The 52,792-nt window shown below is 71.6% G+C and carries 49 protein-coding genes; 22 read left to right on the top strand and 27 right to left on the bottom strand.

Annotated elements, in window-relative coordinates:
- Positions 1–85: 85 nt before the first annotated feature.
- A complete protein-coding gene (locus G3I78_RS45155; RefSeq protein WP_164436051.1) occupies positions 86–448 on the bottom strand; it encodes a DUF1304 domain-containing protein in 363 nt (120 codons plus the stop codon).
- A 161-nt stretch (positions 449–609) separates the two neighbouring features.
- Here G3I78_RS45155 and G3I78_RS45150 point away from each other — a divergent pair, with 161 nt between their 5' ends.
- Together G3I78_RS45150 and G3I78_RS45145 are read left to right on the top strand one after the other, a co-directional pair.
- Entirely contained in the window at positions 610–1,077 is a 468-nt protein-coding gene (locus G3I78_RS45150; protein WP_164436049.1) for a pyridoxamine 5'-phosphate oxidase family protein, read from the top strand.
- A 78-nt stretch (positions 1,078–1,155) separates the two neighbouring features.
- A complete protein-coding gene (locus tag G3I78_RS45145) occupies positions 1,156–1,548 on the top strand; it encodes a VOC family protein (RefSeq protein ID WP_164436047.1) in 393 nt (130 codons plus the stop codon).
- A gap of 1 nt (position 1,549) precedes the next feature.
- Here G3I78_RS45145 and G3I78_RS45140 read toward each other — a convergent pair whose 3' ends face one another.
- Both G3I78_RS45140 and G3I78_RS45135 read right to left on the bottom strand, forming a co-directional pair.
- Positions 1,550–1,852, bottom strand: coding sequence for a DUF4235 domain-containing protein (locus G3I78_RS45140; protein ID WP_164436045.1), 303 nt, complete (start codon positions 1,850–1,852; stop codon positions 1,550–1,552).
- Between the two features lie 30 nt (positions 1,853–1,882).
- The gene (locus G3I78_RS45135; RefSeq protein ID WP_164436043.1) at positions 1,883–2,902 is read right to left on the bottom strand and encodes a glutathione S-transferase C-terminal domain-containing protein; all 1,020 of its coding nucleotides are present in this window, start codon (positions 2,900–2,902) and stop codon (positions 1,883–1,885) included.
- A 95-nt stretch (positions 2,903–2,997) separates the two neighbouring features.
- Here G3I78_RS45135 and G3I78_RS45130 point away from each other — a divergent pair, with 95 nt between their 5' ends.
- Positions 2,998–3,969, top strand: a complete 972-nt coding sequence (locus tag G3I78_RS45130) for a cation diffusion facilitator family transporter (protein WP_164436041.1) — start codon at positions 2,998–3,000, stop codon at positions 3,967–3,969.
- Positions 3,970–4,032: 63 nt separating this feature from the next.
- Here the strand turns inward: G3I78_RS45130 and G3I78_RS45125 are convergent, their stop codons facing one another.
- On the bottom strand, positions 4,033–4,482 hold the full coding sequence (locus G3I78_RS45125) for a nitroreductase family deazaflavin-dependent oxidoreductase (protein ID WP_164436039.1): 450 nt from the start codon (positions 4,480–4,482) through the stop codon (positions 4,033–4,035).
- 184 nt (positions 4,483–4,666) lie between these two features.
- Between G3I78_RS45125 and G3I78_RS45120 the strand changes: the two genes are divergently transcribed.
- Positions 4,667–5,089 (top strand): nuclear transport factor 2 family protein, encoded by a 423-nt coding sequence (locus G3I78_RS45120; RefSeq protein ID WP_164436036.1) that lies wholly within the window; start codon positions 4,667–4,669, stop codon positions 5,087–5,089.
- A 59-nt stretch (positions 5,090–5,148) separates the two neighbouring features.
- Here G3I78_RS45120 and G3I78_RS45115 read toward each other — a convergent pair whose 3' ends face one another.
- Positions 5,149–5,772 (bottom strand): LysE family transporter, encoded by a 624-nt coding sequence (locus G3I78_RS45115; protein WP_164436034.1) that lies wholly within the window; start codon positions 5,770–5,772, stop codon positions 5,149–5,151.
- 358 nt (positions 5,773–6,130) lie between these two features.
- Here G3I78_RS45115 and G3I78_RS45110 point away from each other — a divergent pair, with 358 nt between their 5' ends.
- Together G3I78_RS45110 and G3I78_RS45105 are read left to right on the top strand one after the other, a co-directional pair.
- Positions 6,131–7,330: a cytochrome P450 gene (locus tag G3I78_RS45110; protein ID WP_164436032.1), complete on the top strand. Its 1,200-nt coding sequence runs from the start codon at positions 6,131–6,133 to the stop codon at positions 7,328–7,330.
- Between the two features lie 11 nt (positions 7,331–7,341).
- On the top strand, positions 7,342–7,542 hold the full coding sequence (locus G3I78_RS45105) for a ferredoxin (RefSeq protein ID WP_164436030.1): 201 nt from the start codon (positions 7,342–7,344) through the stop codon (positions 7,540–7,542).
- Between the two features lie 351 nt (positions 7,543–7,893).
- Here G3I78_RS45105 and G3I78_RS45100 read toward each other — a convergent pair whose 3' ends face one another.
- Positions 7,894–8,784: a sigma-70 family RNA polymerase sigma factor gene (locus G3I78_RS45100; protein WP_164436028.1), complete on the bottom strand. Its 891-nt coding sequence runs from the start codon at positions 8,782–8,784 to the stop codon at positions 7,894–7,896.
- 66 nt (positions 8,785–8,850) lie between these two features.
- Here G3I78_RS45100 and G3I78_RS45095 point away from each other — a divergent pair, with 66 nt between their 5' ends.
- A complete protein-coding gene (locus G3I78_RS45095) occupies positions 8,851–9,582 on the top strand; it encodes an NAD(P)H-dependent oxidoreductase (RefSeq protein WP_164436026.1) in 732 nt (243 codons plus the stop codon).
- Here G3I78_RS45095 and G3I78_RS45090 read toward each other — a convergent pair.
- Entirely contained in the window at positions 9,518–10,066 is a 549-nt protein-coding gene (locus G3I78_RS45090) for a TetR/AcrR family transcriptional regulator (protein WP_164436024.1), read from the bottom strand. The two genes, G3I78_RS45095 and G3I78_RS45090, sit on opposite strands and share 65 nt — an antisense overlap.
- Positions 10,067–10,159: 93 nt before the next feature.
- On the opposite strand from G3I78_RS45090, the gene G3I78_RS45085 reads away from it, so the two are divergent.
- Positions 10,160–10,618, top strand: a complete 459-nt coding sequence (locus G3I78_RS45085) for a nuclear transport factor 2 family protein (RefSeq protein ID WP_164436022.1) — start codon at positions 10,160–10,162, stop codon at positions 10,616–10,618.
- A gap of 9 nt (positions 10,619–10,627) precedes the next feature.
- The gene (locus G3I78_RS45080) at positions 10,628–11,149 is read left to right on the top strand and encodes a flavoprotein (protein WP_164436020.1); all 522 of its coding nucleotides are present in this window, start codon (positions 10,628–10,630) and stop codon (positions 11,147–11,149) included.
- A 22-nt stretch (positions 11,150–11,171) separates the two neighbouring features.
- Here the strand turns inward: G3I78_RS45080 and G3I78_RS45075 are convergent, their stop codons facing one another.
- Positions 11,172–11,981 carry a hypothetical protein gene (locus G3I78_RS45075; RefSeq protein ID WP_343244006.1) on the bottom strand — a complete coding sequence of 270 codons (810 nt, stop codon included), beginning with the start codon at positions 11,979–11,981 and terminating at the stop codon, positions 11,172–11,174.
- Between the two features lie 247 nt (positions 11,982–12,228).
- Here G3I78_RS45075 and G3I78_RS45070 point away from each other — a divergent pair, with 247 nt between their 5' ends.
- The gene (locus G3I78_RS45070; RefSeq protein WP_164436016.1) at positions 12,229–13,200 is read left to right on the top strand and encodes an aldo/keto reductase; all 972 of its coding nucleotides are present in this window, start codon (positions 12,229–12,231) and stop codon (positions 13,198–13,200) included.
- Here G3I78_RS45070 and G3I78_RS45065 read toward each other — a convergent pair whose 3' ends face one another.
- The gene (locus G3I78_RS45065) at positions 13,201–13,992 is read right to left on the bottom strand and encodes a phytanoyl-CoA dioxygenase family protein (RefSeq protein WP_164436014.1); all 792 of its coding nucleotides are present in this window, start codon (positions 13,990–13,992) and stop codon (positions 13,201–13,203) included.
- A 69-nt stretch (positions 13,993–14,061) separates the two neighbouring features.
- Here G3I78_RS45065 and G3I78_RS45060 point away from each other — a divergent pair, with 69 nt between their 5' ends.
- A complete protein-coding gene (locus G3I78_RS45060) occupies positions 14,062–14,982 on the top strand; it encodes a helix-turn-helix domain-containing protein (protein WP_343244005.1) in 921 nt (306 codons plus the stop codon).
- 364 nt (positions 14,983–15,346) lie between these two features.
- Positions 15,347–17,362 carry an RICIN domain-containing protein gene (locus G3I78_RS45055; RefSeq protein ID WP_164436002.1) on the top strand — a complete coding sequence of 672 codons (2,016 nt, stop codon included), beginning with the start codon at positions 15,347–15,349 and terminating at the stop codon, positions 17,360–17,362.
- 69 nt (positions 17,363–17,431) lie between these two features.
- Here the strand turns inward: G3I78_RS45055 and G3I78_RS45050 are convergent, their stop codons facing one another.
- From G3I78_RS45050 to G3I78_RS45040, 3 genes are all read right to left on the bottom strand, one after another.
- Positions 17,432–18,688 (bottom strand): SLC13 family permease, encoded by a 1,257-nt coding sequence (locus tag G3I78_RS45050; RefSeq protein WP_203616416.1) that lies wholly within the window; start codon positions 18,686–18,688, stop codon positions 17,432–17,434.
- 89 nt (positions 18,689–18,777) lie between these two features.
- Positions 18,778–19,464: a DUF4232 domain-containing protein gene (locus tag G3I78_RS45045; protein WP_164436000.1), complete on the bottom strand. Its 687-nt coding sequence runs from the start codon at positions 19,462–19,464 to the stop codon at positions 18,778–18,780.
- A 202-nt stretch (positions 19,465–19,666) separates the two neighbouring features.
- Positions 19,667–22,048, bottom strand: coding sequence for a SpoIIE family protein phosphatase (locus G3I78_RS45040; RefSeq protein ID WP_164435998.1), 2,382 nt, complete (start codon positions 22,046–22,048; stop codon positions 19,667–19,669).
- Positions 22,049–22,313: 265 nt separating this feature from the next.
- Between G3I78_RS45040 and G3I78_RS45035 the strand changes: the two genes are divergently transcribed.
- Together G3I78_RS45035 and G3I78_RS45030 are read left to right on the top strand one after the other, a co-directional pair.
- Positions 22,314–25,433, top strand: a complete 3,120-nt coding sequence (locus G3I78_RS45035) for a glycoside hydrolase family 2 TIM barrel-domain containing protein (RefSeq protein WP_164435996.1) — start codon at positions 22,314–22,316, stop codon at positions 25,431–25,433.
- A 136-nt stretch (positions 25,434–25,569) separates the two neighbouring features.
- On the top strand, positions 25,570–27,813 hold the full coding sequence (locus G3I78_RS45030; RefSeq protein ID WP_164435994.1) for a glycoside hydrolase family 9 protein: 2,244 nt from the start codon (positions 25,570–25,572) through the stop codon (positions 27,811–27,813).
- Here G3I78_RS45030 and G3I78_RS45025 read toward each other — a convergent pair.
- The 3 genes from G3I78_RS45025 to G3I78_RS45015 form a co-directional block, all read right to left on the bottom strand.
- Positions 27,758–29,293: a cytochrome bc complex cytochrome b subunit gene (locus tag G3I78_RS45025; RefSeq protein ID WP_164435992.1), complete on the bottom strand. Its 1,536-nt coding sequence runs from the start codon at positions 29,291–29,293 to the stop codon at positions 27,758–27,760. The genes G3I78_RS45030 and G3I78_RS45025 overlap by 56 nt on opposite strands.
- Positions 29,290–30,195, bottom strand: coding sequence for an RNA polymerase sigma factor SigJ (sigJ, locus tag G3I78_RS45020; RefSeq protein ID WP_164435990.1), 906 nt, complete (start codon positions 30,193–30,195; stop codon positions 29,290–29,292). Before sigJ ends, G3I78_RS45025 begins: the two co-directional genes overlap by 4 nt.
- Positions 30,196–30,294: 99 nt before the next feature.
- Entirely contained in the window at positions 30,295–31,017 is a 723-nt protein-coding gene (locus G3I78_RS45015; protein WP_164435989.1) for a 2OG-Fe(II) oxygenase, read from the bottom strand.
- 168 nt (positions 31,018–31,185) lie between these two features.
- On the opposite strand from G3I78_RS45015, the gene G3I78_RS45010 reads away from it, so the two are divergent.
- From G3I78_RS45010 to G3I78_RS45000, 3 genes are all read left to right on the top strand, one after another.
- The gene (locus G3I78_RS45010; RefSeq protein WP_164435987.1) at positions 31,186–31,431 is read left to right on the top strand and encodes a hypothetical protein; all 246 of its coding nucleotides are present in this window, start codon (positions 31,186–31,188) and stop codon (positions 31,429–31,431) included.
- A 3-nt stretch (positions 31,432–31,434) separates the two neighbouring features.
- Complete coding sequence (locus tag G3I78_RS45005; RefSeq protein ID WP_164435985.1) at positions 31,435–31,812, top strand: toxin Doc; 378 nt, start codon at positions 31,435–31,437, stop codon at positions 31,810–31,812.
- Positions 31,813–32,378: 566 nt separating this feature from the next.
- Positions 32,379–33,992, top strand: a complete 1,614-nt coding sequence (locus G3I78_RS45000; protein WP_164435983.1) for an RICIN domain-containing protein — start codon at positions 32,379–32,381, stop codon at positions 33,990–33,992.
- Between the two features lie 31 nt (positions 33,993–34,023).
- On the opposite strand, the gene G3I78_RS44995 is transcribed toward G3I78_RS45000, so the two are convergent.
- From G3I78_RS44995 to G3I78_RS44980, 4 genes are all read right to left on the bottom strand, one after another.
- Positions 34,024–35,193 carry a lactate 2-monooxygenase gene (locus tag G3I78_RS44995; RefSeq protein WP_164435981.1) on the bottom strand — a complete coding sequence of 390 codons (1,170 nt, stop codon included), beginning with the start codon at positions 35,191–35,193 and terminating at the stop codon, positions 34,024–34,026.
- Positions 35,194–35,306: 113 nt separating this feature from the next.
- A complete protein-coding gene (locus G3I78_RS44990; RefSeq protein ID WP_164435980.1) occupies positions 35,307–35,996 on the bottom strand; it encodes an alpha/beta hydrolase in 690 nt (229 codons plus the stop codon).
- Positions 35,993–37,561 (bottom strand): cytosine permease, encoded by a 1,569-nt coding sequence (locus tag G3I78_RS44985; protein WP_164435978.1) that lies wholly within the window; start codon positions 37,559–37,561, stop codon positions 35,993–35,995. Before G3I78_RS44985 ends, G3I78_RS44990 begins: the two co-directional genes overlap by 4 nt.
- Positions 37,562–37,714: 153 nt before the next feature.
- Complete coding sequence (locus G3I78_RS44980) at positions 37,715–38,278, bottom strand: hypothetical protein (protein WP_164435976.1); 564 nt, start codon at positions 38,276–38,278, stop codon at positions 37,715–37,717.
- Positions 38,279–38,600: 322 nt separating this feature from the next.
- On the opposite strand from G3I78_RS44980, the gene G3I78_RS44975 reads away from it, so the two are divergent.
- Positions 38,601–39,038, top strand: coding sequence for a protease inhibitor (locus G3I78_RS44975; protein WP_164435974.1), 438 nt, complete (start codon positions 38,601–38,603; stop codon positions 39,036–39,038).
- 133 nt (positions 39,039–39,171) lie between these two features.
- Here the strand turns inward: G3I78_RS44975 and G3I78_RS44970 are convergent, their stop codons facing one another.
- From G3I78_RS44970 to G3I78_RS44960, 3 genes are all read right to left on the bottom strand, one after another.
- Entirely contained in the window at positions 39,172–39,552 is a 381-nt protein-coding gene (locus G3I78_RS44970; RefSeq protein ID WP_164435972.1) for an STAS domain-containing protein, read from the bottom strand.
- A gap of 255 nt (positions 39,553–39,807) precedes the next feature.
- Positions 39,808–40,815, bottom strand: coding sequence for a Ppx/GppA family phosphatase (locus tag G3I78_RS44965; protein ID WP_164435970.1), 1,008 nt, complete (start codon positions 40,813–40,815; stop codon positions 39,808–39,810).
- A 146-nt stretch (positions 40,816–40,961) separates the two neighbouring features.
- Positions 40,962–42,464 carry an MFS transporter gene (locus G3I78_RS44960; protein WP_164435968.1) on the bottom strand — a complete coding sequence of 501 codons (1,503 nt, stop codon included), beginning with the start codon at positions 42,462–42,464 and terminating at the stop codon, positions 40,962–40,964.
- A gap of 123 nt (positions 42,465–42,587) precedes the next feature.
- Between G3I78_RS44960 and G3I78_RS44955 the strand changes: the two genes are divergently transcribed.
- The 3 genes from G3I78_RS44955 to G3I78_RS44945 are packed head-to-tail and all read left to right on the top strand — an operon-like array spanning position 42,588 to position 44,304.
- Entirely contained in the window at positions 42,588–43,385 is a 798-nt protein-coding gene (locus G3I78_RS44955) for an alpha/beta hydrolase (protein WP_164435966.1), read from the top strand.
- 58 nt (positions 43,386–43,443) lie between these two features.
- Positions 43,444–43,788: a metalloregulator ArsR/SmtB family transcription factor gene (locus G3I78_RS44950; protein ID WP_164435964.1), complete on the top strand. Its 345-nt coding sequence runs from the start codon at positions 43,444–43,446 to the stop codon at positions 43,786–43,788.
- A 6-nt stretch (positions 43,789–43,794) separates the two neighbouring features.
- Positions 43,795–44,304: an SRPBCC family protein gene (locus tag G3I78_RS44945; protein ID WP_164435962.1), complete on the top strand. Its 510-nt coding sequence runs from the start codon at positions 43,795–43,797 to the stop codon at positions 44,302–44,304.
- Between the two features lie 4 nt (positions 44,305–44,308).
- Here G3I78_RS44945 and G3I78_RS44940 read toward each other — a convergent pair whose 3' ends face one another.
- The 5 genes from G3I78_RS44940 to G3I78_RS44920 all read right to left on the bottom strand — a co-directional run bounded on the left by G3I78_RS44940 (position 44,309) and on the right by G3I78_RS44920 (position 51,372).
- On the bottom strand, positions 44,309–47,122 hold the full coding sequence (locus G3I78_RS44940; RefSeq protein WP_164435960.1) for an NHLP bacteriocin export ABC transporter permease/ATPase subunit: 2,814 nt from the start codon (positions 47,120–47,122) through the stop codon (positions 44,309–44,311).
- A 1-nt stretch (position 47,123) separates the two neighbouring features.
- Positions 47,124–49,346, bottom strand: coding sequence for an NHLP family bacteriocin export ABC transporter peptidase/permease/ATPase subunit (locus G3I78_RS44935; protein WP_164435958.1), 2,223 nt, complete (start codon positions 49,344–49,346; stop codon positions 47,124–47,126).
- Positions 49,343–50,149, bottom strand: a complete 807-nt coding sequence (locus G3I78_RS44930; protein ID WP_164435956.1) for an HlyD family efflux transporter periplasmic adaptor subunit — start codon at positions 50,147–50,149, stop codon at positions 49,343–49,345. The genes G3I78_RS44935 and G3I78_RS44930 overlap by 4 nt, the downstream gene beginning before the upstream one ends.
- Positions 50,150–50,290: 141 nt before the next feature.
- Positions 50,291–50,506 carry a type A2 lantipeptide gene (locus G3I78_RS44925; RefSeq protein WP_164435954.1) on the bottom strand — a complete coding sequence of 72 codons (216 nt, stop codon included), beginning with the start codon at positions 50,504–50,506 and terminating at the stop codon, positions 50,291–50,293.
- Between the two features lie 452 nt (positions 50,507–50,958).
- Complete coding sequence (locus G3I78_RS44920; protein WP_164435952.1) at positions 50,959–51,372, bottom strand: PaaI family thioesterase; 414 nt, start codon at positions 51,370–51,372, stop codon at positions 50,959–50,961.
- Positions 51,373–51,563: 191 nt separating this feature from the next.
- Here G3I78_RS44920 and G3I78_RS44915 point away from each other — a divergent pair.
- Positions 51,564–52,792 (top strand): S1 family peptidase (locus G3I78_RS44915; protein ID WP_164435950.1); only part of this gene is annotated, 1,229 nt, incomplete at its 3' end.

Below are 52,792 nucleotides of genomic sequence, written 5' to 3'. Positions count from 1 at the left end.
TATCTCGCGGCGCACTCCGCGAGCAGCGCCTCCCGCAACCGTGCCCGGGTGCGGGCCGCCCGCGGGTCCTCGGGCGCCGGGCGGCTCACCGGGCGACGAGCACGGCGGCCAGGGCGAGCGCGCCGGGCAACGCCTGCGCGGCGAGGATGCGGACGTTGGCGGTGACCGCGCCGTACACCCCGGCGACGATCACGCACACCAGGAAGAAGACCTGCGCCCGGAACCCGGTCGGATCACCGGCGACGAGCCCCCACACCAGGCCCGCGGCGAGGAAGCCGTTGTAGAGCCCCTGGTTGCCGGCCATGGCCGCGGTGGCCCGGGCCATCTCACGGTCGAACCCGTGGAAGGACATCCCCGGCTTCTTCTGCCACAGGAACATCTCCATCACCAGGATGTACACGTGCAGCGCCGCCACCAGGCCGACCAGCACATTCGCCAGGATCTCCATCAGCTTCCTCTCCCAAGTCTTGGACAGGTGTCCACTATAGCTGGACTGATGTCCAGGAAGTAGCCAGGGGTCCCGGAGGTAGGTGATCGGGCGGTGGGAAAGAGGTCCGGACGGCCAGACTGGAGCCCTCAGTCGAAGATCGACCAGGAGGACGCACGCAGATGGCAGCGCAGCCCGCCCGCCCCGCCAAGCAGCGCAAGCAGGACAGCCTGCACCGACTGGAGCACGACGAGGACGTCTGGGTCGCCACCGCCCCGGACGACGACTCCGGAGTGCCGTTCCTCGTCCCGCTCTCCTTCCTCTGGGACGGGTCCACGCTGCTGCTCGCCACCCCGGCCACCAGCCCCACCGGCCGCAACCTCCAGGCGACCGGAAGGACGCGGCTCGGGCTCGGGCCCACGCGGGACGTCGTGATGATCGAGGGCACCGTCGAGACCGTTACCCAGGCCCAGCTGGGGCAGGAGGAGGGCGACCGGTTCGCCGCCAGGACCGGCTTCGACCCACGCCGACTGACCACTCCCTACCTGTACTTCAGGGTCCGGCCGCAGCGGGTGCAGGCCTGGCGGGAGGCCGACGAACTCCGGGGACGGGAGCTGATGCGCGACGGGGAGTGGCTGGTCGCCGACTGAATCGGCCGTGCCGGGATATCCGCAAGGTACTGGGCCGCTGGGCGCCGACGCCCCGTGGCCGGACCTTTCGGAGGAGACATGGCTCTGGTGAAAACGGGGGTCGTCGTGCTCGATTGTGCCGAGCCCGAGAAACTCGCCGTGTTCTACAAGGAACTGCTGGAGGGCGAGGAGACGGACGCCACCGCCAACCGCGTGGAGATCAGGGGCGCGGACGGCATCCGGATGGGGTTCCGCCGCGACGTGAAGGCGACCCCGCCGAGCTGGCCGCGCCCCGAGAACTCCCTCCAGGCCCACCTGGACTTCGTGGTGGAGGACCTGGACGCGGCCGAGCGCAAGGTGGTGGAGCTCGGCGGGCGCCCGCTGGAGACGAAGGACGCCTCGGGGCCGTTCGAGGAACGCGGCTACTCCGACCCGGCCGGCCACTCCTTCACCCTGCGCCTGGTCACGCCGACCGCGCCCAAGCAGGGGTGAGTCAGTCCCGGCCGCCCTTCTCGGCGGCCGGCCAGACGCCCGTGGACCGCTCGATGGCCTTCGCGCCCGTGCGGTCCACGGCACTGCGCACCACCGCGAAGATGGCGCCCTGGACCGCGGCCGCCAGCAGGATCTCCCCCCAGCCCCGGTCCTGGTCCAGCGCGTCGGGCGCGTCCTCCTCGTGCCGTATCGCCATCCAGGTCTTGCGGAAGGCGAGCCCCGCCAGCCAGCCGCTGGACCAGCCCAGTACGAACCCGAGCGGCTGGTAGGCGAGGGGCAGCTTCAGCTTCTTCTTCTTTGCCATGCCGATCTCCTTGGTCGCTGTCGCAGTCGGTCAGGGGCGTCCGGCGTCCGGCACCCGCTCGTCCGGGGGCGGCGGCCCCGGCGGGGTCGCGTCGCCGAACGGACGGCCGCCCAGCTCCGCACGGTGATGCGGGGTCAGCCAGCCCGCCAGATCCGGTCCGAGCGGGACGACACCGGTCGGGTTGATGCCGCTGTGCACCTGGTAGTAGTGCCGCTTGACGTGGTCGAAGTCGACGGTGTCACCGAATCCCGGCGTCTGGTAGAGGTCGCGGGCGTACGCCCACAGCACCTCGTTCTCCGTCAGCTTCCACCGGTTGCACTTGAAGTGGCCGTGGTAGACGGCGTCGAAGCGGACCAGCGTGGTGAACAGCCGGATGTCCGCCTCGGTGACGGTGTCCCCGACGAGATACCGCTGCCGGGCGAGCCGTGGCGTGAGCAGGTCGAGGCGCCGGAACACACCCGCGCACGCCTCCTCGTACTCCTCCTGGCCGGTCGCGAACCCCGCCCGGTACACCCCGTTGTTGACGTCCTCGTAGACCTCCGCCATCACCGTGTCGATCTCGTCGCGCAGAGCGTGCGGATACAGATCCGGCGCCCCCTCCCGGTGCAGGTCCCGCCACTCGGTGGCCAGGTCCAGGGTGAGCTGCTGGTAGTCGTTGGTGACGAGCTTCCCGCTGGGCACGTCCACGAGCGCGGGCACGCTCACCCCGCCCGGGTAGCCCGTCTCGCGGCGGTCGTAGGCCTCGCTCAGGTAGCGGATGCCGAGGACCGGGTCGCGGCCGTCCGCATCGAGGGTGAAACGCCAGCTGCGGTCGTCCTGGACCGGATCGGTGATCCCCATCGACAGGGCGTCCTCCAGACCGAGCAGCCGGCGCGAGATCACCGCCCGGCTCGCCCAGGGACACGCCCGGCTCACCACCAGGCGGTAGCGGCCGGGCTCCACCGGCCAGCCGTCCCGGCCGTCGGCGGTCACCCGGTCCGCGAAGTGACTCTTCGACCGTTTGAACGCCTTCTGGCCGTACGCGCTGTTGCCGTCGTCCGCGCTGCCCATGTTTCCTCCCGGAGTGCGCCTGTCCTGGTGGACGCGTTCCCCGTTTTCGGCCGACGCCACGGTGTGAGTGCCGGGGAGACGGGCAGTCGGCGAAGGTGAGTGGGACATCCAAGAAAGACGAAGCGGACCGGAAGACACGCGTCACCGTGCTGGTGGCGCTCGCGGCCAACCTGGTGATCGCGGTCGCCAAGGCCGTCGGCGGACTCCTCGCGGGCTCGCCCGCACTGCTGTCGGAGGCGGCACACTCCGTCGCCGACAGCCTCAACGAGGTCTTCCTGCTGGCCGCGCTGCACCGCAGCCGACGCCCCGCCGACCGGCGCCACCCCTTCGGCTACGGCAAGGAGCGCTTCTTCTGGTCGCTGCTCGCGGCCGTCGGGATCTTCGTGATGGGCGGCTGCTTCTCCTTCTTCCAGGGCGTGGAGGCCCTGCGCAACGGTGCCGAGGAGAAGTTCAGCGGCTATGTGGTCGGTCTGATCGTGCTGGGTGTGGCCTTCCTCGCCGAGGGGATCTCGCTGGTGCGGGCGCTGCACCAGGTGCACAGGCAGGGCGGGGTCGCCCAGGGCATGCGCGATCCGGCGCTGCGCACGGTCGTCGCCGAGGACGGCACCGCGGTGCTCGGGGTGAGCCTGGCCATGGCCGGCATGGCGCTCCACATGGTCACCGGGGAGGTGGTCTGGGAGGCGTCCGCGTCCCTGGCCATCGGCGCGCTGCTCGTCTACGTGGCCTACCGGCTCGGCCGCGAGGCCAAGGGCCAGCTCATCGGCGAGGCCGCCGACCCGGAGGCCGGCGCGCGCATCCGGGCCCTGCTGGACGCACAGCCCGAGATCGACAGCGTGGAGGCGCTGTTCACGATGAAGATGGGGCTGGACTCGGTCCTGGTGGCCGCCCGCGTCGACCTGGTGCCGGGCCTGGACAGCGAGCGGGTCGAGGAGGTCGCCGTACGCATCAAGCGGTCGGTCTCCCGGACCGTGGCCGAGGCCGACCAGATCTTCCTCGACGTCACCGACCGGCCGGCCGGGGAAGCACGAGAAAGCCCCGCCGCGACGGGGGAACGCGGCGGGGCCTGACGCTCGGGTGCCCGGCCGCAACCGGTCCATGCGTCCTCATCCGAAGATTTTTTCCGAGCGGGTTCAGTCCCCGTCGACGGGCTCCAGGACGAAGACCGGTATCACCCGGTCCGTCTTGGTCTGGTACTCGGCGTACGGCGGGTACGCCGCGACGGCCCGCTCCCACCACTCGTCCTTCTCCGAACCGGTGATCTCCCGGGCCGTGAAGTCCCTCTTCACCGCGCCGTCCTGGAGCTCGACGCGCGGCTCCGCCTTGACGTTGTGGTACCAGACCGGGTGCTTGGGCGCACCGCCCAGCGAGGCGACCGCCGCGTACCGGCCGTCGTGCTCGACCCGCATCAGCGGGGTCTTGCGGATGCTGCCGCTCCGCGCGCCCCGGGTCGTCAGCACGATGACCGGCATCCCCGTGTCCATGAGCGTGGTCCCCTTGGTGCCGCCGGAGCTCTCGTACAACTCCACCTGCTCGCGCACCCATTGGGTCGGGCTGGGCTCGTACTCGCCCTCAAGAGGCATGGTTTCCCTCTCCTCGTCGTCTGCTACGGGGGTCTCGCGGGACTTCAACACCACCCCGCACGAGATTCATCCCCCGCCGGGTGCCCACGGCCGGAACCGGCATTACCTGACGGGTAATCGACCCCTGTCAGCGTCCTCCGGCACAGTCGTGGGCGACACCCCCCCCGGGAGAGAGGCCCCGCAGATGACCACGACGACCCGTGCGACGGTCGAGGACCTGCTGCACCGCATCGGCCGCGGCGACCCGGAGGAGATCGCCGCCCGGTACGCCGAGGACTGCGACTGGAAGCTGAACTGGCCCGAGGCCGAGCACGGCAGCCCGGCCACCCCCTGGATCCGGCCCCGCGCCACCCGCGCCGACGCCGCCGCCCACTTCCGCGACCTGGCCGTGCACCACGTGCCCGGCGAGGCCGCGACGCGGATCGAGCGGATCCTGGTCGACGGCGCGGACGCGGTGGTGCTGGGCGAGATCCGGCAGACCGCCGCGGCCACCGGACGGCCCTACCGGGCGAGGTTCGCCCTGCACCTGACCGTCGAGAACGGGCTGGTGGTCCGCCACCACGTGTACGAGGACAGCCTCGCCGTGGCCCGCGCCTTCACGGAGTGAGCACCATCCGTACGGCCAGTGCCGTGATCACGTCACCATCCGTAAGGCCAGCGCCGTGATCATGACACCATGCGTACGGCCAGCGCCGTGATCACCGCACTCGACACGAGCGCCGTCACCAGCCGTCCCCGATGACCCGTCAGCGCCCGGCCCAGCAGGGCGCCGCCCCCGGCCAGCAGCAGTTGCCAGCTCGCCGACGCGGCGAACGCGGCGAGCACGAACACGCCCTGTTCCAGGGGGCGTACGGCGTCCTCGGCGCGGCTGCCGAGGACCAGGGCCGCGAAGTAGATCACCGTGGTCGGGTTGAGGAGCGTGATGCCCAGCAGGCCCAGATACGCCCGCGCCGGGCTCGGCGGGGGAGGGGCGGACCGGGTGGCGAGACGGTGGTCGCGGTACTGGCGTACGGCCGACACCGCGCCCCGGACCGCCAGCACCACCAGGACCAGCGCGGCCGCCCAGCGCAACGGCCCGAGCACCGGCCGCAGCAGCGCGGCCACCGCGGTGCCGCCGACCGTGGCCACCAGGGCGTACAGTCCGTCGGCCGTGGCCACGCCGAGTGCGGCACAGGCCCCGGTGCGCAGGGACGTACGAGCGGTGAGGGAGACGAGGTAGGTCGCGACCGCGCCCACCGGGACGGCGATGCCGTACCCCGCGAGCAGCCCCGCGACGAGCGCGGCGGTCACGAGCGCGGAAGCGTGGGCCCCCACGGTCGGCCGGACTGCTGCTGGCCGCGCACCGGAAGAACGGCGGTGGCGGTCGGCGGCAGGAAGGCTTCGGTCGTCAGCATGGCCAGATAGTGGCGGCTGCGCGGGCGCCTCGGCAAGCCGATTTCCGTCGGCCTGCGCGGAGGCGCGGCGGGTGCGTGCAGAGGTACGGGCGGGTCCGTGCGGGAGACCGCCTTCCGTTTCCCGGCCCCACGGCGGCGATCCCCGGCCAGATTCCCCCCCGCCACCGATCTGGCCGAACTTCTCGTCGCCCTATAGATGCCCTGGGCATCTAATGAAGATCTGCACGACGCACCCTTCGTCTGCGAGGTCTTCCATGACGGAAACGGAACCCGTCGCCTTCCCCCAGGACCGGACCTGCCCCTACCACCCGCCCACCGGCTACGCCCCGCTGCGCGCCGCCCGCCCGCTGTCCCGGATCACCCTCTTCGACGGCCGTCCGGCCTGGCTGGTCACCGGACACGACACCGCCCGCGCCCTGCTCGCCGACCCGCGCCTGTCCACCGACCGCACCCACGCCGACTTCCCGGCACCCACGGCACGCTTCGCGGGGGTCAAGAACCGGAAGACCGCGCTGCTGGGCGTCGACGACCCCGAGCACCGCGTCCAGCGCAGGCTGATGGTCCCCAGCTTCACCCTGCGCCGGGCCGCCCGGCTGCGCCCCCGCATCCAGCGGATCGTGGACGAACGCATCGACGCGATGATCGCCCAGGGCCCGCCCGCCGAACTGGTCGGTGCCTTCGCGCTGCCCGTCCCCTCGACCGTCATCTGCGCCCTGCTCGGGGTGCCCTACGCCGACCACGACTTCTTCGAGGGACAGTCCCGGCGGCTGCTGCGCGGCCCCGGGGCCGAGGACGTCATGGACGCCCGGGACCAGCTGGAGGAGTACTTCGACGAACTGATCGACCTCAAACGCACACAGCGGGAGCCCGGTGACGGGGTGCTGGACGAACTCGTCCACCAGCAGCTGCGGGACGGCGAGCTGACCCGCGAGGAACTGATCGCCCTGTCGATCATCCTGCTGGTCGCCGGTCACGAGACCACCGCCAACATGATCTCGCTCGGCACCTACACCCTCCTCCAGCACCCGGACCGCCTGGCCGAGTTGCGGGCCGACCCGAGCCTGCTGCCGGGCGCGGTCGAGGAACTGATGCGGCTGCTGTCGATCGCCGACGGACTGCTGCGGCTGGCCCGGGAGGACATCGAGGTGGCCGGCACCACGATCAGGGCGGGCGACGGCGTGGTCTTCTCCACCTCGGTCGTCAACCGCGACGAGGACGTCTACGCCGAACCGGACACCCTCGACTGGCACCGGCCCGCGCGGCACCACATCGCGTTCGGCTTCGGCATCCACCAGTGCCTCGGCCAGAACCTCGCCCGCGCGGAGCTGGAGATCGCCCTGCACACCCTCTTCGACCGGCTGCCCACCCTGCGCCTCGCGGCCCCGGCCGACGAGATCCCCTTCAAACCCGGCGACACCATCCAGGGGATGCTGGAACTCCCCGTGACCTGGTAAGAGGCTCCGCCATGCACATCGAGATCGACACGGACGTCTGCATCGGGGCGGGCCAGTGCGCCCTGGCCGCCCCGGGCGTCTTCACCCAGGACGACGACGGCTTCAGCACCCTGCTGCCCGGCCGTGAGGACGGCGCCGGCGACCCGATGGTCCGGGAGGCCGCCCGGGCCTGTCCGGTCTCGGCGATCAGGGTGTCGGAGACGGTGGGCTGAGGGGGCGCGGCGGCTGACCGGGGGGCTGCGACGGGCCACGCGCGCCGAGCGGGCGGGTCGGGTAGCCCCGGTCAGTGCCGGTACAGCCTGACTGGGTGGGGTATCCCCCGGATCAGCTCCGCCGCAGCCTCACTGGGTTGGGCGCCCCCGGTCGGTCCCGCCGAGGCCTCGCGGGGTTGGGTAGCCCTCGGTCAGTCCCGGCACAGCCTGACTGGGTGGGGCATCCCCCGGTTCAGCTCCGCCGCGGCCTCACCGGGCCGGGTGGCCCCCGGTCAGTCCCGCCGCGGCCTCACCGGGCCGGGTGGCCCCCGGTCAGCCCTGCCCCAGCCCCACCAGGTCGAGCATCGCCGGTCAGCCCCGCCACACCCCCACCGCGTCGAGCACCCCCAGCTCCACCGGCCGCAACCGCCCCGGCTCGGCGACGACGTCGTACGCCGTGATCCGGCCGTCCTCGACGGTGACGGTGATCGCGAACAGGAGGCGGCCGTGCGGGGCGACGACGAGGCCGACGTCGCCGTCGACCAGGGCGACGGCCGCGGACCGGGACCGCTCGCGCAGCGCCGTCGTTCCCTCGGCCACGGCTCGGGCACCGCGCAGCTCGACCGGCACCCCGGGCGGCAGTGCGGCGGGGTCGGCGCGGCGCACCACGTCGGGTGCCAGTACCTCCAGGAGGCCGACCAGGTCACCGCCCCGCGCGGCCGCCAGGAACGCCTCCACGAGCCGCCGATGCCGGTCGAGCTCGGCTCCCGGGACAGCGGGAGTGCCCCGGACCTTGAGCCGGGCCCGGCTGGCGAGCTTCTTCGCGGCCGGCCGTGACCGGTCCAGGACCAGCGCGATGTGGTCGAACGGCACCCCGAACAGGTCGTGCAGCACGAACGCGACCCGTTCGGCCGGGCCCAGCCGGTCGAGCACCACCAGCAGCGCGGTCCCCACCGAGTCGGCGAGTACGGCCTGGTCCTCGGGGGCGTCGGACGCGGCCTGCTCCGGGGGCTCCTGGCCGTACGGGTCCTCCCGTCGGGTCGCCCGCGAGCGCAGCTGGTCCAGGCAGATCCGGGACACCACCGTCGTCAGCCAGCCCGGCAGGTTGTCGATACCGTCGTCGCCGGTGCGGTCCAGCCGCAGCCAGGCCTCCTGTACGGCGTCCTCCGCCTCGTCGGGCGAGCCCAGCATCCGGTGCGCCAGCGCCCGCAGCCGCCCCCGCTCGGCCTCGAAACGCAGCGCCGGCCCGTTCTGACCGTCCATCGGTCACCTTTCTCCGTCGTGCCCCGTCACCCCCTTGACGATCTCAAGAGCACCGAGGTGACCGGCATGACCCTTCTGCACATCGACTCCAGCGCCGACACGGCCGACGACTCCGTCAGCAGACGCCTGACCGGTCTGTTCGCGAACACCTGGCGATCCCGCAACCCCACCGGCCGCTACGTCCACCACGACCTGTGCGCCGACCCGGTCCCCGCGCTCGGCCCGGCGTACACCGCCCTCGGCCGCCGCGTGGAGCGCGAGGGCCCGGTCCCGCCGGACAAGGTGTCGGCCCTGATCGAGACCGCCGCCGAGGAACGGGAGTGGGCCCTCACCCTGCCCCTGATCGCCGAACTCCGTGCCGCGCACACGGTGCTGCTCGGTGTCCCGATGTACAACTTCGCCGTCCCCGCGTCCCTGAAGGCATGGATCGACCGCGTGACCTTCCCCGGCGCGTACACCGACCCCGACACCGGCGAGAGCCTGCTGCGGGACACCCGCGTGGTCGTGGTGATGGCGCGGGGCGGCGGTTACGGCCCCGGCACACCGAGGGAGTCGTACGACTTCCAGACGCCGTACCTGAGGGCCTACTTCGGCGAACTCGGCGTACGGGAGACGCATTTCGTGGCCGCGGAACTGACCCTCGCCGGACTGCTGCCGCAGCTGGCCCACCTGGAGCCGCTCTCGGCGGACTCGCTCGCACGGGCCCGCACGGAGGTGACGGCGCTCGCGGGACTCAGTGGGCCAGCAGAATCCGAGCCGCCTCGCGCGCCTCGGCGGCTGGACGGGTGCTCCGGGTGATGCCCGCCGTCACCATCGCTCCCTCCGCGAGCAGGAACAGCGGTCCGGCCAGTTCGGCGGGGCGCCCCGCGGCGGCCACGAGCGAGGCCAGGTAGTCCCCGAACGCCCGCTTGTGCGCCCGGACCTGGGCCGCCACCCGGTCCGAGGTCGCACCCAGCTCGCCGTACGAGTTGATCCACGCGCAGCCCCGGAAGCCGTCCTCGCCGAACCAGGTCCCCAGCCAGTCGAAGACGGCCAGAATCCGCTCCTCGGGGTCCGGCCCGCGCTCCACGTACTCGGCCAGCCGCCCCCGCCACCGGCCGTCCCGACGCTCCAGATACGCCTCCACCAACTGCTCCTTGGCGGGAAAGAGCTGGTAGAGCCGCTTGAGTGAGACGCCGGACGCCCCGCGGACCTCGTCCATGCCGACGGACTGGATGCCCCGCCCGTAGAACAGCTCCTCGGCCGCGTCCAGCACCCGCTCCCGGGCCACTGCGCTCTCCATGACGAGCCCTCCTTGACGTGAGAACGTGCGTTCTCCTACGTTAACAGGCAGCCGGAGAACGCACGTTCTCCGCCTGTCGTCACGGAGGTTGACATGACCGACCGCCCACCCCTGCCGCCCTTCACCCGCGAGACCGCCGCCCAGAAGGTGCAGGCCGCCGAGGACGCCTGGAACACCCGTGACCCCGGGCGGGTGGCGCTCGCCTACTCGGAGGACTCGGTGTGGCGCAACCGCGGCACCTTCGTCACCGGGCGCGCAGGGATCGTCGAGTTCCTCACCGCGAAGTGGGCCCGCGAGCGGGAGTACGCGCTGCGCAAGGACCTGTGGGCCTACGACGGCGACCGCATCGCGGTCCGCTTCCAGTACGAGTGCCAGGACGCCGAGGGGCAGTGGTGGCGGTCGTACGGCAACGAGCTGTGGGAGTTCGACGGGCACGGACTGATGACCCGGCGCGAGGCGAGCATCAACGACGTGCCCATCGAGGAGAAGGAGCGCCGCATCCACGGACCGCGCCCCGAGGCCGAACGGGGGCTGACCTTCCCGCTTGAGTAGGGTTCCGGCGTGACCGAACAGGACGAGATACCGCCCTTCTTGTACGTCGTCGTCAGCGCCGCAGGCATCGCCGCCGACGTCGGCAAGCTGATCACCGCCGCACAGGAACGGGAGTGGCACGTCGGTGTCATCGCGACACCGACCGCCATGAACGGCTTCTTCGACACGGCCGCCGTCGAGGCGCAGACCGGTTACCCGATCCGCTCCGCCTGGCGCCGCCCCGGGGAGCCGCGGCCCTTCCCGGAGCCGGACGCGGTCGTCGTGGCCCCGGCCACCTTCAACACCATCAACAAGTGGGCGGCCGGGATCGCCGACACCCTCGCCGTGGGCACCCTGTGCGAGATGGCCGGCCGGGGCGTCCCGATCGGCGTTCTGACCTGTGTCTCCGACGACCTCGCCGGCCACCCCGCCTACCAGGACAGCCTGATCCGGCTGCGGGAGATGGGCGTGCGGTTCGGATATCCCTACCAGGGCGGCGACGGCGAGGAGTTCGGGTGGGAGCGGGTGCTGGACCTGGTGGAGCCCCGCTAGCCGGTGGCGGCCCCTGCCCGGCTCACCCGCAGCCCACCGCGGGCCCTTCGAGCATTCCGCCGGTGTACAGCGCCTGGCCGCGCGGCATCCAGTAGCCCAGCTTCGACACGACCGTCGAGCAGGTGTCCTTCAGCGCGACCCGGACCACCACCGTCGAGGGATTGCCGGGCTGAAGGTCGGTGAGCGCGCAGTCGAGGGCGTACGGCTGTCTCGTCGTCGCCGGGTGGCGGCCGGTCAGCGGATTGACGCAGCGCGGGTCGGAGGTGCTCAGCCGGACCCCGCTGCCCTCCTCGCCGATGAGCCCGAAGCGGGCGCTGCCGTCGCCCTGGTCGCTGTCCCGGAAGACGGTGTACGTCAGGGTGGTCACGGAGTCCCGCCGCAGCGTCCGCCCGGTCACCTCGATCCGGTGCGTGGGCGCGGCCTTCGGCGCCGTCAGGGTGAGCGTGGCGCGGACCGTGCCGCGCAGCTCGGCCCCCTCGGACGCCGGGCGGACCACGACATCCGCCTCGACGTCGTACGTTCCCGGGCCGGGGTATCCGGCCGACCCCGGCAGGGTCCCCCGGGCGACCGTCTCGCCGTCGCGCCGGGCCGTCCAGGTCCCGGAGGTCAGACACTGCCCGGCGGGACGGCAGACGGCCGGGGCGGACACGGACATCATCGGGGTGCCGCTGCCCAGGCAGAGCCCGACCCGGGCCCGCTGTCCGCCCTCGTCCCGCAGGGTTCCGGCGGGCGCGCACACGGTCGCCGGGCCTTCGGGCGGGGCGCCCGACCGGCCCCAGGCGGGTGCCGCGAGGACGAGCGGCAGGACGGCCGCGGCGAGGAACTTCCGCACGGTGAATCTCCTGTTCGACGCGAGACCCGGCCGGACGCCGGTCATCTGCGCCGAGGATGCGGGAGCGGGCCGCCGGTCCGGCCACGCACACGCCGGACGGTCACCTGGGGGCACCAACGGGGCTCAGTGCCCTCAGCACCTTGCGCGGCCTTGCTCAAGAGGCGGTCTGGCTCAAGAGGGCGACCTCGATCGCTTGCGAAGTCGTACGCTCCCTCTCGAACCCTTCTCGAAGGCAGGAGCAGCAACGATGCAGTACGTGAAGCTCGGTTCGACAGGCCTGGACGTCTCGCGGATCTGTCTGGGCTGCATGTCCTACGGCCTGCCGGACCGTGGCGTGCACGAGTGGACCCTGGACGAGGAGGCGTCGCGGCCACTGATCCGGCAGGCCCTGGACGCCGGCATCAACTTCTTCGACACCGCGAACGTCTACTCCGACGGCACCAGCGAGGAGATCGTCGGCAAGGCCCTCGCGGACTTCGCGGACCGCGACGAGATCGTGCTTGCGACCAAGGTCAACGGCCGGATGCGGCCCGGGCAGAACGCCGCCGGACTGTCCCGCAAGGCGATCATGACGGAGATCGACCACAGCCTGCGGCGGCTCGGCACCGACTACGTCGACCTCTACCAGATCCACCGCTTCGACCCCCGCACCCCGGTCGAGGAGACGATGGAGGCCCTGCACGACCTGGTGAAGGCGGGCAAGGTCCGCTACCTCGGGGCGAGTTCGATGTTCGCCTGGCAGTTCTCGAAGATGCAGTACACGGCCGAGCGGCACGGCTGGACCAAGTTCGTCTCCATGCAGAACCACTACAACCTCCTCTACCGCGAGGAGGAGCGCGAGATGCTGCCGCTCTGCGCCGACCAGGGCGTCAGCGCGCTGCCGTGGAGCCCGCTGGCCCGGGGCCGGCTCACCCGGGACTGGGGCACGGTCACCGACCGCAGCTCCACCGACAACTTCGGCAGCCGGCTCTACCAGGAGGGCGACCGAACCATCGTCGAGGCGGTCACCCGCATCGCCGGCGACCGGGGCGTCCCGCGCGCCCAGGTCGCCCTGGCGTGGCTGCTGGCCCAGGACACGGTGGCCGCCCCGATCGTCGGCGCGGGCAGGCCGCACCACATCGAGGACGCGGTGGCGGCCGTGGAACTGGAGCTCAGCGAGAAGGAGTTGGCGGAGCTGGAGGGGCCGTACACGGCCCGCCCCGTCGTCGGGCACAGCTGACTAGTGCGGCCCGAGCGGCGCGAACTCCGTGCCGCACGGGCCCGCTCCCTCGCTCTCCGGCAGCGGCACCCGCGCGCCGCTCATCGACAGCGTCCGGTAGTAGTGCCCGATCCGCTCGGTGGACGCCCCGACGTAGTGGCCGATGAACGACCTGCGGAACCGCTCGTCCGTGCGGTTGGGCTGCGAGCCGTGCACCAGGCTGCCGTTGAAGAACAGGACGTCACCCGGGGCCATGTCGACGGGAACCGCGGCGAGCCCCGGGGGCGGCGCCACGTACTCCCGCGCGAACGACACCTCGGAGTCCGCCAGTTCGGGGCAGAACAGGTCCATGCGGTGTGTGCCGGGCACGACCTCCAGGCCGCCGTTGTCCCGGTCGATCTCGTCGCAGGCCACCCAGGCGGCGACACACGTGCCCGGCTCGACCCGCAGATAGAAGTTGTCCTGGTGCAGCGCCTGTCCCCGGGCGCCCGGCGGCTTGAAGTAGAACATGCTCTGCGCGGCCAGCACCTCCTCGCCGAGCAGGCCCTCCAGCACCTCCCGCAGCCGGGCGTCCAGCAGGACCCGCAGCGCGGCTTCGCTGATCTCGTGCGGCTGCATGACCCGCGGGTACCTGCGCAGCGGGTCGGCGGACTCGGCCGGCTCGAAGTGCCCCGGCACCGGGCCGCCCGCGTGCAGCGCCGCGAACTCGTCGCAGAGCCGGTCGATCTCGTCCCGTCCGAACAGCCCGCGGACGACGAGGAAGCCCTCCTCCTCGAACCGCTGGAGCCCTGACTCGATGCCTGTGACTGTCATGCGTCCACTCCCTGGTGAGATGTGTTCCACTCGTCACGCTAGGCCGTCGCCCGCCGAAGGAGGATGCCCGTGACCGCCGACGGATTGCCCAGGACTGCCGCGCCCGGCGACCCCGGCCCGCCGCCCGGCCTGGTGGTCGTCGGCCGCTACGACGAACGCCCCGGCTACGCCGTCCAGCGTCCGCACGGCGCCGACAGCTGGCTGTTCACCTGGACGGTGGCCGGCCGCGGCACCCTGCGCCAGGGACACACCGAGACCTCGGCGGGCACCGGCGACCTCGTGGTCCTCGCCCCCGGCACCCCGCACCGCTACGCCGTCGAACAGGGCGCCGCGCACTGGGAGTTCTGGTGGGTGCACTGCGGTGCCAGACCCTCCTGGACGGCCTGGCTGCGGCCCCACGACCGGGGCGACGGCCTGTACGCGGTGACGGCGGCTCCGTCGCAGGACGTTCCACACCCGCGTGTCGAGGCCGCTTTCCGCCGTATGCTCGCCGACGCCCGCTGGACCGGCGCCGGCGCGCCGCCCGCCACCACGCGCGCCGAGGACCGGGTCGCCGTCGCCCATGGGGCCGCGGCCCGCGAACTCGCCCTGTGCGCCCTGGAGGAGGTCGTGCTGCTCACCGCGGGTGCCGCTCGGGCGACCCGGGCCCGGAGCGGTGTGGATCCCAGGGTCCGGCGGGCCCAGGACCTCATCGCCGGCGACCCGGGCGCGCCGCACACCGTGGAGTCGCTCGCCCTCGGCGTGTCGCTCTCGCCGTCCCGGTTCGCCCACCTCTTCACACAGCAGTTGGGCCAGTCGCCGATGCGGGCGCTGCGCGAGGCACGGCTCCAGCACGCGGCCCGGTTGCTGGAGGGCACCGACCTGTCGGTGGAACGCGTCGCCGCCGCCTCCGGTTTCGCGAGCCCCTTCCACTTCAACCGCGTCTTCCGCGCCCGCTACGGCCTGCCGCCCGGGGCCTACCGCACCGCGGACCCAATGGTTGGAGCGTGACCTCACGGGGCCGGGTGGATGCGCTGTGTAGTGGACGTTCAATGGTTGCCTGGAACTCTTCGCGGAGTTAACTGAATCCCGTTTCCAATTACGGAAATGCGGAGAACGGCAATCTCGGGCGCGTCGGCCTTGACGAATCGTCAAACGGCTGTGGCCGAACGCGATGCGCAAAACCGCGAGATCTCTTGTTAGGCGTCCCTGACCTGTGCAAAAGTGTGCCTGTCGGCGCACAGACAATACATATTTCCCCCTGTGTGTTACCCGACCCCCTCCGTACGCCCCTCACGCTTCAAAAGAGCTGTCCCAGGCGGACGTACCCATTGGTATGGACTAAATGCAGCATGCCCGCGGGAGGAATGCCGCCGTGAATGACGCAGGCCCGTCGAATTCGCCGACTCCGCTTCGCCCGTACGAGGTCACGGACGAACAACTGAGCGCCGAGCTCAAGAAGTGGAGTGGTACGACGCCCGCGCTCCAGCCCGTCGGTGAACTGCTCGACCGGCACTGGGAGGCCGCCTTCGCCTACGCGCGGCTGTGCACCGACGGCCCCCGCCCGGCCGGCATGCTCACCACCGCCGCGTTCACTCGCCTTTTCGGCGAGTCCCTGCGCCAGACCGGACCCACCGCCGCGTGGCGCCCCCATCTGCTCGTCACCGTCCGCCGAATAGCGGCGGAATGGGACTCCGACGGCCGCCGGGAAATGCTGCACCCCGCACTGAGAACCGGGGCGGACGGCGAGCGGGCCGCGGCCCGGCTGCTCCCGCCCGCCGAACGCCGTCTGCTCTCCGGCGCCTTCCAGCGGCTGCCCCAGTCGGCCCGCTGCCTGCTCTGGCACACCGAGGTCGAGGCGGAACCGCTCGGCGTCCCCGCCGCCCTGCTCGGGCTGGACGAGGAGGACGCGGCCATCGAACTCAGGCGCGCCCGCGAGCGGTTGCGCGAGGAGTGCCTCCAGGTCCACCGCGAACTCGCCCCCGAGCAGGAGTGCCAGCACTATCTGCGGCTGCTCGACGTGACCTACCGTCGCGGCGGCGTCGACCTCGATCCCGATCTGCGCGAGCACCTGGAGCGGTGCCGGCACTGCCTGCACACCGCGGACCAGTTGCACCAGTTCAACGGCCGGCTCGGCCTGGCCCTCGCCGAGGCGGTCCTGGGCTGGGGTGCCCACGCCTACGTGGAGTCGCGCATGAGCGTCGACGCCGGTCCTGGCCTCGACGAGGCCGAACAGCACGCCGTGGCCAAGCCGTTCATGGGCGAGGCCTTCGCGGGCGAGTCGTTCGTGGGCGAGCCGTTCGCCGCTCCGGCCCCGCACGGCGCACCGCCCGTCCCCACCGGACCCGCCCCCGCCGTCCCCGGACCCCGCTCCCGCGCACGCTCCGGAGGAACCAGGCGCTCGACGGGAACCAGGCGCGCGCCCCACAAGGCCGGCCGCCGCACCTCCCGCCGCAACCTCACCGCCGCCGTCCTGACCGTGAGCGGCCTGATCGTCCTGCCGCTCGTCCTGTGGTCCTCGCTCAGCTCGGCCGACAGCTCGGGCCAGACCGAGGCGGGACCCACCGAAGTGCCGGGCTCCGACTCCGCCTCCTCGACCAGCAACCCCTCCTGGGCCGGGGCCAACGAGGCGCGCCAGGGCGACCTGCGCGGCCGGCTGCACAACGTCGAGTCCGGGCTGTGCGTCGGCGTCGTCGGCGACAAGGCCGCCAAGGGCGCGGAGACCGAGCTCGCGGAGTGCTCCGCGGACGCGGGCCAGCAGTGGACGTACGAGACCGACGGCCTCCTGCGCAGCGCCGAGGACCCGGACCTGTGCCTCGACTCCCACCTCGGCTACTCGGTACGCCTCGCGCCCTGCACCGGCGCCACCAAGCCCGGCGCCAAGGACATCCGCTACGACTTCACGCTCCAGGGCACCCTCGTCCCGCGCTGGGACCAGGACCTCGCCCTGACCCCCGCCGCCACCGACGGCTCCGGCGCGCTGGTCCTGAAGAACCGCGACGACGGCCCCGCCCAGCGCTGGGTTTTCGACACCTCGAAGACCGACCTCCAGATGCAGGCGGTCAACTGGGACGCCGAGAGCAGCCCCACCCCGACCCCGAAGTCCGCGCCCGCACCCGCGAGCACACCGACCCCGAAGGCGTCCCCGACCCCGACCGCCGAGCCCACGCCCACCCCGTCGAGCACGCCCCCGAAGACGGGCGAGAACTGCTACCCCAACCCGTACTACTGCTCCTGGGGCGGCCAGAACGGCGGCGGGTACGGCGGAGGTTACGGCAGCGGCTACGGAGGCGGGTACAACGGCGGCTACGGATACGGCGGCGGGTACGGCTACGGGGGCTACGGAAGCGGCGGCTACGGCTATGGAGGCGGGTACGGCGGCGGGCGCTGAGCCCGCTCGGCCCGCGCCCGGTTCGGGAGCCGCCCTGTGCGCCCCGGTTCGGGACCTTGAGGCCCCGTCTCACGCCCCGACCAGCTGCAACGACCCCCACAGCGCCACCACGGCGGCGGCGAGCGCGGCCGGCACGGTCAGCAGACCGAGCCGGCTGAACTCGCCCAGGGCGACCTCGTGGTCGTCCCGGTGCAGGATCCGCCGCCACAGCAGCGTGGCCAGCGAACCGGCGTAGGTCAGGTTCGGGCCGATGTTCACCCCGAGCAGCACCGCCAGCACCGCGCCGGGACCGGCCGCGGCCGTCAGCGGCAGCAGGACCAGGACCGCGGGCAGGTTGTTGATCAGGTTCGCCAGTACGGCCGCCAGCGCGGCGATCCCCAGCAGCGCGACCAGTCCCGTCCCGTCCGGCAGCACATGGCGCAGGGCGTCGGCGAGCCCGTTGTCGACCACCGCGCGCACCACGACACCGAGGGCGAGCACGAACGCCAGGAAGGCCGGTGCCGCCGCCCGCACCACCGAGACCGGGGTCGCCTGCCGCCGCACCAGAGCCCGCCCCGCCAGCACGAGCGCCCCCGCACAGGCGACCCAGGCGGGATCGACGCCGAACGCGGAGGCCACCACGAACCCGGCCAGCGTGCAGCCGACGGTGACCAGAGCGAACAGCGGCAGCTCGGGCTCCTCGGCCGACTCGGGGGAGTGGTCGACGACGGACAGGTCGGCTTCGAAGAAACGCCGGAACACCACGTACTCGACGGCGATCGCCGCCACCCACGGCAGGGCCATCAGCAGCGCGAACCGGGTGAAGCTCAGCCCGCTCGCCTCGAAGGCCAGCAGATTGGTGAGGTTGGACACCGGGAGCAGCAGCGAGGCCGTGTTCGACAGATGGGCGCACGCGTAGACGTGCGGCTTGGCGCGGGCTCCCATCCGGGACGCGGTGACCAGCACCACCGGCGTCAGCAGCACCACGGTGGCATCCAGACTGAGCACCGCCGTGATCGCCGAGGCCAGCACGAACACACCGGTCAGCAGGCGCCCGGGCGAGCCCGCCGAACGCCGGGCCAGCCAGGCACCGCAGGCCTGGAAGAGCCCCTCGACGTCACAGAAGTGGGCGAGCACCAGCACTGCTGCCAGGAACCCGACGACAGGACCGAGCCGCTCCGCCTCCGCCCACGCGTGCTCGGGGGAGATCGCCCCGGTCAGCACCACGAGCCCCGCCGCCGGGACGGCGAGCACCGCCTCCGGCAGGCCGAAGGGACGCAGGACCGCCCAGACGAGTACGGCGACGAGCAGGGCGACGGACAGGGCTTCGGCGAGCGGGGTGTTCAGGACCGTTCCTTCGGGACGTGAGCAGAGCGTGCCCGGACATGAAATCAGGCGCGGGTAAGAACCCTGCGTCTACCCCCGACCGCGCCCCCTCAGGCCCCGGTGCCGGGGCTGAAGGGGATCAGCCGCACCGACGCCTCGGTGCCGGACACCGGGACCTCGCCGCCCTTCCAGGTCACCTTCAGCGGGTCCTTCTCGTCCGGCGGGGTGACGAGCAGTGCGGCGGGGGTGGCCGTGCCCGCCCCGCTGACCTCGGGGTTCGCGAAGGACAGCCCGGCCCAGGCGCTCCGGCCCGGCGCCAGCCTGACCGTCTCCGGATCGGCCGAGGACCGCTTCGGGTCGGGGCCCAGCTGCTTGCCGGACGCGTCGACGAAAGCGGTGCCCGGATAGCCGTACAGGGTGCATGTGCGGCGGGACTTGTTGGTCAGGACGACCGGGAAGTTCTCCTGCCCGGCGCCCGGGTCGTTGCGTCCCACGGAGGCGCTCAGCTCCGAGGTGCGGCAGCGGGTCCCGGAGGCCGGGGGCGGTGTCGCGGACGGGGTGAGGGAGTTGCTGACCGCGTCGGTGGGGACGCCGCTCGGCGCGCTCGTGCCGCCGTCGCCGTCCGTGGCGGTCGCGGAGGGGGTGGTGCTGCCGGTCGCGGGCGTCGCCGTACCGGACTCGGTGTTCGGCGCGCTCGCCGTGTCGTCGCCGTTTCCGCAGCCGGCCAGCAGACCGGCCAACGCGACCGAGCCCGCGAGCAGGGCTGCCCGCCGAAACACTGGGGACCTGTTCGTCATGTCTCCACACTCCCGGAGATTCCACGCACGCGCGCGTACGGGGCCTTGTGCCCCGTCATGGAGGTCCGATGCGGAGCGGCCCGGAAAAGTTCGCTCGATCCCAGCCAGGTACGGAAGCACGGAAGCCAGGACCCGTTCTGCGGCACACCCTCGGGCAGCGTGGCCGCCGGGTCCCGTCTCGACCTCCTTGACGCGCTGGGGCTCACTCCTCGTCGAGGAGCCCGATCTCCGCCCAGATCGTCTTGCCGTCGCCGGTGTGCCGGCTGCCCCAGCGCTGGGTGAGCTGGGCGACCAGGAGCAGCCCCCGGCCGCCCTCGTCCCAGGTCTTGGCGCGGCGCAGATGCGGGGCGGTGTGGTTGGTGTCGGAGACCTCGCAGATCAGCGTGGTCGCGTCATGGATGAGCCGGAGCCGTATCGGACGGGCGCCGTAGCGGATCGCGTTCGTCACCAGCTCGCTCACCACCAGCTCCGCCGTGAACGACGCCTCACTCAGGTCCCAGCGGCCCAGCTGCTGGACGACCTGCTTGCGGACCGGCGCCACCAGCGCCGGATCGGCCGGGATGTCCCAGGTCGCCACCTGCGAGGCGGGCAGTCCCAAGGTGCGGGCGAGCAGCAGCGCCACGTCGTCCGCGGCCCCGCCCGACGGCAGCAGCGCGTGCAGGACCCGGTCGCAGCTCTCGTCCAGGGAGTCGGCCGGCACGGCGAGCGCCTCGCGCAGCAGGCTGTGACCGGCGTCCACGTCCCGCTCCCGGGACTCGATGAGACCGTCCGTGAACAGGGCCAGCACGGTGCCCTCGGGCAGATCCAGCTCGGCGGACTCGAACGGCAGGCCTCCGAGCCCCAGCGGCGGCCCGGCCGGCAGCTCCACCTCGTGCGCCACCCCGCGCGGGGTCAGCATCACGGGCGCCGGATGCCCGGCCCGGGCCAGTGTGCAGCGCCGGGACACCGGGTCGTAGACCGCGTACAGACAGGTCGCCCCGACCTCACCGGGGCTGCCCTCGCCGCCGGCCTCCGCGGACAGCCGTACGACGAGGTCGTCGAGGTGGGTGAGCAGTTCGTCCGGGGCCAGGTCGATGTCGGCGAGGGTGCGGACGGCGGTGCGCAGCCGGCCCATCGTCGCCGAGGCCTGGATGCCGTGCCCCACCACGTCCCCGACGACCATCGCGACCCGCATCCCCGACAGCGGGATCACGTCGAACCAGTCGCCGCCCACCCCGGCCCGCGCGGCCGGCAGATAGCGCGAGGCGGCCTCCACGGCGGCCGTGCGCGGCAGCGAGCGGGGCAGCAGGCTGCGCTGGAGGGCGAGGGCGGTCTCGCGCTCGCGGGAGAACCTGCGGGCGTTGTCGATGCAGACCCCGGCCCGCGCGGTGATCTCCTCGGCGAGCAGCACGTCGTCCGGGGTGAAGGGGTCGGGGCGCCGGAACCGGGTGAGGACCGCGACCCCGAGGGTCTGGCCGCGGGCCTGGATCGGCACCGACATCGTGGAGTGGATGCCGTACTCCCTGACCCGCTCGCCGCGCTCCTTGTTCCAGTGCAGCCACTGGTCGAGGCGCCCGGAGGCGACCGTGGCGACGATGGTGCGGCCCGCGACCAGCGAGTCGGCCTGGGGCGAGGTGGCGGGGTAGACCTCGGTGTGCCCCGGCTTGACCACCGCCAGCGGGTTGCCGGGGTCCACCGACTGATGGGCGGCGCGGCGCAGCTCGACGGGGGCGGCGAGCGCCGCCGGGGGCTCGCCGTGCTCCAGCGGGTCCAGCAGATCGACGCTGACGAAATCGGCGAGGGCCGGGATGCAGACGTCCGCCAGCTCCTGGGCCGTCCGGGTGACGTCGAGGGTGGTGCCGATGCGCACGCTCGCCTCGTTGACCAGCTGGAGCCGCTCGCGGGCCAGGAAGTGGTCGGTGAAGTCGTGGGCGGCCAGACACACGCCCCGCACCCGGCCCGCGGGATCGGTGATCGGGGCCAGCCGGGCGAGCCACGCGTGCGCGTTCTCCTCGCCGCCGGTCCGCATGTACGTCTGCACGTCCTTGGCCCGGCCGGTGTCGAGCACCTGGAGCACGTGCTCCTCCAGCTCCTCGCTCGCCGCCTTGCCGCCGATCTCGGACAGCCTGAGGCCCTGGATGCGCTCCTCGGGCAGCCCGATCACGTCGGCCATGGCGTCGTTGACCCGGCGCAGCCGCAGCCGGTCGTCGTACACGGCGACCGCGCAGGGCGACTGGGCGAGCACGGCCGTGCCCAGCGGGTCGTCGGGGGAGCGGGGGCCGCCGCGGTCCAGCGGGGTGACCACGAGCCAGTGGTCCGGGCCGCCGTCCGAGGAGTCCTGGTGGTGGGCGAGCAGCCACACCGACACGGCAGTGCCGTCCCGGTGGCAGAGCGTGAGGACGCCGTCCCAGCGGCCTCCCATGGGCCCCTCGGGCACCTCCGCGCCCCCGCTGACCAGGAGGTTCGCCGCCGGGCGGCCCACGACCTCGGCGGGCGACCAGCCCAGCAGCCGCTGTGCCCCGGCGTTCCACGCGACCAGCGTGCCGTCCTGGCCGACGACGGCCCGTGCCGTCGCGGCGTCGTCGAACGGGTACACGAGGGTCATCGTCGCCACTCCATTGCGCACACTCACAGTGAACAAACAGGTCACTTGGGTTCCAGCCTAGTGCGTCGCGCGCGGACACGAACGGCGAACCCCCGCGCACGGCCGGCCGCCGCCCGGGCCGCGTCAAGAGGGAAATCCGGCCGATGTGGCGCAGGGGGCAGAAGCAGCTCACCGCACCCTTGACGGCCCCAAGTGGCTCACCGTCAGATTGTGTTTGTTCACGATCAGTTGTGAGTACTTCTGGGCCCTGATGAGGGAGAGCCGCGTGTCGGTCACTCGCAGATCGGTTTTGCTCGCTTCCACGGCGGCGCCCGCCGCGGGGGCGCTACTGGCCACCCCGGTGGCCGTCCCGGCGGCCCGGGCCGCCGACGCCGCCGGAGCCACCGGGAACGCCTCAGGCCGCCGTACCGTCGCTCTCCGCGACGGCTGGCGCTTCGCGCTGGTCAACCCGGGCGGCATCACCGACCCGACGGGGGCGTACGCGGATGCCGCCGCCCCAGGGTACGACGACTCGGACTGGCGCGAGATCGCGGTGCCGCACGACTGGAGCATCGAGCTCGCCCCCACCACCGAGAACGGCACCACCAGCGGCACCGGCTTCTTCCCCGGCGGGCTCGGCTGGTACCGCCTCGCCTTCACCCTGCCGCCCGCCCTCGCCGGCAAGCGGATCTCGGTGGAGTTCGACGGCGTCTACATGGACTCCGCCGTGCACTGCAACGGCACCGAGGTCGGCCGTCACCCCTACGGCTACACCGGCTTCGCCCTCGACCTCACCGACCTGGTGCACACCGACGGCACCACCGAGAACGTGCTCGCGGTCAAGGTGCAGAACCGGCTGCCCAGCAGCCGCTGGTACTCGGGCAGCGGCATCTACCGCGAGGCCCGCCTGGTCATCACCGAGCCGGTGCACGTGGAGCGCTGGGGCACCCGCGTCACGACCCCGGAGATCACCGGGGAGCGGGGCGTAGTCCGCGTGACGACCTCGGTGGTCGACGTCTCCCCGAACGGCACCGACGTCGAGGTCGTCACCCGGGTCCTCGACCCGCGCGGCCGCACCGTGGCCCGTACGTCCGCCGGCGTCGCCGTCACCGACAGGGTCACCGCGACCCAGGAACTCACGGTCCGCGCCCCGAAGCTGTGGGACATCGCGACGCCCGGCAACCGCTACACCGTCCTGACCGAACTGCGGGTCGGCGGCGCGGTCACCGACACCTACCGCACCCCCTTCGGCTTCCGCACCTTCCGCTTCGACCCCGACGAGGGCTTCCACCTCAACGGCACCCACCACAAGCTCAAGGGCGTCGACCTCCACCACGACCTGGGCGCCCTCGGCGCCGCCGTGCACACCGACGCGATCCGCCGGCAGATGACCCTCATGAAGTCGATGGGCGTCAACGCCTTCCGCACCTCCCACAACCCGCCCTCCCCGGAGATGATCAGGGTCTGCGAGGAACTGGGCATCGTGATGCTGGTGGAGGCCTTCGACTGCTGGAGGAGCCCCAAGACCCGCTACGACTACGGCCGGTTCTTCGACGAGTGGTCCGACCGGGACATCGCCGAGATGGTCCTCGCGGCCCGCAACTCGCCCGCCGTCCTCATGTGGTCCATCGGTAACGAGATCTCCGAGTTCACCTCGACGTCCGGGCTGACCATCGCGGACCGCCTCATCGCCGGGATCAAGGCGTACGACGACACCCGCCCCGTCGTCATCGGCTCGCACCGCCACCGCAGCGTGCCGGCCCCGGGCACCCCGGCCGACCTGATCCTCGCCAAGCTCGACGGCCTGGGCCTCAACTACAACACCGCCAAGTCGGTCGACGCCCTGCACGCCCGCTACCCGCACCTCTTCCTCTTCGAGTCCGAGTCCTCCTCCGAGACCTCGACACGCGGCTCCTACCAGGAACCCGAGCACCTCAACACCGGTGAGAACCACACCCCCGGCGGACGGGAGGTCTCGTCGTACGACAACAACCTCGCCTCCTGGACCATGAGCGGAGAGTACGGCCACAAGAAGGACCGGGACCGGAAGTGGTTCACCGGGCAGTTCCTCTGGTCCGGCATCGACTACATCGGGGAGCCCACGCCGTACGACGTCTTCCCGGTGAAGGCGTCCTTCTTCGGCGCGGTCGACACCGCGGGCTTCCCGAAGGACATGTACCACCTCTTCCGCAGCCAGTGGGTCGACGAACCGATGGTCCATCTGCTTCCGATGACCTGGAACCACGAGAAGGGCGACACCGTCGAGGTGTGGGCGTACGCCAACGTCCCCACCGTGGAGCTGTTCCTGAACGGCAAGTCCCTCGGCGTCCGGAGCTTCGACACCAAGAGGACCACCGACGGCCGGGCGTACCTGGAGACCACGGAGGCCACCGGCGACGACAAGACCTTCACCGACGGGCCCTACCCCGGCAGTTACACCAGCCCGAACGGCAGCGCCGGCAAGCTGCATCTGACGTGGAAGGTGCCGTACGCGCCGGGCGAGTTGAAGGCGGTGGCCCGCAGAAACGGCAAGACCGTCGCGACCGATGTGCTGCGCACGGCGGGAGAGCCCCATGCCGTACGACTCACCGCGGACCGCAAGTCCCTTGCCGCTGACGGACGTTCACTGGTCTTCGTCACGGCCGACGTGGTGGACGCCAGGGGCGTGGTGGTGCCGGACGCCGAGCACCTGATCTCCTTCGCGGTCAAGGGCGGTTCCCTCGCCGGGCTCGACAACGGCCGTGAGGAGAGCGCCGAGCGCTATCAGGCCAGTACCCGGACGGCCTTCCACGGCAAGGCCCTCGCGATCGTGCGCTCCGGCGCCGAACCGGGCGTCCTGAAGGTCACGGCGAGTGCGGACGGGCTGAGGACGGGCGTGGTGAAGGTGCGCACCACTGCGGCGCGGTCGGTGGCGGCCACCGAACCGGCGGCCTTCGCCCCGGACCATCCCACACCGCCGAACTTCCCGCATGCGGACGCCAGTTACTCCGGCCGCCCGGACACCCTGCCCGCCGCGATGCTTGACGGCGACCCGGCCACGGGCTGGTCCAACGCCTTCAGCAAGGCCGCCACCGCGCTGCTGCCCGCGTTCAGCGGGGCGCGGGCCGAGGACTGGGTCTCCGTGGACTTCGGCCGGACCAGGACCTTCGCCCGGGTGGAGGCCTCCTTCACCCTGAGCGCGGTCCACGGTCTGCCCGCCGCCGTCGGGGTCGAGGTGGGGGACGGCGAGCGGTATGTGCCGGTCGAGGGGGCCGCGGTGGAGTGGGCCACCTCCTCGGACGAGCCCACGGTGATCACCTTCGCCGCCGCCCAGGGCTCGCGCGTACGGCTGAGGCTGACCAGCGCTTCGCCGGACGGAGCCAAGGGGGCCGTACGGATCAGCAAGTTGGAGATCCCAGCCGTCTGAGAGAACGGTCCGGACGGGATTCCGTCCCGTCCGGACCGTTGACGGGGTGTCATGCCTGCAACAAGCATGGCTGCGTCCGCATCTGGGAGCGCTCCCATCGCGAGCGTCACCCGCACCTCACCGGAGGAGCCCAGACGTGAAACGACGCAGAACCACCTTGTTGTGCCTGACGGCCTTGCTGGGAACGGCACTTGTGGCCTCGCCCGCTTCCCCGGCCGCCGCCGACGAGGTCGAGCAGCTCAAGAACGGCAGCTTCGACACCACCACCGAGCCCTGGTGGACGACGAGCAACGTCACCGCGGGCCTGTCCGACGGACGGCTCTGCGCGGACATCCCGGGCGGCACCGCCAACCGCTGGGACGCCGCCGTCGGCCAGAACGACGTCACCCTGGTCAAGGGGGAGTCGTACAAGTTCTCCTTCACCGCGAACGGTTCGCCCGACGGGCATGTGCTGCGGGCGATCGTGGGGCTGCAAGTGGCGCCCTACGACACCTGGTTCGAGGTGAGCCCGCAACTCAGCGTCTCGGGGAACTCCTACTCCTACACGTTCACCTCACCTGTCGACACCGCGCAGGGCCAGGTCGGCTTCCAACTCGGCGGCAGCGCCGACCCGTTCCGCTTCTGCATGGACGACGTGTCCCTGCTGGGCGGGGTCCCGCCCGAGGTGTACGAGCCCGACACCGGACCGCGCGTGCGCGTCAACCAGGTCGCCTATCTGCCCGCCGGGCCGAAGAACGCCACCCTGGTCACCGACGCCACCGCGAAACTGCCCTGGCAGCTCAAGAGCGCCTCAGGAGCCACGGTCGCGCACGGCTGGAGCGTCCCGCGCGGCATCGACGCCTCCTCCGGGCAGAACGTCCACTCGATCGACTTCGGCGCCTACAAGAAGCGCGGTGAGGGCTTCACCCTGGTCGCCGACGGCGAGACCAGCAGGCCCTTCGACATCGGCACGAGCGCCTACGAGCGGCTCCGCACGGACGCGGCGAAGTACTACTACACCCAGCGCAGCGGCATCGCGATCCGCGACGACCTGCGCCCCGGCTACGGCCGCGCCGCCGGGCACGTGAACGTGGCCCCCAACCAGGGCGACTCCCACGTGCCCTGCCAGCCCGGCGTCTGCGACTACACCCTCGACGTCACCGGCGGCTGGTACGACGCCGGCGACCACGGCAAGTACGTCGTCAACGGCGGCATCTCCACCTGGGAGCTGCTGAGCACCTACGAACGCGAACTGCTGGCCCGCACCGGGGAGCCCGGGAAGCTCGGCGACGGCACCCTCGCCATCCCCGAGAGCGGCAACAAGGTGCCGGACATCCTCGACGAGGCCCGCTGGGAGCTGGAGTTCCTGCTCAAGATGCAGGTGCCGGACGGGCAGCCGCTCGCCGGGATGGCGCACCACAAGATCCACGACGAGCAGTGGACCGGCCTGCCGCTGCTGCCGAGCGCGGACCCGCAGAAACGCGAACTGCACCCGGCGAACACCGCCGCGACCCTGAACCTGGCGGCCACGGCGGCGCAGGCGGCCCGTCTGTTCAAGCCCTACGACAAGGCGTTCGCGGCCAAGGCCCTGGCAGCCGCACGCAAAGCCTGGGCAGCCGCTCTCGCCCACCCCGCGATCTACGCCGACCCGGACGACGGCATCGGCGGCGGCGCCTACCCGGACTCCGACGTGAGCGACGAGTTCTACTGGGCGGCGGCCGAGCTGTACCTCACCACGGGGGAGAAGCCCTTCGCGGACCACGTGCTCGCCTCGCCCGTGCACACCGCCGACATCTTCGGCCCCCTCGGCTACGACTGGGCCCGCACAGCGGCGGCGGCCCGCCTGGACCTCGCGACCGTACCGAGCAGGCTGCCCGGCCGGGACAAGGTGCGCCGGTCCGTCGTCAAGGGCGCCGACACCTACCTGGCGACCCTGAAGGCACAGCCCTACGGGATGCCGTACGCCCCGCCGGAGAACCTGTACGACTGGGGGTCCAACCACCAGATCCTGCACAACGGCATCGTCATCGCCACCGCGTACGACATCACGGGCGGCTCCAAGTACCGTGACGGCGCCCTCCAGAGCGTCGACTACCTCTTCGGCCGCAACGCGCTCAACATGTCGTACGTGACGGGCTACGGCGAGGTGAACTCCCACAACCAGCACAGCCGTTGGTACGCCCACGAGCTCGACCCGAACCTGCCGAACCCACCGAGGGGCACCCTCGCCGGCGGGCCGAACTCATCCATCCAGGACCCCTACGCGCAGAGCAAACTCCAGGGTTGCACAGGCCAGTTCTGCTACATCGACGACATCCAGTCCTGGTCGACGAACGAGCACACCATCAACTGGAACTCGGCCCTGACCCGGATGGCGTCCTTCGTGGCGGATCAAGGCTGACCTTCTCGTGCTCGTGCTCCACCGGCTCACCGGGCCGTTCGTGCGCGGTGAGCGTGTGGAGCCGGGCCCGGTCGAGCGGCTGGTGCACCTCGACGTACTCACCGTGCGGCAGCCGCTTGATCACCCCGGTCTCCCGGCCGTGCAACACCAGGTCACGGTCCCGGAGTTGTAGGCCCAGACAGATTCGCCGGGTCACGACGAAGACGACCACCGGGACGACGACCATCCCGATCCGCACCGCCCACGTGATCGTGTTGACCGACAGGTGCAGCCGGGTCGCCACGATGTCGTTGCCGCCGCCCGCCAGCAGGATCAGATACAGGCTGATCCAGGAGGCGCCGATCGCCGTGCGGACCGGGCGGTTGCGGGGGAGGTCCAGGAGGTGGTGCTCCCGCCTGTCCTTGGTGAACCGGGCCTCCAGGAACGGGTAGACGCCGATGAAGACCAGCAGGAGCGGGAAGATCACGACCGGGATCAGCACACCGAGGATCAGCGTGTGCCCCCACAGGGTGATCTCCCAGCCCGGCATGACGCGCACCAGGCCCTCCGCGAAGCCCAGGTACCAGTCCGGCTGGGCGCCCGTGGAGACCTGGTCGGCGCGGTAAGGGCCGTACGACCAGACCGGGTTGATGCTCGCCACGGCAGCGATGAGCGTGAGCGCCCCGAACACCAGGAAGAAGAAGCCGCCCGCCTTCGCCAGGTACACCGGGAAGAACGGCGTCCCGACCACATTGCGTTCGGTCTTCCCGGGGCCCGCGAACTGGGTGTGCTTGTGGTACACGACCAGGATCAGGTGGGCCACCACGAGCGCGGTCATGATGCCGGGGATCACCAGGATGTGCAGCGAGTAGAAGCGGGCCACGATGTCATGGCCGGGGAACTCGCCGCCGAACAGGAACATGGCCAGATACGTCCCGACGACCGGCACCGACAGGGTGGCGCCGTAGACGAACCTCATGCCCGTGCCCGACAGCAGGTCGTCCGGCAGTGAGTAGCCGAAGAGGCCCTCGAACAGGCCCAGGAACAACAGGGCCCAGCCGAACAGCCAGTTGACCTCGCGCGGCTTGCGGAACGAGCCCGTGAAGAAGTGCCGCATCATGTGCGTGAGCATCGCGGCGACGAAGATCAGCGCCGACCAGTGGTGCAGCTGGCGGATCAGCAGTCCGCCGCGCACGTCGAAGCTGATGTTCAGCGTCGAGGCGTACGCCTCCGACATGCGTACGCCGTTCAGGGGCGTGTAACTGCCGTGGTACGTCACCTCGTTCATCGACGGATGGAAGAACAGCGTCAGCCACACGCCGGTCAGGATCAGCACCACGAAGCTGTACAGGCAGATCTCGCCGAGCAGGAAGGACCAGTGGTCCGGGAAGACCTTGCGCAGGTACTTCGCGCCGAGGGTGCGGGTGCCGAGGCGGCCGTCGAGCCAGCCGGACAGCCGCTCGCCCCTCGCCGGTTCCGACCGGCGCTCCGAGGCCGTCACGCCTCCTCCTTCAGGACGTGCGTGAGCTTGTCGGGATTGGTGACGACGAAGAGGTTGGAGACCTGGTCGCCCTCCGGGGTGAGGTCCAGGACGATCACCGCGTACGGCGAGTCGTGCTCGAACAGCACGGCCGCGTCGTCGCCGTTGACGCGCCGGTAGCGCAGCTCCAGGTGCCCCGTCCCGCCCCGCCGCGCGTACCCGCTGAGCAGCCGGGCGGCCTTGTCGCGGCCGTGCACCGGACGCAGGGCCTGCCTGCGCGAGCCGCCGCCGTCCGTCCACACCGTGACATCCGGCGCGAGGATCTCCATCAGCTGCGCGATGTCCCCGCCGAGCGCGGCCCGTACGAACCGCTCGGTCGCCTCCCTGCGCACCCGGGGATGCGCCTCGTACAGCGGTCGCCGGGCGTGCACATGGGCCCGCGCCCGGTGCGCCAGCTGCCGTACGGCGGCGGGCTTGCGGTCGATGATCTCGGCGATCTCGGTGTGGGCGTAGCCGAACACCTCGTGCAGCACGAACACCGCGCGCTCCAGTGGGGACAGCGACTCCAGGACCACCAGCATCGCCAGCGACACCGACTCGGTCCGCAGCGCCGGGTCGCCGGCGCTCTCCTCGTCGGTGATCAGGGGCTCGGGGAGCCAGGGGCCGACGTAGGTCTCCCTGCGGCGGTTGACGACGGCCCGCCGCTGGAGGGCGTGGTTGACGGCGATCCGGACCAGATAGGCACGGGGGTTGTCGATCCCGTCGGGGCCCCGGCGCGACCACGACAGCCAGGTCTCCTGGAGCACGTCCTCGGTGTCGGCGACGCCGCCCAGGATGTTGTAGACGACGCCGAACAGCAGCTCGCGGTGCTCGACGAAGACACCGGTGGCGTCCTCGGTGTCGGGAACGGGGATCTCGGACATCTCTTGTGGCCTCCCAGTGGCGCGCTCACTACTGCGAGGCCGTAGGGGTACCGGAATGTGACATCCGACGGCGGGAATGTGACCCACGCCTCACGGAGGTCAGGTCGCGTCGTGGAACACGATCCCCAGCGCGCGCCGGTCGCCCGAGCGGACCACGCTCACCCCGTGCCGCATCGCCCCGGCCGACCAGCCCCGCCTGCTCCGCACCGGCCGGTCGCGGGTCGTGAAGACCACGCCGTGGCCCTGGGGCAGCACGGTCGCCGTGCCCCGGGACTGGGCTCGGGGCCGCTGTTCGACCATCAGGAACTCGCCGCCCGTGTAGTCCGTGCCGTGCACGTCGAGTCCGACCACGACCTGGAGCGGGAAGACCAGGTCGCCGAAGACGTCCCGGTGCAGGGCGTTCCAGTCGCCCGCCGTGTAGCGCAGCAGGATCTGCGCCGAGCGGCCCTGCCCGGCCGCGTGACAGCGCTCCAGCCACTCCTCCAGGGAGTCCGGCCAGGGCGCCGGGCGGTCCAGGCGGACCGCCCAGTCGCGGGCGACGGACAGCAGACGCGGGTAGAGCGCGGCGCGCAGGGCGGCGACCGGGGCGGGCAGGTCGTGGGTGAAGTAGCGGTACTCGCCCGAGCCGAAGCGGTGCCGTGCCATGTCCACGGTGGTGCGGAACAGCTCCGGCTTCTCGTACAGCGCCGCCAGGTCCCGGCACTCGGCGGGCGTCAGCAGCGGGGCCGTCGGCGCGCAGCCGTGCACGTCCAGCTCGGCCGCGAGCGCGGTCCAGTCGGTCTCGGCGACCCGGCGGGCGGCCAGGTCGGGGGTGACGGTCATGACGTTGTCCTCCGCTTCGTGGTCTGCCTCCTGGCTTCAGTCTGTGACGCCGGGCGAAGCGCGTCCGGCGGGAATCGGACACCGTGCTTCCGGCCTCGCGGTACCGCAGAGGACTGGTTGTGACCTGGGAGTATTTACGGGTAAGTACCCGCGCGGTACCGTGAAGGCATGCCAGCTCTCAATGTGGAGTTCAGCGATCGTGAACTAGAGGACCTGCGGCAGATCGCCAAGGAGCGCGGTACGTCGATGAAGGCCCTCGTGCGGGAGGCCGCCGCGGCCGACATCGCCCGGCACCGGGCCCTTCAGGAGGGCGCCGAGGCGTTCCGGCGGTTCTTCTCCGCCCACGCCGACGAGTTCGCGGCCGCCTTCCCCGAGGACGAACCGGCCGGCCACGGCGCGGGGCGGGTCGCCTGACCGATGGCTTCCGTCGTCCACATCGACGTGCCCTGGCTCCTCCAGCGGCACGAAGAGGTCCTGCCCGACCAGCCCACGGTCAACGACTTCTCGGCCCTCGTCGCCGCCGTCGCCCGGCACCGCGTCGACCCGCCGCGCCTCGGCGTCGACTCCGACCCCGCCTGGCGTGCGGCCGCCCTGCTGCACACCCTCGCCCTGCTGAAGCCCTTACCGGCTGCCAACGCCCGCTTCGCCTGCGCCACCGCCGTGGCCTACATGTTCGTCAGCGGCGTGGGCATCGACCCGCCCTACGGCGCCCTCGTGGACCTCGCCCGCGATCTGATCTCCGGCAAGGCCGACGTGTACGGAGCCGCCGACCGGCTGCGCTCCTGGCAGATCTGAGGGCGTGGGGGCGGTGGTGCCGTAGCGGGAAGAGCCGCTGCCGTACGGGTGAGGGCCGGGGCGGGCCACCCCGGCCGGACGCCGACCGCCCCGCCCCCGGGGCCGCCGACCGAGGGCGGGAGGAACGGGGTCGGCGGCCGGGGTTTCGCGCGGGAGAGCCGCCGTTCCGCGCGGGGCCTCCGAGAGGGGCCGGTTCCACTGGACCACCGGTCGTCCGGTGAGGGGAGCGTGCGTGGCGCTCCGGCGCGTGCGCGGGTTTCACACGGGGCGCATGGAATGTCGAAAGCCGGTGCGCGGGCACACAGTTGCGACGCGATCTGACTATCTTTCAATTGGCGTGGATGTTGCTCAGGTGCCTTGTTGGCCGTGAGTGACTTGTGCAAGGGTGAACCACCTGTGTGGGGGGCAAGGGCCGGGTCGCATTCGTCCCGTGGGGAACCGGGGTGGAGAGACGTCGGCGAATTCGTGCTTCCCGCGCGCGCCCGAAAAGGTTGCGCCCGATCGGCACTCCTTTTCGGCAACGAGAACTTCTGTACGTCCCATGCCCATGGGAAGGAATCCGCTCCGTGCCCACCCCCCACCCGCCACTCCCGCCTTACCCGCCGCCCGGCGGCACCTCCGGTGAATCCGACGAGGATCTCGCCGCCCGGCTGAGAGGCCGTCCCGACGCCGATGCCGCCCAGGCCGTCGCGCTGCTCATGGCGCGGCACTGGAAGCCGGCCCACGAATACGCCGTCATCTGTCTCGCCTCCCCGTCCGACACCGCCTCCATGGTGGCCGCGGCGGCTTTCCACCAGGTCCTGGACCGGCTCGCCCTCGGCGAACCGGCTCTCGCGCTGCGCCCCAGAACCCTCGTGGCCGTGCGCGACACGGTCCGGGAGTGGACGGCCGAGGACCGGATAACCGGCGTTCTGCCGGATCTGGTGAAACCGAACGGCGGCCGCGGTATGCGTGCCGCGAAGACCATGACCCCCGAAAATCGCAAGCTCGCCGAGCGGTCATTCCAGGCCCTTCCCGGACTCGCCCGCTGTCTTCTGTGGCACACCGAGGTGGAGGGCGAGTCGATTGGCGTGCCCGCCGCACTCCTCGGCATGGATACCGACACCGCGTCGGCGGCGCTCGAACAGGCGCGTGAAAAACTCCGGGAAGGATGTGTACATGCCCATCGGGAACTCGCGCCGACCAAGGATTGCCGCTTCTACAACCGCCTCCTCGACGTTCCGATTCGGCGCGGCGGGACCCTGCTCCCGGATGTCCAGCAGCATCTCGCCGAGTGCCGCTACTGCCGTTCCGCCGCGGAACAGCTGAGCCATTTCGAGGGCGGACTCGGAGTACTGCTCTCGGAGGCCGTGCTCGGCTGGGGCGCCCGCCGTTATCTCGAACTGCGCGCCGGGCGTACGCCCCAGGAGGAGCGCACCCGGGGCACCGGCCGGCACGGCGCCGGACGCCGCCGCATCCTGGACCGCATCCCGGCACCCGGCCGCCGTGCCCCCGGGACCGGCGGCGGCCTGCGCTCCTCGCGGACGGTCCTCACCGGAGTGGGCCTCACCTCCGCGGGGCTCCTCGCCGCGATGCTCGCCTCCGGCCTGTGGTCGCACGACGACGGGGCCGACCCGGCCGCCTCCACCAGCGCCACCGGCACCGACACCGCCCCGGGCGCCGACACCGGCACCCCGGGCACCGCCCAGCTGCCCAACGCGCCCGCCGTGACCCGGCTGCGCAACGCGGCCGCCGACCTCTGCCTCGACATCGGGGGCACGGTCAAGAAGGGCGCCGCCATCGAACTGGCCGCCTGCTCGGCCGAGCGGACCCAGCAGTGGTCGTACGAGACCGACGGCCTGCTGCGCAGCGAGGCGAATCCGGAGCTGTGCCTGGACTCGCACGCGGACGCGGGGGTGGTCGTCCTCGGCGACTGCGCCGACGAGAAGGCGAAGCGCGGCGAGGACGTGCGCTACGACCTCACCGTGCGGGGCGAGTTGCTGCCCCGCTGGGACGAGCAGCTCGCCCTCGCCACCACCAACGAGGACCCCGGCGCCGCCGTCGTCGTCAAGGTCCGGGACGGCTCGGACCAGCAGCGCTGGCTGACCGACCCGGCCTCCAGCGCCAGCCCCGGTTCGCTGTCGATCACCGGCAGCGAGGCCCCGCAGGCCCGGCCCGCGGACCTCACGGACCGGACCTAGGCCCCGACACCGGCCTGGGGAGGGCCCGTCCTCATACGGGGTCCTCCACCAGGTCGGCGGGGCCGACCGTGGCCGGGCCCGCGTGGCCCGAGAGGGCCAGGGTGAGATCCAGCTCCGCCAGCAGACAGCGGATCACGTGTTCCACGCCCGCCTGTCCGTCGAGGCCGAGGCCGTAGACGTACGGCCGCCCCAGGAGCACCGCGCGGGCGCCGAGCGCGAGGGCCTTGAAGACGTCGTCGCCGGTGCGGACACCGCTGTCGAAGAGCACGGTCAGCCGGTCGCCGACCGCCTCCACCACGCGGGGCAGCGCGTCGGCCGCCGCGACGGAACCGGCCACCTGCCGGCCACCGTGGTTGGACACCACGACCCCGTCCATCCCGGCGTCGGCCGCCAGCCGGGCGTCGTCCGGGTGCAGGACGCCCTTCAGGACGATCGGCCCGTCCCAGTTCTCCCGCAGCAGCGCGAGGTCGGGCCAGGTCTTGCCGGGGTCCGCGAACATGCCGACGAAGTGCAGCACGGCCGCGTTCGGGTCCTCGTGCACCGGCTTGGCGAGGCCCGCCGTGAACGCCGGGTCGGAGAAGTAGTTGGCGGTGCCCACGCCGTGCAGGAACGGCAGATACGCCTGGTCGAGATCGCGTGGCCGCCAGGACAGCAACGGGGTGTCCAGGGTGACGACCAGAGCCGTGAACCCGGCCGCCTTCGCCCGGTTCAGGAAGCTGAGCGCGACCTCCGGGTCCTTCGGCCAATACAGCTGGAACCAGCGCTCGGCGTCCCCCATCGTCTCCGCGACCTGCTCCATCGGGGTGCTCGACGCGGACGACAGGATGTACGGCACGCCCTGCGCCGCCGCGGCCCGGGCGGCGGCCGGCTCCGCGTCCGGATGCATGATCGACAGCACCCCTACCGGCGCCAGCGCCAGCGGGGCCGGCAGGGCGCGCCCCAACACCTCGACGGACAGATCGCGTTCATGGACGTCCCGCAGCATGCGCGGCACGATCCGACGCCGCTCCAGGGCCGCCCGGTTCGCCCGCGCCGTACTGCCGTCACCGGCACTGCCCGCCACATAACCCACGGGACCGGGCCCGAGCCGCTGCTCGGTCAGCTCCTCCAGCCGGGTCAGGTCGGTGGGGAGCCGGGGCACCGCACCGGACATGCCGTTCAGGTAGATCTCGTACTGGAAGTCCGCCCAGTGCTTCGGCATCGGACCGTCCCGCCTCTCGTCGTCGAGCGTGCGCCGGGGCCGACCATACCGGTGGGTATGCGGGGTGGGGCAGCCGGCGACACCACCTGACCAGACCCGCGGCCCGAGACGGGTCAGCCCGTCGTGGCCCCCAGGATCGTCGCCAGTTCGCGAGGTTGGGAGAACATCGGCCAGTGGCCGGTGTTCATCGTGACCAGGCTCCACGAGGCGTTCTTGAGGAGTTCGGCCACCACCGGCATGGGTTCCTCGTCGTCGAGGAGGCACTTGATGTAGGTCGCCGGGAGCGTGCTCAAGGGACCGGTGAGGACGGCCGGTTCGGTGAGTGTCGTGCCCGGGTGCGGGGAGCTGCGGTCGATGATCCGGGCGATCTGGTCGTCCGTCAGACCCTGGCCCGAGTAGTGCTCCGGACCCGCCGGCGGCCAGAAGCCGTCGTGCTCCTCGATCTGCTCGCGCACGTGGTCGCTGGGCCAGCCCCCGAGGAACGACTCCCCGTCGACGGGCACGCTGGAGTCCACGAGCACCACCCGGGCGAGCCGGTCGCCGATCCGCTGGGCCGCCTGCCCCACGGGTATGCCCGAGTAGCTGTGCCCGACCAGCACCACGTCGCGCAGATCCAGCCGCTCCACCTCGTCGACGATGTCCCGCACATGGGTCTGCTGTCCGGCCGGGACGCCCCGCTTCTCCGCGAGGCCCGACAGCGTCAGCGGATGGGGATCGTGTCCGGCCGCGCGCAGCTCCGCCGCGACCTCGTCCCACGCCGACGCTCCGAGCCTCGCGCCCGCCACCAGTACGAAGTTGGTCATGCCCGCAACGTGGTCGACGGCACCGACACCGCCCCCGGCCCGGTGATCGGCGGCACCGGCACCTCGACGGTGCGGGCCAGCCGGGCGCCCTCCGGGCCGTAGACCGCCCGTGGTTCGGGGAAGACCCGCAGCAGGGTCAGGAACAGCACCGCGGCCACGACCAGGGACAGCGGCAGGCTGATGTCGACGCCGTTCGCGAGGTCGCCCAGGGGGCCGACGAACTGGCCGGGGATGTTGGTGAAGAGGACGCCGAGCACCGCGGAGACCCACCACGCGGTCATGCCCCGCCAGTTCCAGCCGTGTGTGAACCAGTAACGGCCGCCGCGCTGACGGCGGTTGAAGACCTGGAGGGCGTCGGGGTCGTACCAGCCGCGGCGGGTCCAGAAGCCCAGCATCATCACGACCATCCACGGTGTGGTGCAGGTGATGATCATCGTGGCGAAGGTCGAGATGGACTGCACGAGGTCGAGCCCGAAGCGTCCGATGAAGATGAACCCGATCGACAGCACACCGACCAGCACCGTGGCCTGCACCCGCGAAAGACGCGGGAACACCGAGGAGAAGTCCAGGCCGGTGCCGTAGAGCGCCGTCGTGCCCGTCGACATGCCGCCGATCAGGGCCAGCAGGCACACCGGCAGGAAGTACCAGCCCGGCGAGATCGCGAGCAGTCCGCCCACGAAGTCGGGGGCGGCGGGGTCGACGTAGTCCGGGGCCTTCGCCGCGATGATGCTCGCCGTCGACAGGCCGAAGAGGAACGGCACCAGCGTCGCGATCTGGGACAGGAACGCGGCGCCCATCACCCGGCGGCGCGGGGTGTTCGCCGGGATGTAGCGCGACCAGTCGCCGAGGAACGCGCCGAACGACACCGGGTTCGACAGCACGATGAGCGCCGCGCCGATGAAGGAGGGCCAGAACAGGTCCTGCGTCGCCGCGTCCGCCGTATCCGTGAAGACACCCGCGTACGACGCGTCGAAGTCGCCGGCGAAGGCGATCGCGCCGAGCAGGAAGAGCGCGGTCGCCGAGGCCACCGCGACCTTGTTGACGAACAGCATGAACCGGAAGCCGTACACGCAGACGGCCAGGACCAGGCCGGCGAACAGCGCGTACGCGACGCCGTACGTCAGATCGCTGCGGCTGAGGCCGAACAGCCGGTGCGCGCCGCCGACCAGGGCGTCGCCGGAGCTCCACACCGAGATGGAGAAGAACGCGATGGCCGTCAGCAGGGAGAGGAAGGAGCCGACCACCCGGCCGTGCACGCCGAGGTGCGCGGAGGAGGAGACGGCGTTGTTGGTGCCGTTGACCGGGCCGAACACCGCCATCGGGCACAGGATCAGCGCGCCGACCAGCACCCCGAGGAGGGTGGCGGCCAGGCCCTGCCAGAAGGAGAGCCCGAACAGGATCGGGAAGGCGCCGAGGACACAGGTGGAGAAGGTGTTGGCGCCGCCGAAGGCCAGCCGGAACAGGTCCAGCGGGCTCGCGGTGCGGTCCGCGTCGGGGATGCGGTCCACCCCGTGGGTCTCGACCTCGGTGAGGGACTGCCTGGCGGTGTCGGGCTGCGGGGACAAGGGGGCTCCAGCGGGAGGCGGCGGTGGAGCGCGGGGTGGCGCGGTGGCGGAGGACGGGCCGGGTCCGCCACGGGGTGTGCGGCGTACGCGGCTGCCGTCCTGCTGGGTGTGCCGACGGTACGGTCCGCGACGGCACCCCGGCCAGTGGACGTTCTATCCATCTTCGGCGTCCTCAGTGGAGGAATCGACCACCTCGTCGGCGTCCGGGCCCTGCGCGCGTACCCGCTCGACGTGTTCCAGGGACTCTCGCAGTTCGCCGAGCCAGTCGTCGGTGTGCCGCTGGACCAGCCGGACGCACCAGGCGAGCGCGTCGCTGCGGCTGCGGGCGACCCCGCCGGCGATCAGGGTGTCCAGGACCTGTCGCTCGGGCTGGCGCAGCCGGGTCATCACGGGCGCGGCCACATGCGTGAACAGGACGCGCTCGCCGCCGCACTCCACGCCCCAGGACACCTTCCGGCGGTACCTGTGCTCGGCCTCGCGCGCGACGGCCATGCGGTCCTCCCGGGTGCGCTCCCGGAACTCCTTGACACGGCCCTGACGTGCCGCCTCCCGCTCGGTGGCCGAGGCGTCCGCGGCGAGCCGCGGTTCCGGGACGCGGCCGATCACGGTGATTTCCTCGCGGTCGACGGCCACCTCGACCAGGGCCTCGAAGAGATCGTCGGGCAGCCGGCCGGCGAACCAGCCGCGCAGCTTCTCTCGCTGTTCCTTCGTAATCATGTAATGACGATTACTCCGCCTTCTCATGAACGCAAGGGGCTGCGACGGTGTGCGCCGACGGCTGAAGCGGAATGTTTCAGGCCTATTGCCGAAGCGGGGTGTTCCGGCCATCCGGCCGGATCCGGCGATCAAGACCCGCTCGGCAGAAGGGTCCTGGTGTTCGGATTATGTGACTTCACGCCACTGATTCAACACGCAAGGTTACTGAAATCCATGGGGTCGATGTGAAGTTCGGGCCCGGACTCGGCAGACTCGCGCTCGCCGCTCCGGCACCGACCGAGTCGGAGGGCACACCCTCGAATCCAGCGGAAGGATGCACACAATGCGGAACACCGCGCGCTGGGCAGCGACCCTCGGCCTCACGGCCACCGCCGTCTGCGGACCCCTGACCGGGGCCGCGCTCGCCGAACCGGCCGCCGCCGCTCCCTCGGGCCTCTACGCCCCCTCGGCCCTCGTGCTCACCCTCGGCCACGGCGACAGCGCCGCCACCGTCACCCCCGAACGGGCCGTGACCCTGACCTGCGCCCCGACCGCCTCGGGCACCCACCCGGCCGCGGCCCTGGCCTGCGCGGAACTGCGCGCCGCCGGCGGCGACTTCGACGCCCTGGGGACCAGATCCGACACCCTGTGCACCAAGGAGTACGACCCCGTGCTGGTCACGGTAGACGGCGTCTGGCGGGGCAAGCGCGTCTCCTACGAGACGGCCTTCCCCAACGAATGCGTGAAGAGCTCCTACGGGACCAGCGTCTTCACGTTCTGAGGACCGGGATCGCACGGGATCCCGTGATCTGCCCGAGGGGCCCGCAGTTGGGGAGTGCCGCCCCTCTCACGGAACCCTGTGGTCCCGTACCGAGGGCCGGCGGACGGAGTGGGGCCGTCCGCCGGCCCTCGGGTCAGCGCTCCCGGGGGAACTCCGGGATCTCCGAGAGGGGCGGGAAGCGGAGCCACAGCCCCGAGGCGCGCAGCAGCCGGTGCAGACGCGGCCCGTCGGCCACCACGCGCAGCCGACCGCCACGCTCCCTGGCCCGGGACTCGGCGCGGCACAGCGCCCGCAGGCCCGAGCAGTCGAAGAACTCCACCCGGCGCAGGTCGACCAGCACCTCGGGCCCGGCGGCCGAGGTCGCCGCGTCCAGATGCTCCCCGAGGAAGCCCGCCGTCGCGAGATCGATCTCCCCGGCCGCCTCCACCACCGTGAACCCGTCGTTCACCAGGGTGCGGGCATACGGGTTCGCCGCGGGCGTTCCGGGAGGGCGGTCGTCGGACTCCGGCGTCATGGCCGCTCCACCTCGGCGAGGGACGCGTTCGGTCTCGGTAGTTACCCCGAAGCGGCCTGGAACATCCATCCCGGGAGGTCCACAAGATCTGGTTCACTCGACCCGGTGAATCTCTGTCAATCGAGTTGACTTTCTGTCGGCAGAGGCAACAACGAGGACAGCGCGCACCACGTGATCAGCGAGATCTCGGGCGGCACGTCCGCTGGGGGCGCCGCCCGGACCGAGCACCGGCCGAGTGGAGACCGGCCGGGTCGTTCAGTGCCTGGCCCCCGCGATGCGCAACGGCACCGGCTCCGGGGGAGCGGTCTCCTCGTTGCGGCGGGCTATCTCCGCCCACCAGGACGGGCCGTCCTCGATGTGCCGCAGCAGGACGCCCTCGCGGATCGCCCAGGGACAGATCGTGACGGTCTCGAGGCCCGTCAGCTTCATCGCCGTGTGGCCGATCACCGCGCCCGCCAGGCTCTGCAGGGCGCGCGGCGCGGAGATGCCGGGGAGTTCGGCCCGCTGTGCGGACGGCAGCGCGGCCAGTGCGGCAGCCGCCTCGCGCAGGTCGGCGCGGCGCAGCTGACGCTCCGTGAAGGGGCCGTGCCGTCCGGCCGGGGCACCGCACAGCCGGCCCAGCTGCTGGAAGGTCCGCGAGGTGGCGACCGCCGTGCGCGGGCCCTCCCAGCGGATCCGTGCCGCCACGTCCCGCAGTTGGTGGCGGACCTTGCGGCGCAGCGCCCGCACCAGGTCAGGGCTCGGCGGGTCCTGTCCCTCGAAGAACTCATGGGTCAGCCGCCCCGCGCCCAGCGGCAGCGAGGCGACGAAGTCCGGCAGCCGGCCGCGCCCGAAGGCGACCTCGAACGAGCCGCCGCCGATGTCCATCAGAGCGAGCGGCCCCGCCCGCCAGCCCATCCAGCGCCGTGCCCCGAGAAACGTCAGCTCCGCCTCCACCTCGCCCGGCAGGGTGCACAGCCCGACACCGGTGCGGGTCCGCACGGCACGCAGCACCTCCTGGCGGTTCGGCGCGGCACGCACGACGGCCGTCGCGAAGGCCAGCGGCCCCGCCGCGCCCCATCTCGCCGCGGTCCTGCTCGCCCCCGCGACCGCCTCCACCAACTGCTCCACGGCCTCCTCCGGAACCGGCCCGCCCGGCCGTACCCGGTCGGACAGCCTCAGCCGCCACTTCGCCGTGTGCACCGGCAACGGCACGCCGTCCTGGGCGTCTGCCACCACGAGCCGCACCGTGTTCGAACCCACGTCCATCACGCTTATCCGCATGGCCCTGTGGGTACCCACCGTGAGCCCACCGCAACGTCGGCGCGCAACAGGGTGACCGGGAAGGGCCGCCGTCTCCCTGCTGACGGCGGCCCTTCCCGGTCAAGCGGCTCCTTGCGGGGCCGGTCGGGCGGCTCCCTGCGGGGCGACTACATGTGTACGACGGGTGCGGCGCCCGCGTCCTGCTCCGGCACCCCGCGCCGGAAGAGCAGGAAGGCGATCACGGCGCCCGCGGCGAAGAACCCCGCCGACCACCAGAAGGCGGTGGTGTAGCTCTCGATCGTCGCCCGGGCCTGGACCAGCTTGCTGGTCGCGTCCTTGCCGGCCAGGTAGTCGGTGGCGGCGCTCGCGGCCAGCGTGTTCAGCAGCGCCGTACCGATCGAACCGCCCACCTGCTGCATGGCGTTGACCGTCGCCGAGGCCACGCCCGCGTCCTCGGTGGCGACCCCGTTGGTGGCCAGCTGCATGGCCGGGGGCATGACGAGGCCCAGACCGAACCCGATGATGATCAGCTGCGGCAGCACCGCGGAGACGTAGGAGGAGCCGACGCCGATCCCGGTCAGCCAGCCCATACCGACCGCGGCGACCGCGAAGCCCAGCGTGATGACCGTCTTCGGGCCGATCCTGGGCGTCAGCGTCGTGGTGCTGACCTGCGCGGCCACCATCAGCGCGGCGACCATCGGCAGGAACGCCACACCGGTCTTGGTCGGGCTGAAGCCGAGGTTCAGCTGGAGGTAGTAGGTGAGGAAGAGGAACACGCCGAACATGCCCGCGGCGGAGATCAGCACGGCGACGAAGGAGGCCGCGCGGTTGCGGTCCAGCAGGATGCGCAGCGGGAGCAGCGGATGCGGGGCGCGGGTCTGCCACCAGGCGAACGCGGCCAGCAGGACCCCGCCCGCGATCAGGAAGCCCCAGGTCAGCGCGGAGTTCCAGTCGTGCGTCTCGGCGTTGGAGAAGCCGTACACCAGGGAGAAGAGTCCGGCGGCAACCAGCACGGTGCCCGGCACGTCCAGCTTGGAGTTCGCGGCGTCACGGTGGTTGTGCAGCAGCACCCAGCCGCCCGCGAAGGCGACCACGGCGATGACGACGTTGACGTAGAGCGTCCAGCGCCAGTCCAGGGCGTCGGTCAGGATGCCGCCGAGCAGCAGGCCCACCGCACCGCCGGCGCCGGCGATGGCGCCGTAGACGCTGAACGCCCTGGCCTTCTCGCGGGCGTCGGTGAACGTCGTGTTGAGCAGCGAGAGCGCGGCGGGCGCGAGGAGCGCGCCGAAGGCACCCTGGAGGGCACGGGCGGTGACCAGCATCTCGAAGTTGGTGGCGGCACCGCCGAGCGCGGAGACGGCGGCGAATCCGACGACCCCGACGAGGAAGGCCGTCTTGCGGCCGAAGAGGTCGGCTATCCGGCCGCCGAGCAGCAGCAGGGAGGCGAAGGCCAGTGCGTACGCCGTGACGATCCACTGCCGGTTGCCGTCCGAGAAGCCCAGGTCGGCCTGGGCGGAGGGCAGCGCGATGTTCACGATGGTGGCGTCCAGGACCACCATCAGCTGGGCGAGGGCGATGACGGCAAGAATCCACCACCGTTTGGCCGAGGCCTCGGGGTGCGCTTCGACGGCGCTCTCCCGACCGCTCTCGGTCAGAGTCTTCTCGGACATGGGAAACCACTCCAGGGAAAGTCGGCTGGGTCCACCGAGTCGTAAACGAAACGGTTTCGTACACGTCGAGATTAGAGCACTGTCAGCGAAACGGCAACGTTTCGCTGGGGAAGGGGAGTGAGCATGCGCAGTGGGGTTCTGGAGAGCGAGGGGGCCGGGCTGTACTTCGAGGTGCGGGGCAGCGGTCCGGCACTGCTGATGATCAGTGGCGCCGGGGGAGACGCCGGGTACTACTCCGCGGTCGCCGACGACCTCGCGGACGAGTTCACCGTGATCACCTACGACCGGCGCGGCAACTCCCGCAGTACCGGACGCTCGCCCGCGCCGATGGAACTCGCCCGGCAGGCCGCCGACGCCCGGGCCCTGATCGCGGAATCGGCCGGCGGCCGGGCCCTGGTCTTCGGCAACAGCGGCGGCGCGATCATCGGCCTCACGCTGGCCGCGCTCCACCCCGAGACGCTCTCGGGGCTGATCGCACACGAACCGCCCGCCGTGAACGTCCTCCCGGACGGCGACCCCGACCGCGACTTCTTCGCGGAGGTCGCCGCGCTGTACGCCGAGGGCGGCGTCCCAGCGGCGGGGCGCCGGTTCGCGGAGACCGTGCGAGGTGAGGGGACGTACCGCTGGCCGGACGACCTCTGGAAGCGGTTCCTCGGCAACCAGGACCACCTCTTCGGCGCCGAATGGCCGGGCTTCGCCGCCTTCCGGCCCGACGAGACCGCGCTGCGGGCCGCCCCCTTCCCGATCGTGCTCGGCGCGGGAGCCGAGGACCGCGACACCTACTACGCCCGCCCGTCGGTCGAGATCGCCCGCCGCATCGGGGCGCCCTGGGTGGAGTTCCCCGGCATCCACATGGAGTTCCTGCGGAATCCGGCGGGCTTCGCGGCGGCGCTGAGGGTGCAGCTCGGGCGCATTCGCTGAGGTCGCGACCCGGGAGTATTCCTTGACGGGAATATAACCAGCGGGGCATATTGGAGCCATGTCCGACCCCGCACTCTGGACCGCCCTCGCCGACCCCCACCGGCGGGCCATCGTCGCGCTGCTCCTGGAGCGTCCGCGGCCCGTCGGGGAGATCGTGGAGGCGTCCGGACTGAGCCAGCCGAGCACCTCGAAGCATCTGAAGGTGCTCCGGGAGGCCGGTCTGGTCCGGGTACGGCAGGACGCGCAACGCCGGGTCTACGCCCTGGACCCGGCCCCGATCGCCGAACTGGACGCCTGGCTGGCCCCGTACCGCAGGCTCTGGAACCGCAGCCTGGACGCGCTCGGCGACCGGCTGGACGCGACCGCGTCGGACACCCCCGAGGAACCCGCCCCGAAGGACTGATCCACCATGGCCGCAGACCTCACCGGCACGTATCTGACCCTGGACGACGGCCGACCCGCCGTCCGCTTCAGCCGCACCTACGACCACCCCGTCGACCGCGTCTGGCGGTTCGTGACCGACACCGGCGAACTCGCCCACTGGTTCCCGTCCCACGCCGAGATCGACCTGCGCCCCGGCGGCACCATCCGCTTCAGCGGCGACCCCAACCTGCCGGAGTCCACCGGCCGGGTCATCGCCGTCCACGCACCCCGGCACCTCTCCTTCGAGTGGGGCGGCGACGAACTCCACTTCGACCTGGAGCCCCTGGGCGAGAAGCGCACCCGCTTCACGCTCACCGACGTCCTGAGCGCCGCCGACACCGCGGCCCGCAACGGCGCGGGCTGGGAGGTGTGCCTCGCCGCCCTCGACACCCACGCCCGGGGCGAGCGCGTGGAAGGCCCGCAGTGGAAGGACCTCTACGAGGCGTACGTCGACGCCGGCATCCCCTCCGGCGCCCCGGTCCCCGGCATGGACTGAACCCCTACGCCATCTGCCGCCGCACCAGCTCGTGCAGTCGCCCGCCGGTGTCCGCGAGGAGCTGGGCGGGCGGCCCCTGCTGGGCGACCTTGCCGTTCTCCATCACGATCACCCGGTCCGCGTCCAGCACCGTGGAGAGCCGGTGGGCGATCACGATCCGGGTGGCGTTGAGGGCCTTGGTGGACTCGATGACCGTGCGCTGGGTGTCGTTGTCCAGGGCGCTGGTCGCCTCGTCGAAGAAGAGGATCCGAGGGCGCCGGATCAACGCCTGGGCGATCATGAGCCGTTGGCGCTGGCCGCCGGAGATCGCCCCGCTGCCCGAGACGATGGTGTGCAGCCCCATCGGCATCCGCTGGATGTCCTCCGCGAGCCCCGCCATCGCGGCCGCCGCCATCGCCTCGTCCGGCGTGTAGGGCTCGGTGCCGCAGATGACGTCCATGATGGAGCCGGTGAACGGCTGGGCGTGCTGGAGGACCACACCGCACTGTCTGCGGACCGCCGACTGGTCGAGCGCGGCCAGGTCCTGGCCGTCGTACAGGACACTCCCCGAGACCGGGCGGTCGAAGCCGATCAGCAGTCTGAGCAGGGTCGACTTGCCGCAGCCGCTCGGGCCGACGATCGCCACGAACTCACCGGGACGGATCTCGAAGGACACGTCGTCGAGGATCAGGGGGCCGTCGTCGGAGTAGCGGAAGGAGAGCCTGCGGGCCTCCATCGCGCCGGTGAGCGGCCCCGGCCGGGTGCTCGCGGTGCGGACCTCGGGCTGCGCCTCCAGGACCGGCTTGATCTCCTCGAACAGGGGCAGCGCGGCCACCGCCGAGACGAAGGAGCCGGTGAGCTGGGTGACCGCCGTCAGCAGCATCGTCACCGACGTGTTGAAGGTGAGGAAGGCGGCCGCCGACATCGAACCCCTCGCCGGGCCCGCGAGCAGCATGAACATCAGCAGGGTGCACAGCGGCAGATAGACCGAACCCATCACCGTGGTGAGGTTCTTGATCCGGCCGACCTTCTGCTGGAGCTCACGGCTGCGGGCGAACTCCGAGGCCCAGGCCGCGTACGCGTAGTTCTCCGCCGCCGCCACCCGGAGCTTGGGAAGGCCGCGCAGGGTCTGGAAGGCCTGGTTGTTGAGCTTGTTGCCGAGCACCACCAGCCGCCGCTGCCAGCGCACCTGCCACAGCCCCAGACCGAGGAAGCCGGCGGCGATCACGACCAGCATGCCGATCGCCGCCATCGCCATCGGCACGCTGTACCAGAACAGCAGGCCCAGGTTCATCGCGCCGACGGTCACGGACTGGGCGACCGTCGGGCCGATGCCCGCCATCATCCGGCGGATCGAGCTGATGCCCATGGCCTGGCTGGCCAGTTCACCGGTCGAGCGCTCGGTGAAGAACTTCGTCGGCAGCCTCAGCAGCCGGTCCCAGACGGCCGGTTGGAGAGTCGCCTCGATACGGCCCTCCAGGCGCAGCATGGTGAGGTTCTGGAGCAGCATGAAGGCGGCCGTGACCACACCGCTGACCATCACCGCCAGGCAGACCTGCACGATCAGACCGGTCTGCGCCTTCGGCACGAACTCGCCGAGCACCTTGCCGGTCGCGATCGGGACCAGCGCGCCGATCGCCACCGTCACCAGGCCGCTGAGGAGCAGGTTGGTCACGTCGGCGCGGGTGCCGCCCATGCTGAACCGCAGCAGCCGCAGCGGGCTGAGGGTGCGGTCGGGCAGCGGGCGGTAGAACATCACCGCGCGCGGCTCGAACTCCTCCGCGTTGTCCGTCTCGATCGGCGTCTCGCGGCCCGTCGCCGGATGCACCGCCACATAGCCGCCGCGCCGCCACAGCAGCGCGACCGGCGCACCCGACAGGGCCCGGTGACCCACCAGCGGACCGATGTTGTCCCGCCACCAGCGGCCGTCCAGACGCACGGACCTGATGCGGACCCGGGAGGCGAGCGCGATGCGCTCGACCGGGTCGAGACGGTCGCTCTCGGTGCCGCTGTGCGCGTTCTCGGCGAGCGTGATCCCGGCCGCCTCGGCGACCAGCGCGCAGGCCGCGTAGCTCGCGTCCGCGTCGGCGGCCGTCGTGCGCTGCTTGGACCTGCCGATCGACGCCAGCAGCGTCCGGTCGGCCTGGGCGCGGACCGCCTCACCGGCCTTGATACCGGCGGCCGTCCGGGTCTCGTGCGTGCGCTCCAGCTGCTCGATCCAGCGGTCGAGGGTGGTCAGCAGCCGGTACTGCTGGTCGACCATGGACTGCCAGACCCCTGGGTCCATCAGCAGGTCGGCGGCGGCCTCCTGCCCGTACAGCGAGCCGTACTGCACGCTGCCCGGCGGCACCTGCATCCAGAACACGTCGTCGTCGGTCGGGGCGGCGGCCCGCTCGTCGGCCATCGGCGCCTGGAAGAGGATGGAGAGGCTGCGGCCCACGCCGAGCGCGAGGGCGTACTCCAGCGGGCTCGTCGTCGGCGGCACGTACTGGGGGTTGCCGTACTCGTCGTACGACCAGGTCTGGGTGTGCGCGGGCTCGTACAGCTCGCGCAGGCCGATGCGGTGCACCACGCAGTCCCTCAAGGGCCGTGCCACCAGGGTGTGCTGGGGACCGGCCACCGGGCCGAGCAGCAGCGCACCCGGCTCCAGACGGCCCAAGTGGTGCCAGTGGCCCTGCTGTTCGGAGTCCACCGCAAACAGGTCCACCGCGCCGGACACCACCAGCCACAGCACCTGCGGACCTTCGAGGTCGATGCGGCTGAACCCGGCGCAGTCGACCCGTGTGCCCATCTGGCCGAGGGCGCCGAGGACCACGTCCCCTTCGTGTGCGGTAGTCATCTCACCGTTCCTTGACCAGCGCCGCGTACGCGCCGCCGCGCGCCACCAGCTCCTCGTGCCGCCCGCGCTCCACGATCGTGCCGTGCTCCAGTACGACGATCTCGTCGCTGTCGCGCACGGTGCTGAGCCGGTGCGCGATCACCACACAGGCACAGCCGCGCCGACGCAGGTTGTCCATGACGATCTGCTCGGTCTCCGCGTCCAGCGCGCTGGTCACCTCGTCGAGGACCAGGATGCTGGGCCGGCGCACCAACGCCCGGGCGATCTCCAGGCGTTGGCGCTGGCCGCCGGAGAAGTTGCGGCCGTCCTGCTCGACCTTGCTGTGCACACCGCCGGGCCGCCGCACGACCACGTCGTACAGGGCCGCGTCCCGCAGCGCCTCCACCACAGCGTCGTCCGTGATCGACGGGTCCCACAGGGCCACGTTGTCGCGGACCGAGCCCTCGAAGAGGAAGACGTCCTGGTCGACGAAGGACACCGAGGAGGCGAGCGCGCCGCGCGGGATGTCGTCCAGGCGCTGTCCGTCGATCCGGATCACGCCCTCCCAGGGGGCGTACAGACCCGAGATCAGCCGGGAGACCGTCGACTTGCCGCTGCCGGAGCCGCCGACCAGTGCCACCTGCTGGCCCGGGCCCACGACCAGGTCGAAGCCGGTGAGCAGCGGCTTGTCGAGCGGGTTGTAGCCGAAGGTGATGTTCTGGAGTTCCACGTGGCCGTGCAGGCGGCGCGTCGAGTCGCCGGCGCCGGGACGGCCGTAGAGCGGATCGGCCTTGAAGTTCTCCACGTCCTTCAGACGGGCCACGTCCGCCGCGAAGTCCTGGATGCGGCCCGCGACCCCGTTGAGGCGGGTGATCGGCGCGGTGAAGCGGGTGACCAGGGCCTGGAAGGCGACCAGCAGACCGACCGAGATACCGCCCTCCACGGCGCGCATGCCGCCGATCCAGAGGATGAGCGCGCTGTTGAAGGTGGCCAGCATCGGCGCGACCACGCCCAGCCAGGCGCTCGGCACCCCGAGCCGCTGCTGCTCCTCCAGGGTGGTGGCGTGCTGTCCGGCCCACTTGCGGAAGTATCCGTCCTCGCCGCCGGTCGCCTTCATCGTCTCGATCAGCTGGAGGCCGGTGTAGGCGGTGTTGGTGAGCCGGGCGCTGTCGGCGCGCAGCTTGGCGGTGCGGGTGGCGCGCAGGCGGATCACGACCCGCATGGCGACCACGTTCAACAGGGCCACGCCGATGCCGACGTACGTGAGCTGCGGGTCGTAGGTGTAGAGGAGGATCGCGTACAGGACGACGACCACCGCGTCCACGCCCGCCGCCGCCAGGTCGCGGGCCAGGGTCTCGGCGACCTGGTCGTTGGACTGGAGGCGCTGCACCAGGTCGGCGGGGCTGCGCTGGGAGAAGAACGTCACCGGCAGGCGCAGCAGGTGGCGCAGGAAGCGGGCGCTGGAGAGGGTCGAGGAGATGATGCGGCCGTGCAGCAGGTTCGCCTGCTGGAGCCAGGTCAGCGCGAGGGTCAGGGCCACGCACGCGCCCATCGACGCGAACAGCACACCCAGCAGCGAGGTCTGGCCGCCGATCAGGAACATGTCGATGTAGGTGCGGCTCAGCGCGGGCAGGGCCGCGCCGACCAGCACCAGCAGCAGGCTCGCCAGGATCGCCGCCGGCATGGTGCCCGCGGTGCCGCGCAGCCTGGCCGGCATCGCGCCGAGGACGCCGGGCTTGCGGCCGCCCGTGGTGAAGCCCTCACCGGGCTCCATCACCAGCACGACACCGGTGAAGCTGCCGTCGAAGTCCTCCATGGGAACGAAACGGCGGCCCTTGCCGGGGTCGTTGATGTACACCCCGCGGCGGCCGAAGCGGCGGCCCATGCCGTCGTAGACGACGTAGTGGTTGAACTCCCAGAACAGCACCGCCGGGGTCTTCACCTCGGCGAGGGCGGCCGTGTCCATCTGCATGCCCTTGGCCGTCAGGCCGTAACTGCGGGCCGCCTTCAGGAGGTTGCTCGCGCGCGAGCCGTCCCGGGAGACACCGCAGGCGATCCGCAGCTCCTCCAGCGGGACGTGCTTGCCGTAGTGGCCGAGGACCATCGCGAGGGAGGCGGCGCCGCACTCCACGGCCTCCATCTGGAGGACGGTGGGTGTGCGGACCGTCTTCGCCTTCCCCGTCGGGACCGGGCGCTTGGGCGGGGCGGAGCGGCGCCGGCCCCGGGTGTCCTGTGCGGTGCTCACGGCAGCAGCCAATCGACGGGACGCTGATCGGCCAGCCGGATCGAACCCGAGGCCACGGTCATGGAGGTGAGGGCGAACGGCGGTCCGTCGGCGGACGACCACCGGTAACCGCTCTTCGTGTCCTTCGACTTGTCCAGTTTCACGAGTACGGCGACCGGGCGGCCGTCCTTGGTGAACTGCTCGCCGAGCTGGCTGTCCCCGAGGAACGCGGCGATCTGCTGCGCCGACTGGGCCGAGCGGTCCACCGACTTCACATGGCCGCGCAGCACCCCGTACTCCTGGGTCGGCACCGAGGAGACGGTCAGGTCCACGGCGGCGTCCTCGGGAATGGAGGCCGCGTTCTCGGCGGGCACGTACACGGTGGCATACATCGGGTCGGAGGCGTGGGCGACCTTCTCCACGGCGGCGACGTTCGCGCCGGTCGAGATGATCTGCCCGATGGTGGCCGCCAGCGCGGTGAGACGGCCCGCGGCGACCGTACGGACGACGGTGTCGCCCTGGGCCGTACGGACCTTGAGCACAGGGGAGTCGGCGGGCAGCTGCCGGCCCTCCTCGGCGATCACCTGGGTGACCTGGCCCGCGACCGGGCTCTGCAGGATGTAACTGCCCTGCCCGTGCGTGAGGATGGCGGGCGCGCTCACCGTGGAGGCGACCGAGCCGGTCACCGCCCACACCGAGGCGGCGGCCATCACGACCACCGTCACCGACATCACGAGCCAGCCCTGTGGACGGGCGAAGCGCACCGGAAGGTCGAGCTCCTCCGGCGACTGGAGCTTGGCGAGGGCCTGTTGGCGGAACTGCACGGAACTTTCCCTCACCTGCGAAAGAGAGAGGACCGGCTCGCGTGAGCCGGCATGTCTGGGAAACCCGAAAGCCCCGGAGCCGGGGAACGGCTCCGGGACAGGGTGATCACAAGTGGTGCGATCAGATCACAAGGAGTGTGATCAGAGACCGGCGACCAGGCCGGTGACCGCGCCGGTGTTCAGGCCGGTCGCACCCTCGACCGTGCCGACGACCGTGTTGACCAGGCCGGAAACCGGGGCAACGCCGTCCACCAGGTTGGTGACGGTGCCGAGGGCGTTCAGCTGCAGGCCGCCGGAGACGTTGTCGAGGTCGGCGTCCGAGATCTCGACGGTCTCAACCTGGGGGGTGGAGTTCATGATGGAACTTCCCTTCGTATGGGTATCTCACAAGGGGGGAGCGGCCCCCTCTGGGGACAGATGACGGCCGCGATCGCAGGCGCCGGACCCCCCGTTTCCGGGAGTCCCCGACGGCCCTGCGGTGCGATGGATCAAAGCACGCGGCCGCTCCGGGCTTCCAATCAACCACCCGTCCCACCAGGCAACTTGGGTCACATGACCTGCCATCCGTGCAGGATTGCGCACGCCGTGGTGGTCACTTCTTCACATGTGATGCCACCTCCGCGCGAACGGCCCCTTGCGGTCCCCGAGGCGAATGCGACACACCTCGCCAATGACATGGGGGCCGGCGCGGGCATGTGCAGAAATGCCGCTCCCGGTGACCCGCTTGGGCATTCGATGTGCAGATTCGCTGAAGACAGGATTCGGGCCGGTATTCACAACCGACCGTTGCCGACCGCTTGCTGAGCGTGTCAGCCCAGAAGTGCGTAGACCGTGTTCGCGTGGGCCGCCACGGCACCCGTCCCGGCATCGGTCATCGTGATGTCGGCGAACGCCATCCGGCGGCCGAGTTTCGTCACGACCGCCTTGATCAGGACATCGGAACCGGTCACCGCGCGCTGGAAGGTGGTGGACTGCTGCACCGTCGTCATCGGTCCGTAGGCACCCCGGGCCGCCGACACGGCCAGCACCGTCGCGGTGTCGGCCGCGGCCATCAGGGCCTGTCCCGACAGTGCGCCGCCTTCCCGGGCCAACCGCTGTGACCAGGGCAGACGCAGGACCACATGGTCGTCGTGGAGCGATTCGACGGACAGATCGAGGTCGAGGACCCAAGGGGCGAAGTTGTCGGCGAGGATCTTGTCGGCTTCGGCGGGCGTCATCGTCATATGGGGGATTCTTCCCGCCCGCGGCCCGTCCGGGAGACCGGGTGGCCGAATCGGCATCGCAATCGGCGCGTAAAGAAACGGCATTGAACGCCCCGCGTGCACCGTGCGTACCCATGGCCATCCAGGCGCCCCGAACAACCGACTGCCATACGGCGGTTCACAGACTCCGGTCCCCCAGGAGGTCGAGAAGTTTGAGTCACAAGCGAATTCCGAAGCGCAAGGCCGCGTTCGCGGCAGGCACCGTCGTGGCGCTCGGAGCGGCGGCGATTCTGCTGCCCAACGCCAACGCGTCCCAGGACGGTTCGTCCAACGACGCGGCGGCCATCGCTCCGAAGACTCTGAAGGCGTCGGACGCCTCGGATCTCGCCTCGCAACTCCAGGAGCTGCTGGGCGACGCCTTCGCCGGGTCCTACTACGACTCCGACAAGCAGCAGCTCGTCGTGAACGTCGTCAACAACGTCATATCCGGCGATGACAACAACGTCATCGTGCAGGTGAAGAAGGCGGGCGCGGCCGTCCGCGGGGTCGACAACAGCCTCACCGAACTGGCGGCGGGCGCCAAGACCCTCAAGGCCGAGGCGACCATCCCGGGCACCTCCTGGGCCGTCGACCCGCGCACCAACAAGATCCTCGTCACCGCCGACAGCACGGTCACCGGCGCGAAGTGGGACACCCTCGAGTCGACCGTGAAGAGCCTCGGCTCCGACATGGCGACCGTCAAGAAGTCGGCCGGCACCTTCAAGACCTTCGTCTCCGGCGGCGACGCGATCTTCGGCGGCGGCGCCCGCTGCTCGCTCGGCTTCAACGTCACCGCGGGCGACGGCAGCCCCGCCTTCCTGACCGCCGGTCACTGCGGCGTCGCGGCGGAGCAGTGGTCGGACACGGAGGACGGTCAGCCGATCGCCACCGTCGACCAGGCCACCTTCCCCGGCAACGGCGACTTCGCGCTGGTGAAGTACGACGACCCGGCCACCCAGGCGCCCAGCGAGGTCAACGTCGGCGGCGGCCAGACCGTCGCGATCAACCAGGCCGCGGATGCCGAGGTCGGCACCCAGGTCTTCCGGATGGGCTCCACCACGGGCCTCGCCGACGGCCAGGTCCTCGGACTCGACGCCACCGTGAACTACCCCGAGGGCACCGTCACCGGGCTCATCCAGACCAACGTCTGCGCCGAGCCCGGCGACAGCGGCGGCTCGCTGTTCACCCAGGACGGCTCGGCCATCGGTCTGACCTCCGGCGGCAGCGGCGACTGCACCGTCGGCGGCGAGACCTTCTTCCAGCCGGTGACCACCGCCCTCCAGGCCGTCGGCGCCACGCTGGGCGCCGGTGACGCGGCCGGCGGCGCGGGCGACGACCAGGCCGGTGGCGACGCCGGCGCGGGTGCCGGTGACGAGGCGGGCGCGGGTGGCGACGCCGTGGC

The sequence above is a fragment of the Streptomyces sp. SID13726 genome, assembly GCF_010548375.1.
In the GTDB taxonomy this organism is placed as follows: domain Bacteria; phylum Actinomycetota; class Actinomycetes; order Streptomycetales; family Streptomycetaceae; genus Streptomyces.
This window is presented reverse-complemented; position numbering and strand designations above follow the sequence as displayed.

Excerpts from the sequence above, each read along its gene's own strand:
- G3I78_RS45135 (WP_164436043.1), bottom strand. The coding sequence starts at position 2,902 with ATGGGCAGCGCGGACGACGGCAACAGCGCGTACGGCCAGAAGGCGTTC.
- G3I78_RS44980 (WP_164435976.1), bottom strand. The coding sequence starts at position 38,278 with ATGATTACGAAGGAACAGCGAGAGAAGCTGCGCGGCTGGTTCGCCGGC.
- G3I78_RS44970 (WP_164435972.1), bottom strand. The coding sequence starts at position 39,552 with ATGACGCCGGAGTCCGACGACCGCCCTCCCGGAACGCCCGCGGCGAAC.
- G3I78_RS45005 (WP_164435985.1), top strand. The coding sequence starts at position 31,435 with ATGGCTTCCGTCGTCCACATCGACGTGCCCTGGCTCCTCCAGCGGCAC.
- sigJ (WP_164435990.1), bottom strand. The coding sequence starts at position 30,195 with ATGTCCGAGATCCCCGTTCCCGACACCGAGGACGCCACCGGTGTCTTC.
- G3I78_RS45015 (WP_164435989.1), bottom strand. The coding sequence starts at position 31,017 with ATGACCGTCACCCCCGACCTGGCCGCCCGCCGGGTCGCCGAGACCGAC.
- G3I78_RS45110 (WP_164436032.1), top strand. The coding sequence starts at position 6,131 with ATGACGGAAACGGAACCCGTCGCCTTCCCCCAGGACCGGACCTGCCCC.
- G3I78_RS45065 (WP_164436014.1), bottom strand. The coding sequence starts at position 13,992 with ATGACAGTCACAGGCATCGAGTCAGGGCTCCAGCGGTTCGAGGAGGAG.
- G3I78_RS45090 (WP_164436024.1), bottom strand. The coding sequence starts at position 10,066 with ATGGAGAGCGCAGTGGCCCGGGAGCGGGTGCTGGACGCGGCCGAGGAG.
- G3I78_RS45070 (WP_164436016.1), top strand. The coding sequence starts at position 12,229 with ATGCAGTACGTGAAGCTCGGTTCGACAGGCCTGGACGTCTCGCGGATC.
- G3I78_RS44960 (WP_164435968.1), bottom strand. The coding sequence starts at position 42,464 with ATGTCCGAGAAGACTCTGACCGAGAGCGGTCGGGAGAGCGCCGTCGAA.
- G3I78_RS44925 (WP_164435954.1), bottom strand. The coding sequence starts at position 50,506 with ATGAACTCCACCCCCCAGGTTGAGACCGTCGAGATCTCGGACGCCGAC.
- G3I78_RS44955 (WP_164435966.1), top strand. The coding sequence starts at position 42,588 with ATGCGCAGTGGGGTTCTGGAGAGCGAGGGGGCCGGGCTGTACTTCGAG.
- G3I78_RS45105 (WP_164436030.1), top strand. The coding sequence starts at position 7,342 with ATGCACATCGAGATCGACACGGACGTCTGCATCGGGGCGGGCCAGTGC.
- G3I78_RS45145 (WP_164436047.1), top strand. The coding sequence starts at position 1,156 with ATGGCTCTGGTGAAAACGGGGGTCGTCGTGCTCGATTGTGCCGAGCCC.
- G3I78_RS45045 (WP_164436000.1), bottom strand. The coding sequence starts at position 19,464 with ATGACGAACAGGTCCCCAGTGTTTCGGCGGGCAGCCCTGCTCGCGGGC.
- G3I78_RS44990 (WP_164435980.1), bottom strand. The coding sequence starts at position 35,996 with ATGACCAACTTCGTACTGGTGGCGGGCGCGAGGCTCGGAGCGTCGGCG.
- G3I78_RS45085 (WP_164436022.1), top strand. The coding sequence starts at position 10,160 with ATGACCGACCGCCCACCCCTGCCGCCCTTCACCCGCGAGACCGCCGCC.
- G3I78_RS44945 (WP_164435962.1), top strand. The coding sequence starts at position 43,795 with ATGGCCGCAGACCTCACCGGCACGTATCTGACCCTGGACGACGGCCGA.
- G3I78_RS44940 (WP_164435960.1), bottom strand. The coding sequence starts at position 47,122 with ATGACTACCGCACACGAAGGGGACGTGGTCCTCGGCGCCCTCGGCCAG.
- G3I78_RS44950 (WP_164435964.1), top strand. The coding sequence starts at position 43,444 with ATGTCCGACCCCGCACTCTGGACCGCCCTCGCCGACCCCCACCGGCGG.
- G3I78_RS45095 (WP_164436026.1), top strand. The coding sequence starts at position 8,851 with ATGACCCTTCTGCACATCGACTCCAGCGCCGACACGGCCGACGACTCC.
- G3I78_RS45155 (WP_164436051.1), bottom strand. The coding sequence starts at position 448 with ATGGAGATCCTGGCGAATGTGCTGGTCGGCCTGGTGGCGGCGCTGCAC.
- G3I78_RS45120 (WP_164436036.1), top strand. The coding sequence starts at position 4,667 with ATGACCACGACGACCCGTGCGACGGTCGAGGACCTGCTGCACCGCATC.
- G3I78_RS45125 (WP_164436039.1), bottom strand. The coding sequence starts at position 4,482 with ATGCCTCTTGAGGGCGAGTACGAGCCCAGCCCGACCCAATGGGTGCGC.
- G3I78_RS44965 (WP_164435970.1), bottom strand. The coding sequence starts at position 40,815 with ATGCGGATAAGCGTGATGGACGTGGGTTCGAACACGGTGCGGCTCGTG.
- G3I78_RS45010 (WP_164435987.1), top strand. The coding sequence starts at position 31,186 with ATGCCAGCTCTCAATGTGGAGTTCAGCGATCGTGAACTAGAGGACCTG.
- G3I78_RS45040 (WP_164435998.1), bottom strand. The coding sequence starts at position 22,048 with ATGACCCTCGTGTACCCGTTCGACGACGCCGCGACGGCACGGGCCGTC.
- G3I78_RS44995 (WP_164435981.1), bottom strand. The coding sequence starts at position 35,193 with ATGCCGAAGCACTGGGCGGACTTCCAGTACGAGATCTACCTGAACGGC.
- G3I78_RS45140 (WP_164436045.1), bottom strand. The coding sequence starts at position 1,852 with ATGGCAAAGAAGAAGAAGCTGAAGCTGCCCCTCGCCTACCAGCCGCTC.
- G3I78_RS44975 (WP_164435974.1), top strand. The coding sequence starts at position 38,601 with ATGCGGAACACCGCGCGCTGGGCAGCGACCCTCGGCCTCACGGCCACC.
- G3I78_RS45100 (WP_164436028.1), bottom strand. The coding sequence starts at position 8,784 with ATGGACGGTCAGAACGGGCCGGCGCTGCGTTTCGAGGCCGAGCGGGGG.
- G3I78_RS44920 (WP_164435952.1), bottom strand. The coding sequence starts at position 51,372 with ATGACGATGACGCCCGCCGAAGCCGACAAGATCCTCGCCGACAACTTC.
- G3I78_RS45150 (WP_164436049.1), top strand. The coding sequence starts at position 610 with ATGGCAGCGCAGCCCGCCCGCCCCGCCAAGCAGCGCAAGCAGGACAGC.